Consider the following 55916-nt stretch of genomic DNA (forward strand, 5'->3'; position numbering starts at 1 on the left):
GCGCCCGCCGCCTCGCGCGTGGGCCCCGCCCCCCCCCCCCACAACCAGGGGGGCCGCCCCCCCCCGGGGGGGGGGCCCCCCCCCCCCCGCCGCTTTCAGGTCATCCGACCGGCGCTTTTCCGCTGCTTGTGGCAACACGGAAGATCCGAGCCGAGCAGGGTGTACCGCTCTGGAACCTCTCTTCGATACGCTGGACCCCGGCGGGCCGCGCCACGCTGCGCGCTCCCTTCGACCACCCCGCCGCCGTACCACCGCAGGCCCCGTCGTCCGGGCCGCCCCCACTTTTCAGGAGTGTCCACCGCATGGCCGGTCCCGCGTTCCGCGCCGCCGCCGTCCGGGTCCGCGTCCCCGCGACCAGCGCCAACCTCGGCCCCGGCTTCGACGCCTTCGGCCTCGCCCTGGGCCTGTACGACGACGTCGTGGTCCGGGTCGCCGACTCCGGCCTGAGCGTGGACATCGCCGGCGAGGGCGCCGACACCCTGCCCCGCGACGAGCGCCACCTGCTGGTCCGCTCGCTGCGCGCCGCCTTCGACCGGCTCGGCGGACAGCCCCGCGGCCTCGAAGTGGTCTGCGCCAACCGCATACCGCACGGCCGCGGCCTGGGCTCCTCGTCCGCCGCGATCTGCGCCGGCATCGTCGCCGCCCGCGCCGTCACCATCGGCGGCGCCTCCGCCCTCGACGACGACGCGCTGCTCGCCCTCGCCTCCGAGCTGGAGGGCCACCCCGACAACGTCGCGGCCTGTCTGCGCGGCAACTTCACCGTCGCCTGGACCGAGGACGGCACCGCCCGCACCATCACGCTCGACCCCTCCGACCGGGTGGTTCCGGTCGTGTTCGTGCCCTCCACCGAGGTGCTCACCGAGACGGCCCGCGGTCTCCTCCCCAAGACCGTCCCGCTCGCCGACGCGGCCGTCAACGCCGGCCGCGCCGCCCTGCTGGTCGAGGCGCTCACCCGCCGCCCCGAACTGCTGCTCACCGCCACCGAGGACCGCCTGCACCAGGACTACCGGGCCTCCGCCATGCCCGACAGCGCCGCCCTGGTCGCCGCGCTGCGTGCCGAGGGCGTACCCGCCGTCGTCTCGGGCGCCGGGCCGACGGTGCTCGCGCTCACCGACGAGGCCGGCGCCGAGAAGCTGCTGAACTTCGCCGGGCCGCAGTTCGCCGCGCACCGGCTGGAGCTCGACCGCACCGGTGCGACCGTTCTGCCGCTCGACATGTGAGACGGACACGATTGACAAGCAAAGGGCTGGGGAATGTGTCAGGGGGTCGGTAGTGTTAACCTCATTGCTGCACCAGATGCCCTCCGGGGCCCGGTGCGACGCATCCCGATCCCGTTCCCCCGTCACGGGGGCCGGAAGCTCGGGATCACGATTCTCCGGGAGCCCGCCACACCGCGTACGCAGCCTGCCTGCGCGATTGAGGCCCATCCCGAAGCCGTGACGGCACCAGACTCCCACCCGCAGCCTCTGCACTGAGGCCCGGCCGGGCGGGGCCCGAACTGCCGCCGCGCGACGGGGGCCCGGGCATCAACAGGCGCAGCGAGGTCGGCACGAGTACCGGCCGTCCGCGCCACCTTCGCACCACAGTGCACCGCACTTCGCAGCTCCCCGGAAGGACCAGCCTTCCGCGGGAATCCAGCCCCTGACCAGCGCACAGAGATGCTGGACAGGACAGCACAACCGGTCGCCGTGCCAGACAGGCCGACGTCCGCTCCAGGGAAGGACCCTTAGTGAGCGACACCACCGATCTGATGGGCGCGCGCCCGGACGCCGAGGCGTCGGACGCTGCCGCCGCCCCCGCGGCTCCGGCGCGACGCCGTCGTACCGCTGCCGCCGGCCTGGACGGCCTGGTCCTGGCCGAGCTCCAGAAGCTCGCCTCGACCCTCGGGATCAGCGGTACCGGACGCATGCGCAAGAGCCAGCTGATCGAGGCCATCAAGGAGAAGAGCGGCGGAGACCCGCTGCTCGCGGGCGGCTCCGCCGCCGCCGCTCCCGCCGCCAAGAAGGCCGCCAAGTCGGCCGCTCCCGCCGCCGAGGCCGCTCCGGCCGCCGACGAGCAGGGCGAATCGGCGGCCTCGCCGCGGACCGCCCGCCGTGCCCGCACCGCCGCCGCCACCGAGCCGCAGCCGCAGGCGCAGATCGAGATCCCGGTGCAGGCCGCCGCCGAGACCGCGGCCGCCGCTGCCCGCAGCGAGCGCCCGCGCCGCCGGGCCACCGCCGCCGCCGGCGCGCCGACCGCCGAGGCCGCGGGCAGCACCGCCACCGCCGAGCAGGCCCAGCCGGCCGCCGAGGCCAAGGCCGAGGGCCAGCGCCCGGCCGCCGAGGGCGAGGGCCGTTCCGAGCGCCGCGAGCGCCGGGACCGCCGCGAGCGCCGCGACGGCGGCGAGCGCACCGAGCGTTCCGAGCGCACCGAGGCCCCCGCGGCCGAGGGCGACAACGAGATCCGCGAGTCCCGCCGGGACCGCCGCAACCGCCGCGAGCGCGACCGCGCCGACCGGCAGCAGGGCGGCCAGCAGCAGGACGGCGGCCAGTCCCGCCAGCAGGGCCAGCAGCAGGGCCAGCAGCAGGGCGGCGGCGCCCAGCAGCAGGGCGGCTACGACGACGACGAGTTCGGCGACGGGCGCCGCGGCCGCCGCGGCCGCTACCGCGACCGCCGGGGCCGCCGCCGTGACGGCTTCGAGGGCCAGGGCGGCCCCGAGGTCCCGCTGAGCGACGACGACGTCCTGATCCCGGTCGCGGGCATCCTGGACATCCTCGACAACTACGCCTTCGTCCGGACCTCCGGCTACCTGCCCGGCCAGAACGACGTCTACGTCTCGCTGGCCCAGGTCCGCAAGCACGGCCTGCGCAAGGGCGACGCCATCACCGGCGCTGTCCGGCAGCCGAAGGACGGCGAGCGCCGGGAGAAGTTCAACGCCCTGGTGCGCCTGGACTCCGTCAACGGCATGGACCCGGACAGCGGCCGCGGCCGCCCCGAGTTCGGCAAGCTGACCCCGCTGTACCCGCAGGAGCGGCTGCGCCTGGAGACCGACCCGGGCGTGCTGACCACCCGGATCATCGACCTGGTCTCGCCGATCGGCAAGGGCCAGCGCGGTCTGATCGTGGCCCCGCCGAAGACCGGCAAGACCATGATCATGCAGGCGATCGCCAACGCGATCACCCACAACAACCCCGAGTGCCACCTGATGGTCGTCCTGGTCGACGAGCGTCCGGAAGAGGTCACCGACATGCAGCGGTCGGTGAAGGGCGAGGTCATCTCCTCGACCTTCGACCGCCCGGCCGAGGACCACACCACCGTCGCCGAGCTCGCCATCGAGCGCGCCAAGCGCCTGGTGGAGCTGGGCCACGACGTGGTGATCCTGCTGGACTCCATCACCCGCCTGGGCCGCGCCTACAACCTGGCCGCGCCCGCCTCCGGCCGCATCCTGTCCGGTGGTGTCGACTCGACCGCGCTGTACCCGCCGAAGAAGTTCTTCGGCGCCGCGCGCAACATCGAGAACGGCGGCTCGCTGACCATCCTCGCCACCGCGCTGGTCGACACCGGCTCCCGGATGGACGAGGTGATCTTCGAGGAGTTCAAGGGCACCGGCAACATGGAGCTCAAGCTCGACCGGAAGCTCTCGGACAAGCGCATCTTCCCCTCCGTCGACGTGGACGCCTCCGGCACCCGCAAGGAGGAGATCCTGCTCGGCCACGAGGAGCTGGCCATCGTCTGGAAGCTCCGCCGGGTGCTGCACGCCCTGGACTCGCAGCAGGCGATCGAGCTGCTGCTGGACAAGATGAAGCAGACCAAGTCGAACGCCGAGTTCCTGATGCAGATCGCCAAGAACACCCCCGGTTCCGGCGACTGACCCGCCAGGACCCTCCGGGACCCCGTACCGCTCCGCGCGGTGCGGGGTCCCGGCGTTTTCCCGGGCGGGAGGCAGAACCGGGTCGCGCTACCGGCGCGTCACTTATGCTCGAAAGGTCGCACTCCTGGCGAAAAGAGGCGATATGGCCGAGCACCGGAAGGGCCGCACCCCGCGCCGCCGCGGACTGCGGATCGCGCTGTTCGCCCTGGCCGCCGTGGTGCTGGTGGCCGTGGGCCTGGGCGGCCTCGCCTACTGGAAGCTGAACCGCAACCTGCACGGCGTCGACATCTCCGGGCAGCTGGGCAGCGCCCGCCCGCCGGCCTCCACCGACGGCTCGTTCAACCTCCTGGTGCTCGGCTCCGACTCGCGGGCCGGCGCCAACGGCACCCTGGCGGGCGGCAGCACCGGCGACACCGCCCGCTCGGACACCGCGATGGTGGTGCACGTCAACCAGACCCACACGGCCGCCTCGGTGGTCTCGATACCGCGCGACACCCTGGTGGCCCGCCCGGCCTGCACCGGGACGGACGGCAAGCCGGTCCCGGCGGTCCGCAGCGCGATGTACAACTCGGCGTTCGAGGTCGGCGGCCCGGCGTGCGCGGTGAAGACCACCGAGCAGCTCACCGGGATGCGGATGGACCACTTCGTCGAGGTGGACTTCGCCGGGTTCGCCTCGCTGATCGACGCGATCGGCGGCGTGGACGTCACCACCACCGTGCCGATAAGCGACCAGGACAGCGGGCTGCACCTGGCGGCCGGCACCCACCACCTGGGCGGGCAGCAGGCGCTGGCGTTCGTCCGCACCCGGCACGGCGTCGGCGACGGCAGCGACCTGGGGCGGATCGAGCTCCAGAAGGAGATGGTGAAGGCCGTGCTGGGCCGGATCGGCGCGCTCGGCCTGGCCACCGACCCGGTCGCGATGTGGAACCTCGGGGACAAGCTGACCAAGTCCCTCACCACCGACTCCGACCTGGCGTCGGTGAGCTCGCTGGTGGGCCTGGCGCAGACCCTCAAGCAGATCGGCCCGGACCAGCTCACCATGGTCACGCTGCCGGTGGCGTACGCCGCCAGCGACCCGAACCGGGTGGTCCCCAGGGCTGCGGAGTCCCAGCAGCTGTGGGCGGCGCTGCGGGCCGACCGGCCGGTGCCGAGCACGGTGCTGGCCCAGCAGCCGACCAACCCGGCGGACGCCTCTCCGTCCGCCGCGGCCTCGCGCGCCACCGGCGCGGAGGCGGTGCTCGGGGGCGCGGAATAGCGGGCTCCGGCTCCCGGTTTGGGAAGAAGCGGGCAGTGCTGGCACACTGGTCCGTCGGTCCCGGTTCACGCGTGGATGTCCAAGTCCGCCGACCCGGTGCCCTCCCGATCAGCTAGGAGAATCCGTTGAAGTCCAACGTTCACCCGGAGTACGTGGTCACCAAGGTGACCTGCACCTGCGGCAACGAGTTCACCACTCGCTCGACCGAGACCAGCGGCGAGATCCGCGCCGAGGTCTGCTCGAACTGCCACCCGTTCTACACCGGCAAGCAGAAGATTCTGGACACCGGTGGCCGCGTGGCCCGCTTCGAGGCGCGCTTCGGCAAGAAGCTCTCCGGCAACAAGTCGGCCTAGCGCTTCCACGGCGCCGGTCTCGGGTGTCCCCGTGTTCGTTCACGGGGGCGTCCGGGCCGGCGCCGTTCGCGTCTCTCCCGCCACACCCCCGTTCGGCACTCACGGAAGTAGGACCACCCGATGTTCGAGGCAGTCGAAGAGCTCCTCGTCGAGCACGCCGACCTCGAAAAGAGGCTGGCCGACCCGTCGGTGCACGCCGACCAGGCGAACGCGCGCAAGCTGGCCAAGCGGTACGCCGAGCTGACCCCGATCACCCGCACCTACCTGGCCTGGAAGCAGGCCGGCGAGGACATCGCCGCCGCGCGCGAACTCGCCGTCGAGGACCCGGACTTCCTCGCCGAGGCGAAGGCGTCCGAGGCGCGCCGGGACGAGCTGACCGAGGAGCTGCGGCTGCTGCTGGTCCCGCGCGACCCCAATGACGACAAGGACGTCATCCTGGAGGTCAAGGCGGGCGAGGGCGGCGAGGAGTCTGCGCTGTTCGCCGGCGACCTGCTGCGGATGTACCTGCGGTACGCGGAGCGGGTCGGCTGGAAGACCGAGATCATCGACGCCAACGAGTCCGACCTCGGCGGCTACAAGGACGTCTCGGTGGCCGTGAAGACCAAGGGCAACGCCGAACCCGGCCACGGCGTCTGGGCGCAGCTGAAGTACGAGGGCGGCGTGCACCGCGTGCAGCGGGTGCCCGCGACCGAGTCGCAGGGCCGCATCCACACCTCCGCCGCGGGCGTGCTGGTCACCCCGGAGGCCGAGGAGGTCGAGGTGGAGATCCACGCCAACGACCTGCGGATCGACGTCTACCGGTCCTCCGGCCCGGGCGGGCAGTCGGTCAACACCACCGACTCCGCGGTCCGGATCACCCACCTGCCGACCGGTATCGTGGCGTCCTGCCAGAACGAGAAGAGCCAGCTGCAGAACAAGGAGCAGGCGATGCGCATCCTGCGTTCGCGGCTGCTGGCCGCCGCGCAGGAGGAGGCCGAGCGGGAGGCGTCCGACGCCCGCCGCAGCCAGGTCCGCACGGTGGACCGCTCCGAGCGGATCCGGACGTACAACTTCCCGGAGAACCGCATCTCCGACCACCGCACCGGCTTCAAGTCGTACAACCTGGACCAGGTGCTGGACGGCGACCTGAACGCGGTGATCCAGTCCTGTGTGGACGCCGACGCCGCGGCCAAGCTGGCCGCCGCGCAGGAGAACTGAGCCTAAGGGGCCCGAGGGATGAACCTGCTGCTCGCCGAGGTGGCCCAGGCCACCCAGCGCCTGGCCGCGGCCGGGGTGCCCTCGCCGCGCTTCGACGCGGAGGAGCTGGCCGCGCACGTCCACGGGGTGAAGCGCAGCCAGCTCCACACCGTGCCGGACGGCGACTTCGACGCCCGCTACTGGGAGGCGGTCTCCCGCCGCGAGCAGCGCGAGCCGCTGCAGCACATCACCGGGCGCGCGTTCTTCCGCTACCTCGAACTGGAGGTCGGCCCCGGGGTGTTCGTGCCCCGGCCGGAGACCGAGTCGGTGGTCGAGTGGGCGATAGACGCGGTCCGGGCGATGGACGTCGCCGAGCCGCTGGTGGTCGACCTGTGCACCGGCTCCGGGGCGATCGCGCTGGCCCTCGCCCAGGAACTGCCGCGCTCCACGGTGCACGCCTTCGAACTCGACGAGGGCGCGATCGCGTACACCCGCCGCAACATCGAGGCCAGCCCCGACCGGGCCCGGGTCCACCTGCACCAGGGCGACGCCACCAAGGCGTTCGTCGACGACCGGGCCTGGGACGGCCGCTTCGACCTGGTGATCAGCAATCCGCCGTACATCCCGCTCACCGAGTGGGAGTACGTCGCCCCCGAGGCCCGCGACCACGACCCGCAGATGTCGCTGTTCTCCGGCGAGGACGGCCTGGACACCATCCGCGGCATCGAGCGGGTCGCCGCCCGGCTGCTGAAGCCCGGCGGCGCGGTGGTGATCGAGCACGCGGACACCCAGGGCGGCCAGGTGCCGTGGATCTTCCGCGAGGAGAGCGGCTGGACGGACGCCGCCGACCACCGGGACCTCAACAACCGCCCCCGCTTCACGACCGCCCGCAGGGCCTCGTTGTGAACCTCGGGCGCGGCACGACGGGTCCGGAGGGGCTCGTCGTGCCCACCGGACGCCGCACGACCGCGCGTCGCGCCCCGCTGCAGACCACCACAGATGTCACCGGAAGGGGATTGCTCCGATGAGCCGCCGATACGACTGCTCCGATGCCCAGGACCGCGCCAGCGGGCTGCGTGAGGCCGCCACCGCGATCCGCCGCGGGGAGCTGGTCGTGGTGCCGACCGACACGCTGTACGGGATCGCCGCCGACGCGTTCTCGCCGGAGGCGGTGGGCGCGCTGCTGGCCGCCAAGGGCCGCGGGCGGAACATGCCCTCGCCGGTGCTGGTCGGCTCGCCGACCACGCTGCACGGGCTGGTCACCGACTTCTCCGAGCAGGCCTGGGAGCTGGTGGACGCGTTCTGGCCGGGCGGCCTGACCCTGGTGGCCCGGCACCAGCCGTCGCTGCGCTGGGACCTCGGCGAGACCCGCGGCACCGTCGCGGTCCGGATGCCGCTGCACCCGGTCGCGCTGGAGCTGCTGAACACCACCGGCCCGCTCGCGGTGTCCTCCGCCAACAAGACCGGCGGCCCGTCCCCGTCGACCTGCGACGCCGCCGAGGAGCAGCTCGGCGACGCGGTGTCGATCTACCTCGACGGCGGGACGGCCGACTACGCCACGGCCTCCACCATCGTCGACGTCACCGGCAAGGTGCCGGTGGTGCTGCGGGCGGGCGCGATCAGCGTCGAGCAGCTGAGGGAGGTCGCTCCGGACGTCGAGGCCGGCAGTTGACCGCCGTCCCGTTGTACGGAGCGGGGAGTGCCCTGGCGCCGTTCCCGGCGTCCGGGCCCGTCCCGCTGGACACCTTTCGGATCCTCTTCGTCTGCACCGGCAACGTCTGCCGCTCCCCGATCGCCGAGCGGCTGGCCCGGCTGGAGCTGGACTCCCGGCTGGGCGCCCCGGTGGGCCGCCGGATCGTGGTGGAGAGCGCCGGCACCTGGGGTCACGAGGGCGCCCCGATGGAGGCGCACGCGGCCACCGTGCTCGGCGAGTACGGCGCGGACAGCGCGGACTTCGCCGGCCGGGAGCTGCTCGACGAGCACGTGATCGACGCCGACCTGGTGCTGACCGCGACCCTGGACCACCGCGCGCAGGTGATCTCGATGGGGCACGCGGCGGGTCTGCGCACCTTCACGCTGAAGGAGTTCACCCGGCTGGTGCAAAGGGTCGACCCGCGGACCCTGCCGGACCCCCGGGACGGCGCGCGGCTGACCGAACGCGCCCGCGCGCTGGTCCGCTCGGCCGCCGCACTGCGCGGCTGGCTGCTGGCCGCGTCTCCGGAGTCGGACGAGCTGAGGGACCCGTACGGGGCACCGATCGGCATGTTCCGCAACTGCGGCGAGGAGATATTCGACGCGCTGGACCCGGTGGTGACCGCCCTGACCGGCGTGGACCGGTGAGTTGAGCGCCCTCCACTAAAGTTTCGGTGGAGGATTTGTGAAGCCCATGTGCGCGGGCGGTGCAGGTCGGCGGCGGGCAACCGGAAAGGCGCAGTCCCGCGTGTGCGGGCGGGCCCGGCGGCGGGGGCCGACCTACGCTGGAGGAATCTCCGCCCGCACCGGCCCCCCGGCCCCCGGCTGGGGGACCCCCCACCCGGGAGCCCACCATGACGGTCGCCGACGCCCAACCGATCCACTGGCAGGCCGCCGAGGCCCTGCGCGCGGCCGACCCGCTGATCGCCGACCTGCTCACCGCCGAGGACGAGCGCCGGGCCGACTCCCTGCAGCTGCTGGCCGGCGAGAACCTGGCCACCCCCGCCGTGCTGGCCGCGCTGGCCGGCCCGCTGGTCGACAAGTACGCCGAGGGCTACCCGGGCCGCCGCCACCACACCGGCTGCGCCCCCGCCGACACCGTCGAGCTGCTGGCGATCGACCGGGCCCGCGAGCTGTTCTCCGCCCCGCACGCCAACGTCCAGCCCCGGTCCGCGACTTCGGCCGTCCTGGCGGCCTACGCGGCGCTGCTGCGGCCGGGCGACGCGGTGCTGGCGATGTCGCTGGAGCACGGCGGCCACCTGAGCGCCGGCTCCCGGGCCAACTTCTCCGGCCGCTGGTTCCAGTTCCACGGCTACGGGGTGCGCGAGGAGGACGGCCTGATCGACCTGGAGCAGGTCCGCCGGCTGGCCCTGGAGCACCGGCCGAAGGCGATCGTCGCGGGCGGCATCTCCTACCCCCGGCACCTCGACTGGGCGGCCTTCCGGGAGATCGCCGACGAGGTGGACGCCTACCTGATCGCCACCGCCGGGCAGACCGCCGGCCTGGTCGCGGCCGGCGCCGCGCCCTCCCCGGTGCCGTACGCGGACGTCACGGTGGTGGCCACCCACAAGCTGCTGCGCGGCCCGCGCGGCGGCCTGCTGCTGTGCGGCGCCGAGCTGGCGGACCGGATCGACCGGGCGGTGTTCCCGTTCTGCCAGGGCGGGGCGGCGATGAACGAGGTGGCCGCCAAGGCGGTGGCGCTGGCCCAGGCCGCCACCCCCGGGTTCGCCGAGTACGTCCGCCGGGCGGTGGACGGGGCGCGGGCGCTGGCCGCCGCACTGGCCGCCGCCGGGGCCGCGCCGCTCACCGGCGGCACCGACACCCACCTGGTGACCGCCGAGGTCGGCACCCTCGGCCTGACCGGCGTGGAGGCCGAACGCCGTTGCGCCGCAGCCGGGTTGATGCTCGGCCGGTGCGCCGTCCCGTACGATCCGGCGCCGCCCACCGAGACCTCCGGGATCCGGCTGGGAACGGGCGTGTGCGCCGCGCAGGGGATGGGGGAGTCCGAGCTCGGCGAGGTCGGCGAGCTGCTCGGCCGGGCGCTCTCCGGGGACGGCGGGGAGCCGGTCCGGGCCCGGGTCCGGGAGCTGGCGCGGGCCTTCGCCGGGCGCCGCTGAACGATCGCCGGCCGCGGAGGCGAACCGCGATGCGGGGGCCGGGCGTCGGAGTCAATAAGGTGTGCACCGTGGCGACGCACCTCGAACCCCGAACCTGCGCGGGAGTACCCTGCGTACTCGACCGTCGGACCGCGACCCTGGAGGCCAGTGGTGCGTGAGTATCTGCTGGTCCTGTTCGTCTCGGCGGCGGTGACCTACCTGCTGGTCAGCCCCGTGCGCAAGTTCGCGATCGCGGCCGGCGCGATGCCCGCCGTCCGGGCGCGTGACGTGCACCGCGAACCGACCCCCCGGCTGGGCGGCATCGCGATGTTCGGCGGCCTGCTGGCCGGCCTGCTGGCGGCGTCCCAACTCACCAACCTGGGGCGGCTGTTCGTGCAGAGCGCGGACGTCAAGGCGCTGCTGTCCGGGGCCGGGATCATGTTCGTGCTGGGCGTCCTGGACGACAAGTGGGGCGTCGACGCGCTGGTGAAGCTCGGCGGCCAGATGATCGCCGCCGGCGTGATGGTCTGGCAGGGCGTCACGGTGATCTCCATCCCGGTGCCCGGCTACGGCCCGGTCGCGGTGACCCCCACCCAGGGAATGATCATCTCGGTCACGCTGGTGGTCGTCATGGTGAACGCGGTGAACTTCATCGACGGCCTGGACGGCCTGGCGGCGGGCATGGTGTGCATCGCCGCGATCGCGTTCTTCCTGTACTCGTACCGGCTCTGGCTGGGCTACGGCATCAACGACGCCGCGCCGGCCGCGCTGTTCACCGCGGTGCTGATCGGCATGTGCCTGGGCTTCCTGCCGCACAACCTGCACCCGGCGCGGATCTTCATGGGCGACTCCGGCTCGATGATGCTCGGCCTGATGCTGGCCGTCGCCGCGATCTCCATCACCGGCCGCGTCGACCCCGACCTGGTGTCCGCCCGGACCGGTTCGCAGACCCTCGCCGTGCACGCCCTGGTGCCGATCTACATCCCGCTGCTGCTGCCGCTGACCGTGATCGCGCTGCCGCTGGCGGACCTGCTGCTGGCCGTGGTGCGCCGCACCTGGGCGGGCAAGTCGCCGTTCGCGGCGGACAAGCAGCACCTGCACCACCGGCTGCTGGAGGTCGGGCACTCGCACAGCCGGGCCGTGCTGATCATGTACTTCTGGGCCGCGCTGATCGCCTTCGGCACCGTCGCGGTCTCGGTCACCAACACCGGCCGCACCGTGGTCCTCACCATGGCGGGCCTGTGCCTGGTCGGCCTCGCGGTGCTGCTGATGCCGCGCTTCAAGCCGCGCGCCCCGAAGGCCGTCCAGCCGTTCGTGCCGCCCCGCTACCGCAACGGCGAGCAGGCCCCGGCGGAGGGTGCGGCGGAGAGCGCCGAGACGCCCGCGATGGCCGAGCTGTCGGCCGAGGACAAGGCCCTGCTGGGGCGGATCGGAACGGGCGCGACGGCGGCCGGCCGACGCGGCGACCAGCAGTCCTGACGGAGCGTCAACTCCCGCCGGGCCGTTCGGATGCACCCGTTCGGCGGCACCGGCGGGGGGATGGTGTGACAGGTGCCACACGTTCATGGTAAAGCTCTCATCAAATAGTTTGTGATACCGTTCACGAGTACCGAGAACACGCCGAAAGACCTGACAGGTGGAGGACTTCCGTCCCTGGTCGGTCTCCGCGACGGGCTCGCCTGAACGGCGGTCCGCGGCGTGGTCCTCGCTCACGTACTTCTGCCCCTTGCCGCCGACATGCCGCCGGAGCTGCCGACATGCCGTCCCACGACGCCCGGATCCTCCGTGGCGCCGCAATTCCCACTGCGGCCGCCGGAGTGATCGCCATGGTCATCTCCTTCGCCGTCGCCCAGGGGAAGGGACTGCTCGGCGCCCTGCTCGCGACCGTGGTGGTGCTGGGCTTCTTCAGCTTCGGGCAGGTCGCGCTCGACCGCCTGACCCGGAACAACCCGCAGATCATGATGGCCGCGGCGCTGATGGTCTACACGACCCAGATCGTCGCGATCGGCATCCTGCTCGCGGTGGCCAAGCACCTGACGTTCTTCGACCGCAAGGTCTTCGGGTTCACCCTGCTCGGACTCGCGATCATCTGGACCGCCTTCCAGGTCCGGGGTGCGCTGAAGGCGAAGATCTATTACGTGGAACCCGACGGCAAGCCGAAATCCGGGCGTCAACCGTGAGCGGGGCACACTGTCCCCCTCGCGAGGGGGGCGGTGTTTATGCCCTCCTGACGGGCTGCTATCGTCCGTCCCAACGGCGGAGTACGGGAAGCGGCCAGGTCCCTCCGAGAATCGGACGGATCGCCCCCCGGCTCCACGAAGCTTTCGAAGATCCCGCGGCGTGGATGTGCGCCGCGCGGGGTCCGCGAGAAATCCAACTAGTTCCAGTGCCGCACCGTGGCCGCAGGCCACGCCGACACACCGAGGTTGCCGTAACCATGCGTCAGAACGAAGGAGTCTGTGGTGGGTGCTGACGTCCAGCTCGCCTCCGAGGCCGGTTGCCACTTCGACTCCGGCTGCGGCTTCCCCGCCCCCGGCCTGAACGAGTTCGACTTCAAGCCGATCTTCACGGTCGGCGGCGTCGACTTCAACAAGCCGATGCTGCTGTCGATCATCTGTGCGCTGCTGGTGGTCGGCTTCTTCTGGGCCGCGTTCGCCAAGCCGAAGCTGCTCCCGGGCAAGCTCCAGCTGGTCGGCGAGATCGGGTACGACTTCGTGAAGCGGAGCATCGTGCTCGAGACGATCGGCAAGAAGGGCGAGAAGTACGTCCCGATGCTGGTCTCGATGTTCTTCTTCGTGTGGATCATGAACATCATGTCCATCATCCCGTTCGCCCAGTTCCCGGTGGCGTCGAAGATCGCCTTCCCCGCCGGCCTCGCACTGGTCGTCTGGATCACCTACATGTCGCTGACGTTCAAGAAGCACGGCTTCGTCGGCGGTATGAAGAACCTCTGCTGGCCGTCCGGCATCCCCGGCTGGGTCATGTTCATCCTGGTGCCGATCGAGTTCTTCTCGAACATCTTCGTGCGCCCCTTCACCCTCGCGGTCCGAGCCTTCGCCAACATGTTCGCCGGTCACCTGCTGATCGTCGTCTTCTCGGTGGCCTCGTGGTACCTGCTCAGCCCCACCATCGGCGCCCTGTACGGCTCCGTGTCCTTCGTGGTGGCCGTCGGTCTGACCGCCTTCGAGCTGCTGGTGCAGTTCCTGCAGGCGTACATCTTCGTGATGCTCGCCAGCAGCTACATCGCCGGTGCCCTGGAAGAGGCGCACTGAGCCCCGCGGCCCCGGCCGCGCCCTTGAACTCCCGGTGGCCAACACCCACCGGTATCCCATCCCCGCAAAGGATTAGCTGAGATGTCCGCTCTCGCTGAGGTTTCCGGTTCCGTCGCGTCCATCGGCTACGGCCTCGCCGCCATCGGCCCCGGCATCGGCGTCGGTCTGATCTTCGGTAACGGCGTGCAGGCGATGGCCCGTCAGCCCGAGGCTGCCGGCCTGATCCGCTCCAACATGTTCATCGGCTTCGCCCTGACCGAGGCCCTCGCCCTGATCGGCATCGTCATGCCGTTCGTCTACGGCCAGTGAGCCAGGCGCACCGGTAGTCAATTCCGACGAAAGGTTCTGATATGACCCCCGAGGTTCTCCTCGCGGCTGAAGAGAAGATGAACCCTCTTCTCCCCGCGTGGCCCGAGGTCATCATCGGCCTGCTCTGCTTCTTCATCGTCTTCGGTCTTCTCGGCAAGAAGCTCCTCCCCAGCATCGAGAAGGTGCTGGAGGAGCGCCGCGACGCCATCGAAGGCGGCATGAAGCGCGCGGAGACCGCTCAGGCCGAGGCCCAGGCCCTGCTTGAGCAGTACCGTGCCGAGCTGGCCGAGGCGCGTCACGAGGCTGCCCGGATCACCGAGCACGCCCGTGAGCAGGGTGCTGTCCTGATCGCCGAGATGCGCGAGGAGGGCCAGCGCCAGCGCGAGGCCATCGTCGCCGCCGGCCACGCGCAGATCGACGCCGACAAGAAGCAGGCGACCGCCGCCCTGCGCCAGGACGTGGGCTCGCTGGCCTCCCAGCTGGCGTCCCGCATCGTCGGTGAGTCCCTGGAGGACCACGCCCGCCAGAGCGGTGTCATCGACCGCTTCCTGGACGAGCTGGAGTCCAAGGCCGCCGCTGCCCAGGGTGCGGCCAAGTGATCGGCGCGAGCCGCGAGGCACTCGCCGCCGGTCGCGAGAACCTCGAGAGCCTGACCGACAACACCTCGGTGGACGCGGCCAAGCTCGCCGAGGAACTCGCCGCCGTCACCGTGCTGCTGGACCGCGAGGTCTCGCTGCGCCGGGTGCTGACCGACCCGTCCCGGTCCGGTCAGGACAAGGCCCAGCTGGTCTCCTCGCTGCTGGCCGGTCAGGTCTCCGGCGAGACCGTCGACCTGGTCTCCGGCCTGGTGCGCTCGCGCTGGTCGGGTTCGCGTGACCTGGCCGACGCGGCCGAGCAGCTGACCGCGTACGCCGAGGTCATCGCTGCCGACAAGGCGGGCGCGCTGGACGACGTCGAGGACGAGCTGTTCCGGTTCGGCCGGGTGGTGGCGGGCTCGCACGAGCTGCGCGCCGCGCTGACCGAGCCCAAGGCCGACACCGCCGCCAAGACGGCGCTGATCCGCAAGCTCCTCGGCGGCAAGGCCAACGCGGGCACCGTCCGCCTGGTCACCAGCCTGGTCACCGTCCCCCGGGGCCGTAGCCTGGAGGGTGGCCTGGAGTCCTACTCCAAGCTCGCCGCCTCCCGGCGTGGCCGCGTGGTGGCCCAGGTCACCAGCGCCGTGCCGCTGTCGGACCGCCAGAAGGAGCGGCTCGCCGCTGCCCTGGCCGGCCTGCACGGCCGCCCGGTCCACCTGAACATCGACGTGGACCCCGAGGTCCAGGGCGGTGTCCGGGTGCAGATCGGCGACGAGGTCATCGACGGAACGGTCGCGAGCCGCCTGGAGGGCGCTCGCCAGGGCCTCGAAGGCTGAGCACCAGCACTATCCGACCCTCGGTCGGGCGTCGGTCCACACCAGGTGGGCCGGCAAAACGTACGGCCGGTTCACCCGACCCGGCCGAGAGTCGAGCACTTGCGGCCCTCAATGGCGGGCCGAGGATCGCAAACTAGGAGAGCAGGGAAGCCTGATGGCGGAGCTTACGATCCGTCCGGAGGAGATCCGGGACGCGCTGGCCGACTTTGTCCAGTCGTACCAGCCGGACGCCGCTTCTGTGGAAGAGGTCGGCAAGGTCACTGACGCTGCGGACGGCATCGCGCATGTCGAGGGCCTGCCCTCGGTCATGGCGAACGAGCTGCTGAAGTTCGAGGACGGCACGCTCGGCCTCGCGCTGAACCTCGACACCCGCGAGATCGGTGTCGTCATCCTCGGTGAGTTCGGCGGCATCGAAGAGGGCCAGACCGTGCGCCGCACCGGCGAGGTCCTCTCGGTTCCGGTCGGCGACGGCTACCTCGGCCGCGTCGTGGACCCGCTGGGCAACCCGATCGACGGCCTGGGCGACATCGCCTCCACCGGCCGTCGCGCCCTGGAACTGCAGGCCCCCGGCGTCATGGCCCGCAAGTCGGTCAAGCAGCCGCTGCAGACCGGCATCAAGGCCATCGACGCGATGACCCCGATCGGCCGCGGCCAGCGCCAGCTGATCATCGGTGACCGCCAGACCGGCAAGACCGCCGTCGCCGTCGACACCATCATCAACCAGCGCGACAACTGGCGTTCGGGCGACCCGGAGAAGCAGGTCCGCTGCATCTACGTCGCCGTCGGCCAGAAGGGCTCCACCATCGCGTCCGTCCGCGGCGCCCTGGAGGAGGCCGGCGCGCTGGAGTACACCACCATCGTGGCTGCTCCCGCCTCCGACCCGGCCGGCTTCAAGTACCTCGCCCCGTACACCGGTTCGGCCATCGGCCAGGAGTGGATGTACGACGGCAAGCACGTCCTGATCATCTTCGACGACCTGTCGAAGCAGGCCGAGGCCTACCGCTCCGTCTCCCTGCTGCTGCGCCGCCCGCCGGGCCGCGAGGCCTACCCGGGTGACGTCTTCTACCTGCACTCCCGCCTGCTGGAGCGCTGCGCCAAGCTGAACGACGCCCTCGGCGGCGGCTCGATGACCGGTCTGCCGATCATCGAGACCAAGGCCAACGACGTCTCGGCGTACATCCCGACCAACGTCATCTCCATCACCGACGGCCAGTGCTTCCTGGAGTCCGACCTGTTCAACGCCGGCATCCGCCCGGCCGTGAACGTCGGCATCTCGGTCTCCCGCGTCGGTGGCTCCGCCCAGATCAAGGCCATGCGCTCGGTCGCCGGCCGTCTGCGCCTGGACCTGGCCCAGTACCGCGAGCTGGAGGCCTTCGCCGCCTTCGGTTCCGACCTGGACTCGGCCTCCAAGGCCCAGCTGGAGCGCGGCGCCCGCATGGTCGAGCTGCTGAAGCAGGGCCAGTACCAGCCGTTCCCGGTCGAGGAGCAGGTCGTCTCCATCTGGGCCGGCACCACCGGTCAGCTGGACGACGTCCCGGTCGCCGACATCCGCCGCTTCGAGCGCGAGTTCCTGGACCACGTGCGCCTGGAGCACAAGGGCATCCTGGCCGGCATCGTCGAGACCGGCCTGCTGGAGCAGGGCACCATCGACGCGCTGACCTCCGCCATCACCGGCTTCAAGCAGGGCTTCACCACCGCGGACGGCAAGCTGCTGTCTGAGCAGGCCTGAGTCCGGTAGCGAGGGAAAGGACGTAACGACCCATGGGAGCACAGCTTCGGGTCTACAAGCGCCGCATCCGCTCCGTCACCGCGACGAAGAAGATCACCAAGGCGATGGAGATGATCTCCGCGTCGCGCATCGTCAAGGCGCAGCGCGCGGTGGCCGCCTCCACTCCGTACGCCGATGAGCTCACCCGTGCGGTGACCGCGGTGGCCACCCGGTCCAACGCGAAGCACCCGCTGACCACCGAGAACCCGAACGCCACCCGGGCCGCCGTGCTGCTGATCACGGCGGACCGCGGCCTGGCGGGCGGCTACTCGACCAACGCCATCAAGCAGGCCCTGGCGGTCACCGCCAAGCTCCGCGACGAGGGCAAGGAAGTGGTCACCTACATCGTCGGCCGCAAGGGCGTCGGCTACTACGGGTTCCGCAACCTCGCGGTCGCGAACTCGTGGACCGGCTTCTCGGACAAGCCGACCTACGGGGACGCGAAGGCCGTCGCGGCGGACCTCATCGAGGCCTTCACCGCGGAGACCGGCGGCGTGGACGAGCTGCACCTGGTGTCGACCGAGTTCGTGTCGATGCTGACGCAGACCGCCGTGGACGCCCGCCTGCTGCCGCTGAAGCTCGACGAGGTCGAGCTCAGCGACAAGTCGCCGGCGAAGAACCAGATCTTCCCGCTGTACGACTTCGAACCGTCGGCCGAGGGCGTTCTCGACGCCCTGCTGCCGCGGTACGTCGAGAGCCGGATCTACAACGCTCTCCTGCAGTCGGCCGCCTCCGAGCACGCCGCCCGCCGGCGTGCGATGAAGAGCGCGACGGACAACGCCGGCGAGCTCATCAAGTCGCTCACGCGGCTTGCCAACTCGGCCCGTCAGGCCGAGATCACCCAGGAAATCAGCGAGATCGTCGGTGGCGCCAACGCGCTGGCCGACGCTAGCGCGGGGAGCGAATGACTATGACCACCACTGTTGAGACCACGGCGACGGGCCGCGTCGCGCGGGTCATCGGCCCGGTCGTCGACGTGGAGTTCCCCGTCGACGCGATTCCGGACATGTACAACGCCCTGCACGTCGAGGTGGACAACCCCGACGGCTCGGGCAAGAAGACGCTGACCCTCGAGGTTGCCCAGCACCTCGGCGACGGTCTGGTCCGCGGCATCTCGATGCAGCCGACCGACGGTCTGGTCCGCGGCTCGCAGGTCACGGACACCGGCGCGGCGATCTCCGTCCCGGTCGGCCAGATCACCAAGGGCAAGGTCTTCAACGCCCTCGGCGAGGTGCTGAACGTCGACAAGGCCGAGTTCGAGGCCTCCGTCGAGGTCAAGTGGCCGATCCACCGCAAGGCCCCGAACTTCTCCGACCTCGAGTCGAAGACCGAGATGTTCGAGACGGGCATCAAGGTCATCGACCTGCTCACCCCGTACGTCCAGGGTGGCAAGATCGGTCTGTTCGGTGGTGCCGGTGTCGGCAAGACCGTTCTGATCCAGGAGATGATCTACCGCGTCGCCGAGAACTTCGGTGGTGTGTCGGTGTTCGCCGGTGTCGGTGAGCGCACCCGTGAGGGCAACGACCTCATCGACGAGATGGTCGACTCGGGCGTTCTGGACAAGACCGCGCTGGTCTTCGGCCAGATGGACGAGCCGCCGGGCACCCGTCTGCGCGTCGCGCTCTCCGCGCTGACCATGGCGGAGTACTTCCGCGACGTCGAGAAGCAGGACGTGCTCCTCTTCATCGACAACATCTTCCGGTTCACCCAGGCCGGTTCCGAGGTGTCGACCCTGCTCGGCCGCATGCCCTCCGCGGTGGGCTACCAGCCGAACCTGGCCGACGAGATGGGCCTCCTGCAGGAGCGCATCACCTCGACCCGCGGTCACTCGATCACCTCGATGCAGGCGATCTACGTCCCCGCGGACGACCTGACCGACCCGGCGCCGGCCACCACCTTCGCCCACCTGGACGCGACCACCGTTCTGTCGCGCCCGATCTCGGAGAAGGGCATCTACCCGGCCGTCGACCCGCTGGACTCCACGTCCCGCATCCTCGACCCGCGGTACATCGCGCAGAACCACTACGACACGGCCATCCGTATCAAGGGGATCCTGCAGAAGTACAAGGACCTGCAGGACATCATCGCGATCCTCGGTATCGACGAGCTGTCCGAGGAAGACAAGATCACGGTGCAGCGTGCCCGCCGCATCGAGCGCTTCCTCTCGCAGAACACCTACGTGGCGAAGCAGTTCACCGGTGTCGAGGGCTCGACCGTTCCGCTGTCGGAGACCATCGAGGCCTTCAACGCCATCGCGGACGGCAAGTACGACCACGTCCCGGAGCAGGCCTTCTTCATGTGCGGTGGCATCGACGACCTCGAGCGCAACGCCGCCGAGCTGCTGAAGAAGTAACCGCAGACCGGTCGCACGGCAGACCCAACCGTTGAGGGGTGGTTCCCGGCTCTCGTCGGGGGCCACCCCTCACCGCTGGATCTGCTGTGATCCCGGTCATTTACGGGCCCTTGGTTTCGTTCCGGGGGCGCGTGACCGTTATTCTTACCGAAACTGCCGAGATCGACGCCCGTTCGCCCGGGTGGCCGAGGCCCGGCAAGAGCCAAGGAGCCCACGTTGGCTGAGCTGCACGTCGAGCTGGTCGCAGCCGACCGCAAGGTGTGGTCCGGTGCGGCCACCATCGTTGTCGCCCGTACGGCCTCCGGTGACACCGGCATCATGCCGGGTCACACCCCGGTGCTGAGCGTGCTGGAGACCGGCCCGGTCACCATCCGCACCGCCGACCAGGGCACCATCGTCGCCGCGGTGCACGGTGGCTTCATTTCGTTCGCCGACAACAAGCTGTCGATCCTCGCCGAGATCGCCGAGCTGGCCGACGAGATCGACGTCGCCCGCGCCGAGCGCGCGCTGGACAACGCCCGGACCGAGGCCGACGCGCACGCCGCGCGCCGCGCCGAGGTCCGTCTGATCGCCGCCGGCGGTCTGAAGGCGCACCACTGAGCCTGGTAGCAGCGACGGTCCCGGGGACGCCTGGAGCGTGTCCTCGGGACTGTCGTATCAGTTGGTAGGAATGGGCGGCCGTCATCGGCCGCCGACGGGGATGAAGGCAGCGAGGAGGTAGGTGAGCGTGGTCCTCGCCCTTGTGGTGTGCGCGTCGGTAGTGGTCCTCGCCGTCGCGGGCCTGGTCGGCTTCGCGGTACGCCGCCGCCTCATCCAGCGGGTCGGCGGCACCTTCGACTGCTCCTACCGCCTGAAAATGCCCGCGGACGCCTCCACGCAGCCGGATCTCGACGAGAACGGCCAACCCACCTCCGCCCCGGTCCCGCAGACCGACGGCAAGGGGTGGGTTTTTGGTATCGGCCGGTACAGCGGCGACTCCATCGAATGGTTCCGGGTGTTCTCGTACGCGCCCCGGCCGCGCCGGGTGCTGCCGCGCACCGAGATCGAGGTGCTGGGCCGCCGCTACCCGCAGGGGCAGGAGGAGCTCGCCCTGCTGTCCGGCTCGGTGGTGCTGCGCTGCCTGCACCGGGGCGCCCCGCTGGAGCTGGCGATGAGCGACGACGCGCTGACCGGCTTCCTGGCCTGGCTGGAGGCCGCCCCGCCGGGGCAGAGGGTCAACGTCGCCTGAGTTCCCGGCGCCCTGATCGCCCGTCAGAGGTGACGCGGCTCGCACCGGCGGCCCCGGACCTGCGCGCTAGGCTGCGGGCATGGTGAACCTGACGCGCATCTACACCCGCACCGGGGACGACGGCACGACCGCGCTCGGCGACATGAGCCGGACCACGAAGACCGACCCGCGGCTGATCGCGTACGCCGACACCAACGAGGCCAACGCCGCGATCGGCGTGGCGCTGGCGGCCGGGGCGCTGGACGGCGAACTGGTGACGGTGCTGACCCGGATCCAGAACGACCTGTTCGACGTGGGCGCGGACCTGGCGACGCCGATCGTCGAGGACCCCAAGTACCCGCCGCTGCGGGTCGAGCAGTCGTACATCGACCGGCTGGAGGGGGACTGCGACCGGTTCCTGGAGGAGCTGGAGAAGCTGCGCAGCTTCATCCTGCCCGGCGGCACCCCCGGCGCCGCGTACCTGCACCTGGCGTGCACCGTGGTGCGGCGGGCCGAGCGGGCCACCTGGGCGGCGATCGCCGAGCACGGGGAGAGCGTCAACCCGCTGACCGCGAAGTACCTGAACCGGCTGTCGGACCTGCTGTTCATCCTGGCCCGGACCGCCAACAAGGAGCGCGGCGACGTGCTGTGGGTGCCCGGCGAGAACCGCTGACGCCCGCTACTCGGCCCGGTCGGGCCGCTCGGAGCGCCCGGGCTGCCTGGGCTGCTTCGGGAAGAGCGTGTAGCTGGCGGCGATCACCAGGTTGATGCCGACCACCACCGCCATCCGCGGGTACCAGGAATCCAGCGCCGCGGTGCGCGCCGGATCGCCGGCCAGCCACTGGACGGCGGCGATCAGCGCCACCGTGACGGCCGAGGCGAGCAGCGTCAGCAGGAACACGCCCCACTCGTAACGGGCCCGCGGCGCACCGTACTTGGGCGCGCCGACGGGCTTCGGGCCGCCGGCCAGCCGGTACGCGGCACGGCTGTCGGCCCAGCGGACCATGCGGTGGCCGTAGGCGAGCGAGAAGCCGACGTACGCCGCGGCCAGGCCGTGCGTGGTGTCGGCGACGGCGCCGCCGCGCAGATCGGCGACGGTGGCGCCGAGGATCACCAGGTCGACCACCGGGAGCAGCGCCAGCAGCACCAGGCCGGTCCGGCGCAGCCGCAGGACGTAGCGGGCCAGCAGCCCCGCTGCCAGCACCACCCAGAAGCCGGCCTCGCCGGCCAGGATCAGGGAAACCATGCTTCGATCCTCCCCGGGCGCGGGCCCGCGGGCATCGTCGGTCCGGCGGAGCCGGACGTCAGACGTTCGTCGGACGGCGGGTCGTCCGACCGGTCGTTCCGGAGGACGGGGAGGAGTGCTGGGATGGGCCGGGTGAGACTCTCCGAGCAGCGGCAGGACCTGGCGATCGCCCTCGGCGGGCTGCTCGGCGGCCTGCTGCTGATCGCGGTCGGCGCGTACGACCGGCGGCCCGGCCTGCCCTGGTGGGTGCCGGTGCTGCCGCTGGTCGTGATGGCCGGGCTGTCGGTGCTGCGGCGCCGGTGCACGGTGTGGACGGTGAGCGTCGGCGGCGTGGTGCTCGGCCTCGGCCTGTACTTCGGCTCGGTGATGGCCACCACGCTGCTGTACACCGACCTGCTGTACGCGGCCGTGCTGTACGGGCGGCCGCGGATGAGCAAGGTGCTGGCGCTGACGGGCGGCGCCACCACGCTGGTGCTGATGGGCCTGGCCTGGCGGTACCTGTCGATCTCCGAGGGCCTGCTGGTCGGCGTGTTCGGGGCGCTGGTGTTCCTCTCCCCGGTGTGGACGGCCGACCTGCTGCGCCACCACCGCGAGCGCGCCGAGTCGGAGCGGTTGCGCGCCGAGCAGACCGCGCTGCTCGCCGAGCTGGACCGGCGCGGCGCGGTGGTCGCCGAACGCGCCCGGATGGCCCGCGAGCTGCACGACGTGATCGCCAACCACCTGTCGGCGATCGCGATCCACGCCACCGGGGCGCAGGCGGTGGCGCGCCGTCAGGAGCGGTCGGCGGACGAGCCGTTGGTGGAGGCGCTCGCGGTGATCCGGGAGAACAGCGTGCAGGGCCTCGCCGAGATGCGCCGGATGATCGGCCTGCTGCGCGAGGCCGCCCCCGAAGAGCCGTACGCCGCACCGCGGTTGGCCGCGCTGGACGTGCTGCTGGAGCAGGCCGGGACGGCCGGGCGAGCCGCCGGGCTGCGGTTCGAGGCCGAGCAGGACGGCGAGCCGGGGGAGCTGCCCGCGCCGGTCGAGCTGGCCGCGTACCGGATCGTCCAGGAGTCGCTGACCAACGCGGTGAAGCACGCCGCGCCGGGCGCCGTCCGGCTGCGGATCCGGTACGGCGAACGGGAGTTGGAGATCACCGTGGAGTCCCCGTACCGGGCGGGCGAGGGCCGGGCGGTGCCCGGTGCGAAGGCCGGGCTGGTCGGCATGGGCGAGCGGGCGCAGCTGCTCGGCGGCGCGTTCGAGGCCGGGCCGGACGGGCGGACGTGGCGGGTCCGGGCGGTGCTGCCGCGGACGGCGAGCGAGGAGCGGGCGTGATCCGGGTACTGGTGGCGGAGGACCAGGCGGCCGTCCGGGCCGCCCTGGTGATGATCCTGCGGGCCGAGGACGACGTCGAGGTGGTCGGCGAGGCCGCCGACGGCGAGCAGGCCGTCCGGATGGCGCTCGACCTGCGGCCCGACGTCGTCCTGATGGACGTGCAGATGCCGCGCCTGGACGGTGTCGCCGCGACCCGGCGGGTGGTGGAGGCCGGGGCGGCGCAGGTGCTGGTGCTCACCACCTTCGACCTCGACGAGTACGTGTGGGGCGCGCTGCGGGCCGGCGCCGCCGGGTTCCTGCTCAAGGACCTGGAGGCGGACGCCCTGGTGGAGGGCGTCCGCACGGTCGCCCGCGGCGACGGCATGCTCGCGCCGTCCGTCACCCGGCGGCTGATCGCCTCGTTCGCCCGGCCCGAGGCGCCGGCGGCGGACCAGGCGGCGCTGGACGGGCTGACGCCCAAGGAGCGGGAGGTGTTCGGCTGCCTCGGCGCGGGCCTGTCCAACGCCGAGATCGCGCACCGGCTCGGGACGGTGGAGGCGACCACCAAGACGCACGTCAGCCGGATCCTCGCCAAGCTCGGGCTGCGCAGCCGGGTGCAGGCGGCGATCCTCGCGCAGGAGTGGGGAGTGCCCGTCCCCGGGGAGCGCTGAGCGGCCGCGGGGGCGAGGGGGCACAGATCACACCGGTTCCGGTGCAGATCACACCGCCGAACCGCACCACGGGGCGCGTGCTGCCACTAGAGTCCGGCGCAGAGCGATGTGGCTCCCACGGGCGGTCGGTGCCGCCCCGGCACGGGCAGCCCTCGGCGTGCCCCGGGAGGATCAGAGATGACCGCACGACCGGCCCCCGTACGGGCGTTCTCACCCGCCGGGTGAGTTTGCTCACGGAGCACCCCGCAGACGGGTGATTTGGGCGGGAATCGAGCATGGGTACCAGGCGTACCTGCGTATATTCCCTCGGACGGGTGAAGTTGAGGGACAGTCCGCCGGTGGCAGCAACCTGCGGAACTGGTCGGCCGTCAGATTCAGGAAGGGGCCGGGGCGAACCCGGCCCGGAACGTGGCGCGCAGAGCCCTGGGGCACGGGACGGGCGGCAGACGCAACGCGGCGGACGAACGGCACACACGGCCGAGGAGGAGGACAGCGTGCGCATCACCGGCGACCACACCGGACTGGCCATCGAAGGGCGGCTCGACGTGCGCAGCGCCGCCGACGCCAGGGCGCTGCTGCACGCCGCGGTCGACGGCGGTGAGGGCGACCTCGTCCTCGACCTCGGACGGCTCGAGTTCTGGGACGCGACCGGGCTCGGCGTCATCATGGGCACCCACCGGCGCGCCGGCCGGGCCGGCCGGCGGCTGGTGCTGCGGGACGTGCCGGGCCAGCTCCAGCGGCTGCTGGTGGCGACGCGGCTGCACCGGATCCTCGCGGTCGAGGGAGCGGTGCAGGACCCGGTGGGGACGACCCTGCCGGCGCTGGGCTGACGCACCGCCCGGAGCGCCTTCCGCGCAGGTCACCGCTCGGCGCCGGCCCCGCCGCCCGCCGCCCTCCGCCGCGCGCCTGCCCACCCGCCCCGGGGCGCGCCAACGGCTGCCGCCACCCGGTGTGTTGACCCGGCTCGGTCATGTGGGAAAGTCTCCGGTCAGGTGTCCGAGTGGCGGGGAGCAGTGACGTGGGTCAGCCGAGCGGGGAGTTCCGGGGGGACGGGGTGCGCCCGCGGGGTGGAGAACTGGTCAGCGGCGAGCGGCTGGTGGTGGTCGGGGGACCGGAAGGCACGGAGGCCCGGCACTGCCCGGACGAGTGGCTGCCGCAGCCGCGCCGGATCCGCGGACTGGTGCAGGCACGGCCGGAGCTCGGGCCGAGCGCCGCGGTCGGGCCGCTCGCACTGGGCGCCGGACCCGGGGACCTGCCGCTGCTGGACCGGGAGGGCGACATCGCCGCCGTGCTCGGGCAGCTCCGGGAGGGCCGCTCGGTGCGCCTGGTCGGCCAGGCCGGGTCGGGACGCTCGGCGCTGCTGGCAGCCGTCGCCGAGGCCGCGGGGGAGCTGGCGCCGGACGGCGTCGTACGGCTCAGCGGCTACCGCCGGACGGCCGCCGACCTGTTGCAGGACCTGTTCGCGGCGACCCACCACGCGCCGGACTTCCGGCCCGACCGGGAGCAGCTGGCCGACCTGCTGGCCGGCGTCGCCGCGGTGGTGGTGATCGACGACGTGGAGCCGTCCGGCGACGAGCTGGAGGACCTGCTCGCGACGGCGCCCGAGTGCGCGTTCCTGATCGCCACCACCCCGGACGGGCTGCCGTCGCCGGCCGGCTCGCGACTGCGCGACCACCTGGTGGCGGGCCTGTCCCGGCCCGCCTGCCTGACGCTCGCGGCCCGTTTGGCGGGCCGTCCGCTGGACGACGCCGAGCGGGCCTGGGCCGTGGACCTGTGGTTCGAGTCGGAGGGCCTGCCGCTGCGGTTCGTCCGGGCGGCCGCGCTGCTCCGGCAGCGGGACGTCGCGGTGGACGCGCTGGTCGCCGCGCAGGAGGACCGGCGGAATGTCTTCGGCTTCGCCCAGGAGTACGAACTCCCGGACGACCCGGCCGAGTTGGAGAGCGAACTGCGGGCGCAGGTGCCGCTGCCGTCGGTCGGGGAGAGCGCCGCGCCGGCCCGGCTGCTGGTGCAGGGCCTCAGCGGGCCGGCCCGGCGGGTGCTGCGACTGGCCCTCGCCCTGGACGGCGAGTGCCCGACCGCCCCGCACCTGCCCGCACTGGTCGACGTCGGCCTCGGCGAGAGCGCCCTGCAGGAACTGGTCGACAACGGCCTGGCCGTGTCGGTGGGCGGCCACCACCGGCTCACCGAGGGCGTGGTCGACGCCCTGCTGCCCGAACTGGAGGGCGACGGACACGGCCGGCCCGCCCCGTTCGGCCCCGGCGGGATCGCGCAGGGCGCCGCCGAACACCTCTCCTGGTGGGTCGGCCACGCCTCGGTGACCACCCGTCAGGTCGCCGCCGAGGCCGAGGTGATCCTCGCCGTCATGCTCGCCGAGCGGGACGCCGACCGCCCCGCGGAGGTGCTGCGACTGGCCCGCGCCGCCGCGCCCGTGCTCGCCCTGTCGCTGCGCTGGGGCGCCTGGGAACGGGCCCTGCAGCTCGGCCTGGAGGCCGCCCGGATGCTCGGGGCGACCGCCGAACAGGCCTGGTTCCACCACGAGGCCGGGGTGTACGCGCTGTGCACCGGCAGCCCGCAGCGGGCCGTCGGCGAGCTGGAGGCGGCGCTCGCGCTGCGCGCCGCCGCCGGCGACCAGCGCGGCGGGCAGGCCGCGCGGCGGATGCTCGACCTGATCCGGCTGGAGGAGACCGCGGCACTCACCGCCGGCCCCGGCAGCGCCGAGCCGGTCCGCGGCCGGCGCACCATCCGGGCGATCGCCCAGGTGCCGGCCCGGCTGCGCAAGCGGGCCCCCGCCGGGGCCCGGAAGACCGCGCTGGCGGCCGGCGCCGCGGTGATGGCGCTCGGCGTGCTCGGCACCGCGATCGGCGTGGCCGTCAGCAGCGAGGAGACGCCCGTCGGCAAGCAGCCCGGAACCTCGGCGGACGACACCGCCCCCGAGTCGGACAGCGGCACCAGCCCCCGGCCGAGCACCAGCCCCCGGCCGTCGGCCGGCAGCAGCGCGAGCCCGTCGGACAGCGCGACGCCCTCGGACGCTCCGACCGGAACGGCCAGTTCGTCGGCCAGCCACCGGCCGAGCGGCACCCCGACCACCACGAAGGCGACGACCACCGGCCCGACCACGACGAAGCCGACGACGCCGCAGACGACCTCGCCGTCGACCGGCAAGCCGTCCACTCCGCCACCGGCCGGCTCCACGCCGCCGGCCAGCCCCACGCCGCCGGCCAGCCCCACCCCGTCGGAGAGCCCTTCCCCGCCGGCCAGCCCCAGCTGAGAGCCCCGGTCACTCGTTCGGCCGGCTGCCGCGAGGGCGGGCGGCCGGCGCGGCGCCGCGGGACGGGCGGCGGACTCAGGCGCGGAGCCAGGAGTCGACGGTCTCCGGGGGGAGGCTGCCGTCGGCGATCCGGCCGGCGTACCAGGACCAGGCCGGGCAGGCGAGCATCGCGGCGGCGAGGTCCGCGGGGGCGGCCGGGCCGAGGGCCCGGGCGGTCAGGCGGTGGGCCAGGACGAACGGCGCCCGGCGGGCCGCCAGCCAGGCCTGGCCGGCGGCGAAGCCCTCCTCGGCGGTCAGGCGGCGGACCGGGCCGAGCCAGCCTTCGAGCCACCAGGCGGCCCGGTCGGCGTCCGGCACCTCGGCGAACGTCGGGGCGAGCGCGGCGGTCAGGCGGCGGGCGTGCTCGGACTCCTCGCCGGCCAACTGCGGGTACTCGGCGGCGAAGTTCGCCCAGTCGCTCTCGGTGGGCACGCTGTCCGGGCCGACCGGTTCCTCGGCGTAGTGGGCCTCGCCGGTGGTGAAGACGTCGCGCAGCACCTCGTAGCGCAGGCGGGTGGAGCCGGCCAGCAGAGCGGCGTCGTACAGGTCCTTGCCCTGCGGGTACATGTCGGTGGTGAGCCACAGGAGCTTCCAGGCGAGCGAGAGTTCGCGCCCGGCGACGTTCAGCACCGCGCCCGGGACGACCTCCAACGTCTCGGCGGGGACGGGCAGTTGCTCGTTGAAGACGAAGTCGAGCTGCAGCGTGCCGGCGGGCAGGCCGGCGGCCTCCCAGACGAACAGCAGGCGGCGGCCCGGGGCCCGCTCGTACGTCCAGATGTCCTCGGTGACGGTCTGTTCGGCCAGGAAGCGGACCGGGCCGGAGGAGGCGGCGACGGCGCGGGTGAGGCCGTGGAACAGCTCCTCGGTGCGCGGGTCGTCGAGCGCCCAGTCGGCGGGGGTGACGACGAAGTCCAGGTCGCCGGGTTCGCGGGCCGCGTCGCCGAACCAGGTCTTCAGCACCACGGAGCCGCGCAGCACCAGGTGGCCGGCCCAGCCGGAGCCGGCGACGGCGGTGAGGACGGCGTCCATCGCGGTGCGCCGGGCGGCGTACCAGGCGGCGGAGAGGGCCGGGTCGGTGAAGCGCGGTTCGCCGGCCCGGTAGGCGTTGTCGAACTGCTTGAGCGCCGGGTCGAAGACCTTGGGCTGGGCGGCCCGCGGGTCGTCGACGGTCCGGAAGGTGGAGGGCAGGCCGCGGCGGTCGGCCGGCAGCAGGCGGTGGTCGGACACGGGGGCTCCTCAGGTGGTCGGGGCGTCGTCGAGCCAGCCGGCGTCCAGCGCCAGCGCCGAGTCGTGCACCACGTACTCGCGGGTGACCTTCAGCGGCGGGAAGCCCGCGGCGGTCAGCGCGGCGGTGAGGCGGTCGAGGCGGCCGCCGGCGGTGGCCAGGCCGAGGCGGTGGCAGCGCTGGGTGACGAAGTACTGGCGGTGGCCGCCCGGTTCGGTGCGGCGGGCGTTCCAGGAGACGTGCGCGTGGTGGCCGGCCGCGGCCCGGACCAGCGCGTCGCGGGCCACGCCGGGGTCCAGCCGGACCTTCACGTGGTGCTCGAAGTAGTGGGCCGGGTCGGCCAGTTCGGCTTCCGCGTCGGTGCCGGGGACGCCCGGCGCCCACGGCGCGGCCTCGATCTTCACCCGGACCGGGGTGAACCCGGCGGCCCGCAGCCGGGCCGCCTCGGCGGCGGCCCGCCGGTGCTGGTCGGCCAGCGTGCCGTCGTCCTGCCAGGACAGCATCGGCTGCGAGGGGTGCCGGCCGCGGGCCAGCAGGATGTGGGTGAACTCCAGGCCGTGCGCGTCCGCCCAGCGGGCCAGCGGGTCGGCCTCGGCCGGGGCCAGGGTGAGATGGGTCTCGTACCGGCCGACCGGCTCGGCGCTTCGAACGGGCATGCGGGGAAGTGTGGCAGCGGCCCGGGACGGCGGCCAAACCGGTTTCGTGGCGGACCGGGGGCCGGTCACCGGCGGCGGAACGCGGAGAACGGCTCGTCGGCGGCGTCGGGGACGTGCAGCGAGCCCCCGTACGTGGCGGAGCTCAGCAGGGCCGTGACCCCGCCGCCCTGCGCGGGCAGCCCGCTGACGGTGCAGCGGGCGCCGCCGAGGTCGCTCTGCCGCAGCAGGCCGCCGGTCGCCGGGTCGACGCGGCGATGCGCCCCACCGCCCGCCGGCGGCGCCGCCACCGGTCCGTCCGCCCGTGCCGCCCCCCGTGCCGGTGCTTCATCGGTGCACAGGATGAGGGAGGGGTGGGGCGGGACGGCCGGTGAGGGCGGGTCAGAACAGCTTCAGCTTGTCGTCGTCGATGCCGCGCAGCTCGTCGTAGTCGAGGACGACGCAGCCGATGCCGCGGTCGGTGGCCAGCACCCGGGCCTGCGGCTTGATCTCCTGGGCGGCGAAGACGCCCTTGACCGGGGCGAGCAGCGGGTCGCGGTTCAGCAGTTCGAGGTAGCGGGTGAGCTGCTCGACGCCGTCGATCTCGCCGCGGCGCTTGATCTCCACGGCGACGGTGGCGCCGTCGGAGTCCCGGCAGAGGATGTCGACGGGGCCGATCGCGGTCGGGTACTCGCGGCGGATCAGCTGCCAGCCGGCGCCGAGCACCTCCATCCGGTCGGCGAGCAGTTCCTGCAGGTGGGCCTCGACGCCGTCCTTCACCAGGCCGGGGTCGACGCCGAGTTCGTGGCTGGAGTCGTGGTGGACGTCCTCCAGCGTGATGATCAGCTTCTCGCCGGCCTTGTTGGTGACCGTCCACACCCCCTCGGTCTCCTTCAGGGAGCACGGCGGGGACATCCAGTTCAGCGGCTTGTAGGCCCGGTCGTCGGCGTGGATGCTGACGCTCCCGTCGGCCTTCACGATCACCAGGCGCACGGCGGAGGGCAGATGTGCAGCGAGGCGGCCCGCGTAGTCCACGGTGCACTTGGCGATTACAAGACGCATGGGGACAAGCCTACGGCCCGCTCGGGAGTGCCCCCGTCCCTGTTCGATTTCGGGGGGAGCGGGGACAGGGCGTGCGACAGGTGGGTGTGCGCCCGGCGCGCAGTGCGTAGCGGGGGCGCGTTTTGTGAGACAGGCGGCCGGGCCGGGGCGGGCCGGGAGGCCGTTTGAAGCGACTGTCCGCAGGGCGGGTGCCGGCCGCCCCGGACCGGCGAACCATGGTGACCGCACGGCCGCCCGCGGTGCGGCGCGCCGGCCCGCCGCGCCGGGTGGGTGCACAACGGATTCCGGCCAATCTCGGCCCCGGCACGGCGATTCGGGCGGCAATACCCGGATTCGCCAGCCGGGTCGGGGAAGGACTGACACGCTGGTCTGACCCCTGGCCAGGACCTCGACGAACGCGGCGTCCCCCCAGCCCGTCGCCTCGTCGGCACTCGAACATCGCGCGCGGTCCACCGCACGACCGTCCACCTGCACCCTCAGCACACCGGTACGACCGCCCCGGCGAAACCGCCGGGGCGGACCGTGAGAGGAGAACCCATGTCGCTCGACGTCTCACCGGCCCTGTTGGAGAAGGCCGAACGAGGCGAGGTCGACGAGCGGGAGTTCGTCGACTGTGTCCGCACCTCGCTGCCCTACGCCTGGGACATGATCAGCTCGCTGGTCGCCCAACTCAAGGTCGACGGTTCCGACTTCGCCGACAACGAGGTCCCGCCGCCGAGCGAGCAGGAACGCGGGCAGCTGCTCCGGGCGATGGCCAGCGACGCCATCCGCGGAGCCCTGCAGCGCCACTTCGGCGTCCAGCTGGCCTTCCAGAACTGCCACCGGGTCGCGGTCTTCGCCCCCGGCCCCGACACCGCGGACCGGCTCGCCCGGTTCACCTCGGTCCGCGCCCAGCTGCTCAACCAGTCGCCGGAACTGCGCGACTGCTGACACCGGGTCAGCGCCCGGCCGGCACCCGACCGCACCGCCTCGGGCCTGCCGCGGGCCGTCCCCGTCCCTCGCCGGACGGGGCGGCCCGCGGGCGCGGTCAGCGCAGCTGCGGAAGCACCTCGTCACCGATCCGGTCCAGGTTGTGCAGCGTCGCCGCGGTGTCGCCCGAACCCTCGGCGAGCAGCGCGAAGCGCCGGATCCCGGTGCGCTCCGCGGTCGCCAGCAGCCGGTCCGCGCACTGCCGGGGCGTGCCCACCGCGTGCAGGTCGCAGAGCAGCTCGGTGTACGCCCGCGGGTCGCGCATCGAGCGCTCCCGGCCGTCCACCGTGCGGTGCGCGCCCAGCCCGTACGCGAAGAAGTCCGGCATCGTCCGCAGCAGGCTGGCCCGGGCCGCGCCCGCCCGGTCGTCGACCTGCACCACGCCCGCCGCGACGTGCTCCCGCTCCACCCGGGCCAACTGCTCCTCGCCGCGCCCCGCGGCCCGCCAGGCCGACCGGTAGGCGGCCAGCATGTCCCGCTTGTCCTCGTCGCCCGAGTGCATGCCCAGCAGCATCGGCAGGCCCCGCTCGGCGGCCGTCCGCACCCCGGCCGGCGAGGTGCACGCCATCACCACCGGCGGGCCCGACTGCGGCTGCGGGGACGGCTCCTGACGCTGCCTCGGGATGACCGCGGCCGCCGCCCCGTCCAGGCCCAGCCAGCCGGTCAGGTCCGGTCGCCGGGCCGGCTCGGCGGCCCGCGGCACCACCGCCACCTCCGGGAAGTCGAACTGCGGCCCCGAACCGCCCACCCGGGCCCCGCGCAGCCAGCGCAGCAGCAGGTCCAGCCGCTCCGGGAAGCCCTGCTCGTACGCCTCCAGGCCGCCGCCGAACACCGCCAGGTCGATCCACGGCCCGCCGCGGCCCACGCCCAGGGTGAACCGGCCGCCGGACGTCAGGTGCAGCAGTGCCGCCTGCTCGCCCAGTGCCACCGGGTGACGGGTGCTCAGCACGCTGACGGCGGTGCCCACGCCGATCCGCCGGGTGCGGCCCAGCAGCACGCCGGCCAGCGTCGCCGCGTCCGGGCACACGCCGTACGGCACGAAGTGGTGCTCGGCCAGCCACACCGCGTCCAGGCCGACCCGCTCGGCGGTCAGCGCCGCCGAGACGGTCCGCTCCAGCGCCTCGGCGTGGCTCTGGCCGGGGAACTGCGCGGACAGCAGGAAGGCGCCGATCCGGAGCGCGTCCGTGTCGGCGCGCGGCGGCTGCTCCGGGGCCGGCTGCGGGGCCGGGGCCGCGCCCCGGCCGGCCGGTCGCCGGTCGGCGGGGCGGCCGGTGGGCCGGGCGGTGGTCTTCGTCATCGGGTGCCTCCTCGGTGCGCGCAGGGGTCGCGGGCCCCGCCGTGTCACCTCGTGAGTAACCCATGTCATGTGCCAATGGCACGCCGAACCCTCAATTTGCCCAAGGGAAGGGTGGATTACCGTCGAATCGCTGGAGCCGGCCGGTGAACCATGCTAGTGGCGCGCGTGGTGCCGGTGTGACGGCAGTGACGGACGGGACTGCGACGGGAAGGCGTCCGACGGCCCCGCGGCCCGTACCCTGGAGGGACAACGTGCCGCAACGAGAGGTAGTCACGTGTCACCCCGCCGCAACCGGATCCAGAAGTCCGAGGACCGCGAGAGCGCCGCGCCGATGGGCGGGTCGCTGCGGCGGGTGGAGTCGTACCGGGGCGAGGACTGGATCGTGCAGACCGTGGCCGGCACCGCCGGGCGGTACTACCGGTGCCCGGGCTGCGACCAGGAGATCCCGCCGGGCGTGGGGCACGTGGTGGCGTGGCCGGACCACGGCAGCGGGGTGGACGACCGGCGGCACTGGCACCGGGCGTGCTGGGGAGCGCGGGAGCGCCGCGGCTCCAACATCCTGCGGGGCCGCGGCGCTCCGAAGTACTGACGGCGCGTCAGGCGTCGCGCTTCTTCAGCACCAGGTAGCCGCCGATCAGCGCGGCCGCCGTCCACGCCGCGCAGATCAGCAGGCCGGTCCACGGCCCGTACGGGTAGTCGGAGGTCGGGTACACCTGCAGCGCCGCCTGGCCCGCCCGGTCCGGGAAGTAGCGGACCACGTTCTCGACCTTGGGGACGATCGACAGGATCGGCGAGACCAGGAAGAAGAACGGGATCAGGATGCCCAGCGCCAGCACCTGGTTGCGCAGCATCATGGTGACGCCGACCGAGAACAGGCACAGCAGGGTCAGGTAGCAGGCCGCGCCGAACACCGCCCGCAGCACGTGGGGTTCACCGAGGCTCGTCGAGTACCTGCCGAGCGCCGCCTGGCCGAGGAAGAACGCGACGAACACCGTCACCAGCGAGGCCACCAGGGCGAGGCCGCCGAGCACCGCGGTCTTCGCGCCCATCAGGACGCCGCGCTGCGGGACGGCGGCCAGCGAGACCCGGATCATGCCGCTCGCGTACTCGTTGCCGATCGCCAGCACGCCGAACACGATGATGGCCAGCTCGCCGAGCGAGATCCCGGCCAGCGAGGTGTTCGTCGCGTCGAACGGGCCGGGTTTGTGCTCGGTGAACTGCTGGTAGTTGAGCTTGGTCACCAGCGAGATCGCGAAGCCCATCGCGACCACCACCAGGAAGGTGACGACGAGCGTCCACACGGTGGAGCGGACGCTGCGGACCTTCGTCCACTCGGACTGCAGGACGGCGGGGAACGCGGCCATCTCAGCTCTCCTTTCCGGACTTGTTGCGGGCGTCCCAGCCGGCGCCCCAGGCGGGCTGCTGCTCCAGGACGGGAACGGCGGTGCCGTCGGTGCGGTACTCCACGGAGTCCGCCGTCATCTGCATGAACGCCTCTTCCAGCGACGCCTGCTGCGGGCTCAGCTCGTGCAGCGTGATGCCGTGCGCGGCGGCCAGGTCGCCGAGGAACACCGGGTCGCCGTCGGTCACCTCCCAGGAGCCGTCCGGGCCCGGCTCGGCGGTCAGGCCGGCGCCGCGCAGCGCGTCCAGCAGCCGCTCCTGGTGCGGGGTGCGCAGGCGCACCGCGGAGCGCGAGTTCTGCTTGATGAACTCGGCCATCGACAGGTCCGCCAGCAGCCGGCCGCGGCCGATCACCACCAGGTGGTCGGCGGTCAGCGCCATCTCGCTCATCAGGTGCGAGGAGACGAACACCGTCCGGCCCTCGGCGGCGAGGGACTTCATCAGCCTCCGGATCCAGACGATGCCCTCGGGGTCGAGACCGTTCACCGGCTCGTCGAACATCAGGATCTGCGGGTCGCCGAGCAGGGCCGAGGCGATGCCCAGCCGCTGGCCCATGCCGAGGGAGAAGCCGCGGGCGCGCTTCTTCGCGACGGCGGTCAGGCCGACGACCTCCAGCACCTGGTCCACCCGCTGCCGGGGGATCCGGTTGGACTGCGCCATCCACAGCAGGTGGTCGTACGCCGTCCGGCCGGGGTGCACGCTCTTCGCCTCCAGCAGCGCGCCGATCTGCCGCAGCGGGTCCTGGATGGAGGCGTAGCTGCGGCCGTTGATGGTGACCTCGCCGCCGGTCGGCCGGTCCAGGTCGAGGATCATCCGCATCGTGGTGGACTTGCCGGCGCCGTTCGGCCCGAGGAACCCGGTGACCACGCCCTCCGGGATCCGGAAGCTCAGATCGTCCACGGCCAACTTGTCGTCATAACGCTTCGTCAGGTGGTGCAACTCGATCACGTGCCACTCCCTTGGTCTGCGGCCAGGGTAGGACAAAAGCCGATGAATCGGACGAACGTCGTCCGGGGCGCGGCCCCGGGCCCTACGGTGGAGCCATGACCTCCCCCAGCGCGCCGGCCGTCCGCGAGAACGGCACCGGCACCCCGCTCGTCCTGCTGCACGCCTTCCCGCTCTCCGCGCGGATGTGGGAAGGACAACTGGAACGCGTACCCGGGCCCGCGGGTGACGATGCCCGGGTGGTCGCACCGGACCAGTGCGGCTTCGGCGCCGCCCCGCTCGGCGACCGGCCGCCCTCGCTGGACACCGCCGCCGACGACCTCGCCGACCTGCTGGACGAGTTGGGCATCGAACAGGCCGTGCTCGGCGGCCTGTCCATGGGCGGCTACGTGGCGATGGCCTTCGCCCGCCGCCACCCCGAACGCCTGGCCGGACTGGTCCTCGCCGACACCCGGGCGACCCCCGACACCGACGCCGTCCGCGCCAACCGCGAACGCATCGCCGCCGCCGTCCTCGAACGCGGCAGCGTCGACCTGCTGCTGGAGGAGAACACCGCGGAGAACCTGCTCGCCCCCGGCACCGACCCCGAACTCACCGACACCGTCCGGAAGATGATCGCCGAGGCCGACCCGGCCGCGGTCGCCTGGGCGCAGCGCGCGATGGCCGCCCGCCCCGACTCGCTGGAAGCCCTCGCCGCGCTGGACGTGCCCGCCGCGGTCATCGTCGGCGAACTCGACACCGTCACCCCGCTCGCCGAGGCCCGGATGATGGCGGCCGCCCTGCACGACGCCGAACTGACGGTCATTCCGGCCGTCGGCCACCTGTCCTCACTGGAAGCCCCCGAGACCTTCAACGCCGCCGTCCGGTCCTTCCTCAAGCGCCTCAAGCAGCACGGGTCCTGACGTGCCGGAAGGGCCCGGAGCGTGAAGCTCCGGGCCCTTCCGGGCAGTTCTCAGCGGGCTGCCCCGGACGGGGCCGCCGTCAGCGCGACTGCTGCGCCGGGACGCCCAGGCCGTCGTCGGTCGGCAGCGAGGCCGCGGCGACCGCCGCACCGGTCAGGGTGGCCAGCATCTCGCGGACGTTGGTCAGCTGCGCGTTGATCGAGTCGCGCCGGTTGGTGAGCGCCGCCAGCTCGCGCTCCGACTCGCTGCGGACCCGGTCGGCCTTCGCGTTGGCGTCGGCCACGATGTCCTCGGCCTGGCGCTGCGCCGTCTCGATGGTCTGCCGGGAACGGCGCTCCGCGTCGGTGCGCAGCTTCTCCGCCTCCAGGCGGAGCTGCTCGGCGCGGTGCTCGATCTCGGCGAGCCGCTTCTCCGCCTTGGCCTGACGGGCCGCCAGGTCGCGCTCGGACTGCTCCCGGCGCTTGGCCAGGTTGGTCTCGAACTCCAGCGCCGCCTGCGCGGCCTTGGTGCGGGTCTCCTCGAAGAGGGCGTCCGCCTCCTCGCGCTTGTTCTGCGCGTCCTTGTTGGCCTCGGCGCGCAGCTGCGCCGCGTCCGACTTGGCCTTGTCGACGATCCGCAGGCCTTCGTCCTCCGCCTTGGCCTTGCGGTCCTTGGCGTAGTTCTCGGCCTCGGTGCGGACCTGCTGCGCCGCGGCCTCGGCCAGCTCGCGGTGCTGCTCGGCGGCGCGGTGCGCCTCGTCGCGCAGGTCCTTGGCCTCCTCCTCGGCGAGGCGGAGGATCTTCTCGACGCGGGCGCCGAGACCGGCGTACGAGGGCTCCGCCTCGGTGACCGCCGCCTGCGCGGTCTGGGTCTCCAGGTGGAGTTCCTCGATGCGCTTCTCCAGCGCGCTGATCCGGGAGAGCGCGCTGTCTCGGTCGGCCACCAGCTTGGCGATCCGCTCGTCGACCTGGGCGCGCTCGTACCCACGGCGTACCAGGTCGAAGCCGTGCGGGGAGTGACTGTCGCTCATGGGATTTCTGGGCTTCCTGTCGTCAAACCGCTGAGATGGTTGAGGGAATCCTGACACGGTACCGGAGTGTCAACGGCGAAACGCCGTCGGTTCGCGGACAATGTCCGCTCAATCGGGTGGCGCGCCCCCGGAGCGATTGCCTCCCGATCGCGGAGAGCCCACCCCGGCACCGGCCTTGGGCCCTCCGTCCTTCTTGCTGCCCCCGTTGCTGTGGGCCGCCGGCGCGGGCGCCTCGAACGCCTCCAACGCCGACAGCACGTCCTGGACCCGAGAGATCTCGGTGTTGATGTCCTTGCGGCGGCGGACCAGTTCGTCCAACTCCCGCTGGCCCTCGTCGGTCACGCGCTTCGCCTCGGCCTTCGCCTCGGCGAGCAGCCGCTCCGCCTCCTCGGCGGCCAGCCGCAGCTGCTCCTCGGCGTCCGAACCGGCCCGGCGGATCCGCTTCTCCGACTCCTCGTCGGCGCGCCGCAGCCGGGACGCGGCCTCGTCGGCCGCCGCCTCCAGCTTCTCCTCGGACTCCATCTCGGCGGCCTTCAGCTTGGCCTCCGCCTTGATGATCAGCGCCTCGGCCCGGGTGGTGGAGTCGGCGAGCTTGTTCTCCGCCTCCTTCAGCAGCGTCTCGGCCTTGCGCACCGCCGAGATCCGCACCCGCCCGGCCTCCGCCGACGCCTCCGACGTCAGCTCCGCCGCCCGCGTCTCGGCCGCCGCGATCAGCTCCGCCGCGCGCTCCTCGGCCTCCGCGACCTGCGCCTGCGCCTGCTCCTCGGCCTCGGTCAGCTGCTCCTGAGCCGCCGTCACCAGCGCGTCCACCCGCTCGCCGGCCGACTTCATCGCCTGCGCGTTCTCCTTGCGGGCCCGCTCGTGCAGCGCCTCGATCTCGGCGTCGGTGCGCTCGCGCAGCTCCTCGGCCCGCGTCCGGATCGCGGTCGAGTCCCGGCGGGCCTCGGACAGCAGCGCGTCCGCGTCCGAACGGGCCTTCTCCACCTCGGCCTTGCCCTGCGCCTCGGCCGTCGCGACCAGCCGCTCGGCCTCCTTGCGGGCCGCCGTCACCAGGGCGTCGGCCTGCTCCTCGGCCGCCGCGGCCGCCGCCAGCGCCTCCGCCTGGGCCGACTCGGCGAGCTGCTCGGCGTCCGCGAACGCCTTCTCCAGCACCGACTTGGCCTGCTCGCGGGTCGACCGGTCGTACGCCTCCGCGCTCTCCCGCAGCTCCGCGTCGAACGCCTCGGCGCGGGCCCGGATGTCCGCGTCGAACTCCTCCGCCAGGGTGCGGGTCGCCAGCGCGTACTCCTCGGCGTCCGCCCGCAGCGCCGCGGCGCGCTCCTCCGCGTCCGCCAGCGCCGCCGCCGCCAGCTCGTCCGCCTCGGCCAGCGCGCGCTGCGCCCCGGCCTCCGCGGCGGCCCGCTGCTGCTCGGCGAACTCGGCCGCGGCCGCCTTGAGTTCCGCGGTCTCCCGCTCCGCCGCGGCGCGCAGCTCCCGGTCGAACGCGGCCGCGGACTCGCGCAGCTCGCGGTCGAACGCGGTGGCGGCCTCCCGGAGTCCGGTGGTCTCCCGGTCGGCGGTGGCCCGCAGCTCCGCGGTCTCCCGCTCGGCGGCGGCGCGCAGCTCGGCCGCCTCGCGGGCGGTGCTCTCGCGCAGCTCGGCGGTCTCCCGCTCGGCGGTGGCCCGCAGCTCCGCCACCTCCCGCTCGGCGGCGGCGCGCAGCTCGGCGATCTGCTTGGTCGCCGTCTCGTGCAGGCCGGCCACCGACTGGCGGACCTCGGCGGCGTCCTGCTCGGCCTGCGAGACCAGCTCGGCGGCCTGCGCCGCGCCCTCGGCCCGCAGCTCCTCGGAGGCCCGCGCGGCCTCCCTGCGCAGCTCGGTGCTCTCCCGGACGGCGGTGGCGCGGAGTTCCGCCACCTCCTGCTCCGCGGTGGCGCGCAGCTCGGCCGTGTCGGCGTCCGCGCGCTCGCGCAGCTCCCGGTCGTACGCGGCGGCGGCCTCGCGGAGTTCGGTGGTCTCCCGCTCGGCGGCGGCGCGGAGTTCGGCCGCCTCCTGCTCGGCGGCGGCGCGCAGCTCCGCCGTCTCGCGGTCGGCGACGGCGCGCAGTTCGGCGGTCTCCCGCTCCGCGGTGGCCCGCAGCTCCCGGTCGAAGGACTCGGCGTCCGCGCGCAGGCGGGCGGCCTCGGAGCGGTCGGCGGCGGCGTCGGCGGCCAGCGCCTCGGCCTCGGTGCGGGCGGCGGCGAGCTCCTGCTCGGCCTCGGCGCGCATCCGGTGGGCGTCCTGTGCGGCGGCCTCGCGGACCGTCGCGGCCTCGCCGTCGGCGGCCTCGCGGATCGCGGCGGCCTCGGCCAACTTCTCGGCGGTCAGCGCCTGTTCGCGCTCCAGGTCGGCGCGGGCCGCCTCGCGGGCGGCGGTCGCCTCGTCGCGCAGCGCCTGTGCGGCGGCCTCGGCCTGCTCGGCGAGCGCGCGGGCGGCCTCCTCGGCCTCGGCGCGCACGGCCCGGGCGGCCTCCTCGGCCCGGCCGCGGTGCTGCTCGGCCCACTGCGCGGCCTCCGCGCGGACGGCCTCGGCAGCGGCGTCGGCGTCGGCCCGGACCGCGCCGGCGGCCGCGTCGGCCTCCGCGCGGAGAGCGGCGGCGGCGGCCTCGGCCTGCTCGCGGGTCTGCGCGGCGTCCCGGGCGGCGGCGGCCCGCTGCTCCTCGGCGGCGGCCTCGGCGGCGGCCAGCAGTTCGTCGCGGGCGGCGGTGGCGGAGGCGGTGAGCTTCTCGGCCTCGGCGCGCGCCCTGGTCAGGGTCTGCTCGGCCCGGCCCTGGACGGCGGCGGCCTGCTCGCGGGTCTCGGCGCGCAGCCGTTCGACCTCTTCGGCGGCGCCGGAGCGCAGCGCGTCCGCGTCGGTCTTGGCGCCGGTCAGCAGCTCCTCGGCCTGCTTCGCGGCCTCCTCGATCTGGACGGCGGCCTGCCGGCGGGCCTCGGCGCGCACCCGTTCGGCCTCGGCCTCGGCGGCGGAGCGCTGCTCCTCGGCCTGCTCGCGGGCCTGGGCGGCCTCGGCCTGCATCCGCTCCAGCTGCTCGCGGATCGAGGCGGCGTCCTCCATGGCGGCGTTCTGCGCCTGCTCGACGGCCTCGCGGGCCTGCTCCAGCAGCGTGCCGGCCTCGGACTTGGCGTGCTCGACCAGCCGTTCGGCCTCGGCGGCGGCCTCGCCGCGGGTGGCCTCGGCGTCGGTGGTCGCGCGGGCGAGCACCTCCTCGGCCTGCTTGGCGGCCCGGGCCAGGCGGAGCGCGGCGTCCTTGGCGCCTTCGGCGCGGCCGGCCTCCTCGGCCTCGGCGCGCAGCCGCTCGGCGTCGGCGGCGGCCTGTTCGCGCAGCTCGGCGGCCTTGCGCTCGGCGGCGGCCCAGTGCTCGGCGATCTCCTTCTCGGCGTCCGCGCGCAGCTCGTTGGCGACCGACTCGGCGGCGCTGCGCAGGCGTTCGCTCTCCTCGGCGGCGGCGGCCTTGGCGGCGTCGGCCTCGGCCTGGGCGGTGGAGGCGGCGGCCTTGATCAGCTCGGCCTCGCGGGTGGCGGCGGCCACCATCTTGGCGATCTCGGCCTTGGCGGTCTGCGAGCGCTGTTCGCTGGCGGCGGTGCCGTCGGCGACCTTCCGCTCGGCCTCGGCGGCGGCCTCGGCCTGGAGGCGTTCGGCGGCGGCGAGGGCCTCCTCGCGCATCCGGGCGGCCTCGCTGCGGGCCCGCTCGGCCTCGGCGAGGGCTTCGGCGCGCAGCCGCTCTATCTCGGTCTGGGCTCCGACCAGGGCGGCTTCGGCGCGCTCCTGGTCGGCGCGGGCCTGGGCCTTGAGTGCGGTGATCTCGGCCTCGGCGGCGGCGAGCTGCTGCTGGGCGGCGGCGTGCGCCTCGGCGAGCTGCTGCTGGGCGGCGGCGGTGAGGGCGACGCGTTGTTCCTCGGCCTGGGCGCCGGTCTGCTGGGCCTGCTCGGAGGCGGCGCGCAGCAGGCGTTCGGCGTCGGACTGGGCGCGCAGCAGCGCTTCCTCGGCGCGGGCCTGGGCCTCGCCGCGGGCGGCGTCGACGTCGGCGGCGGTCTGGGCGCGGGCCTGGTCGGCGAGCGCGGCGGCCTCGGCGCGGACGGCGGCCATCATCCGCTCGGCCTCGGCGCGGGCCTCCTGGAGCAGGCGCTGCGCCTCCTGCTCGGTTCCGGCGCGGGTCTGCTCCGCCCAGTTGACGTTCTCGTTGACGTGGCGTTCGGCGGCGGCGCGGAACTCGGCGAGCTCCTCCTCCAGCCGGCGGCGCCGGGCGTTGAACTCGGCCTCCAGCTGGGCGGTGCGCTCGGCGGCCTCCGCCATCATCCGCTGGGTCGCGGCCTGGGATTCGCGGAGTTGGCGTTCGGCGTCGGCGCGCAGCGCCTCGGCCTGCATCTCGGCGTTGCGCAGGACCTGCTCGGCCTGGCCGGAGACGGAGTCGAAGGCGCGCGGCTGCGCGAGCTGCCGGCGGGCCTCGTGGAGCTTGGCCCGCAGCACCTCCACCTGGTAGGCGAGGTCGTCGGCGTGCTCGATGGTCTTGTCCCGCTCCTTGCGGGCCTTCTCCAGCTCGGCCTCGAACTTGGAGAGGTGATCCTCAACGCGGTCGTAGCCCCGCACTCCGCGGTCCCATCCATCTCCTGGTCGCGTCCTCGACCGGGGCCGCTCCGCTCCCTGGCCGTGCCCGGGGTCGGACCGGTCGGTCCTTGCAATCGCTCCGCCGTCCGGGTGGACTCCTGAGCGAACTGTTGCCTCTGGAGAATGGTGACAGATCCGAACGGCGACCGTTCGGCCGTGCCCGCGTCGTGGACTCCCCTGCGGTGCGCGGACCGGAGGTACCGGCGCACCTGGGCATTGTAGTGGGAGCCGTGACGGGGGGAATGGGGGCGAGGTCCTTTTCGGAAGTTACCGGCCAGTTTGTTACCGCTTCGTCGAAACCGGCCCGGCTCCGGTCGGACCCGTACCGGCCCCGGTCGGGGCCCGTACGGTCCGCGGTCAGTGCTCGCCCGGCTCCGCGCCGGTGACCAGCTCGGTCAGCACGCCGCCGCAGTCCTTCGGGTGCAGGAAGGTGATCCGGGAGCCCATCGAGCCGCGCCGCGGCTCGTCGTACAGCACCCGCACGCCCTTCGACCGGATCTCGGCGGCGTCGCCGTCCACGTCGGCGGTGCCGAAGGCGATGTGGTGCACGCCCTCGCCGTTCTTCGCCAGCCACTTGGCGACCGTCGAGTCGTCCCGGGTGGGCTCCAGCAGCTGGAGGTAGGAGGCGGCGCCGTCGCCGGTGTCGTTGATCTTCAGCATGGCCTCGCGGACGCCCTGCTCCTCGTTGACCTCGGAGTGGAACACCTCGAAGCCGTACGTGGACCGGTAGAACTCGACGGTCCGGTCCAGGTCGAAGCAGGCGATGCCGATGTGGTCGATGCGGGTCAGCACGGAGAACCTCCGAGGGCGGGGCCGGGACGGGGACGGCACCCAGTGCAGCGCATCGGCCGAGCCGGGCGCCAGCAGCGCGCCTTGCGAGTCTGCTCACACCGAAGTCCCGCCGGTGGAACTTCCCGCAACTGACACGGTGTTCACTGGAAGGTGCCAGTAGCGCTGATCACATCCTCGCGGCGGTGACGCGGCGGTGACCGATCAGTACATTGACCGCATCCCCATACCCTCTGGTCCGACGCGCGAAGGGGCTCGTCCATGACTACTTCTGTGATCGTCGCAGGTGCGCGCACGCCGATGGGCCGGCTGCTCGGCTCGTTGAAGGGCTTCTCCGGCGCCGAGCTGGGCGGCTTCGCGATCAAGGCGGCGCTGGAGCGGGCCGGCGTCTCCGGCGACCAGGTCCAGTACGTGATCATGGGCCAGGTGCTGCAGGCCGGCGCGGGCCAGATCCCGGCGCGGCAGGCCGCGGTGAAGGCCGGCATCCCGATGAACGTCCCGGCGCTCACCATCAACAAGGTGTGCCTGTCCGGCCTGGACGCCATCGCGCTGGCCGACCAGCTGATCCGGGCCGGCGAGTTCGACATCGTGGTGGCCGGCGGCCAGGAGTCGATGACCAACGCGCCGCACCTGCTGCCGAAGTCCCGCGAGGGCTTCAAGTACGGCGCGATCGAGATGCTCGACGCGATGGCCCACGACGGCCTGACCGACGCCTACGAGAACATCCCGATGGGCGAGTCGACCGAGAAGCACAACACCCGGCTCGGCATCGGCCGCGAGGTGCAGGACGCCATCGCCGCCGCCTCCCACCAGCGCGCCGCCAAGGCCCAGGCCGACGGCGTGTTCGAGGCGGAGATCGTCCCGGTGGCGATCCCGCAGCGCAAGGGCGAGCCGGTGCTGTTCAGCCAGGACGAGGGCATCCGCGCCGACACCACCGTCGAGGGCCTGGCCAAGCTGCGCCCGGCCTTCGCCAAGGACGGCACGATCACGGCCGGCACCTCCTCGCAGATCTCCGACGGCGCCGCCGCGGTCGTGGTGATGAGCAAGGCCAAGGCCGAGGAGCTGGGCCTGAGCTGGATCGCCGAGATCGGCGCGCACGGCAACGTCGCGGGCCCGGACAACTCGCTGCAGTCGCAGCCGTCCAACGCGATCAAGCACGCCCTCGCCAAGGAGGGCCTGGAGGTCGCCGACCTCGACCTGATCGAGATCAACGAGGCGTTCGCCGCCGTCGCCCACCAGTCGATGAAGGACCTGGGCGTCAGCGACGAGATCGTCAACGTCAACGGCGGCGCGATCGCGCTCGGCCACCCGATCGGCATGTCCGGCGCCCGCGTGGTGCTGCACCTGGCGCTGGAGCTGCAGCGCCGCGGCGGCGGCGTCGGCGCGGCCGCGCTGTGCGGCGGCGGCGGCCAGGGCGACGCGCTGATCGTCAAGGTCCCCGCGCAGGGCTGACCGTTCGTCACGTCCCCGCGGGGCGGCGCACCGCCGCCCCGCGGGGCATCCGTCTTTCTGCTGCGAGGAGCAACCCGATGGCCGATGTGGCGACGCTGGTCGAGCAGGCCCGGCAGGGCCGCCCCCGGGCGGTGGCCCGGCTGATCACCCTGGTGGAGAACGCCGCCCCGGAGCTGCGCGAGGTGATGGCCGCGCTGGCCCCGTACAGCGGGCGCGCGTACACGGTGGGCCTGACCGGCTCGCCCGGGGTGGGCAAGTCCACCTCGACCTCCGCGCTGGTGACCGCCTACCGCAGGCTCGGCAAGCGGGTCGGGGTGCTCGCCGTCGACCCGTCCTCGCCGTTCTCCGGCGGGGCGCTGCTCGGCGACCGGGTGCGGATGCAGGAGCACGCCACCGACCCGGAGGTGTTCATCCGCTCGATGGCCACCCGCGGCCACCTCGGCGGCCTGTCCTGGGCGGCCCCGCAGGCGCTGCGGGTGCTGGACGGGGCGGGCTGCGACGTGATCCTGGTGGAGACCGTCGGCGTCGGCCAGTCCGAGGTGGAGATCGCCGCGCAGGCCGACACCTCGGTGGTGCTGCTCGCGCCGGGCATGGGCGACGGCATCCAGGCCGCCAAGGCGGGCATCCTGGAGATCGGCGACGTGTTCGTGGTCAACAAGGCCGACCGGGACGGCGCGGACGCCACCGCCCGCGAGCTGAACCACATGCTGGGCCTGGGGGAGTCCCGGCAGCCCGGCGACTGGCGGCCGCCGATCGTGAAGACCGTGGCCGCCCGCGGCGAGGGCGTGGACGAGCTGGTCGAGGCGCTGGAGAAGCACCACGGCTGGCTGGCCGAGACCGGCGAGCTCGCCGCCCGGCGGCGGCGCCGGGCCGCCCAGGAGGTCGAGGCGATCACGCTGGCCGCGCTGCGCGCCCGGATCGGCGACCTGCGCGGCGACCGGCACCTGGACGCGCTGGCCGGCCAGGTCGCCGAGGGCACCCTCGACCCCTACTCCGCCGCCGACCGGCTGGTCGCCGAACTGACCGGCTGAGCGGGGCGGTTCAGCTCCGGCCGCGCAGCGCCCGCAGGTGCTCGACGATCGGGGCGAGGGCGCTGTACATGGCGTCCAGCTGCTCGTCGGTCAGGCGGTCGACGAAGTGCTCGCGGACGCTGCGCACGTGGTCGGGGGCGACCTTGCGCAGCGTCTCCCAGCCGAGGTCGGTCAGGTGCGCGTAGAGGCCGCGGCGGTCGCCGGGGCACTCCTGGCGCAGCACCAGGCCCGCCGCCTCCATCCGGGTGATCTGGTGGGAGAGGCGGCTCTTGGACTGCAGGGTGGCGGTGGCCAGGTCGGTCATCCGCATCCGGCGCTCGGGCGACTCGGAGAGCACCACCAGGATCTCGTAGTCGTTGATGGCGAGGTTGTGGGCCTGCAGCTCCCGGCTCAGCTGGTGTTCGAGCAGCTTCCCGACCTCCAGGTGGGCGCGCCAGAACCGCTGCTCACGGGCGTCGAGCCACGGGACCTCCTCCTCCGGGCGGGAGGAGGGGACCGCAGGCGCTTCGGTCACAGGAGTATCCATGGCACCGAGTATACGACATTGTTCAATGTTGTACGAGTTCACAACCGGCGGCCGGGGGTAAAGGTCCGCCCCCGGTCGGAGCGATCGCTCCGTATCCGCACAACCGCCTTCCCGCCTGGCCGAATTGAAACGGGCATGCTCAATTTGCGGGGTGCAGTCGGATGGTGACGGCATGTTAGGCATAATCGCGCCCATGACGACGCGGACCGCGAACTTCCATTCGATAGCCGACGGCGTGTACGCCTGGCAGCCGCAGCAGCGCGGATGGGGCCTGGCCAATTGCGGCCTGGTCGCGTCCGACACCACCGCGCTGTGGATCGACACCCCGTACGACCGGAAGCTGGCCGGCCAGTTCCTGGACCGCACCCGCGCCGTGCTCCGCAAGGGCGTCACCGTCGACCGCATCGTCGTCACCCACGCCAACGGCGACCACATGTGGGGCGCCGGCGTCCTGCCCGACGCCGAACTCATCACCACCCACGAGGCGCTGCACCACATCGCCTACGAGCCCACCCCCGAGCAGCAGCACTCCCTGCTGAAGACCCTCGACCCGGCCAGCGACACCGGCTCCTACCTGCACGAGCACTTCGGCTGCTTCGACTGGTCCGACACCCCGGCGATCCGGCCCGACACCGTGTTCACCGGCGAACTCGAACTCCGCGTCGGCGACATCCCGGTCCAGGTCAGCAGCCTCCCGCCGGCCCACACCAGCGGCGACCTGATCGTCCACCTGCCCACCCGCTCCACCGTGTTCACCGGCGACATCGTGTTCGGCTCCACCGCCACCCAGCCCGGCGACCACCCCGTGCACTGGGCCGGCCCGCTCGGCAACGTCATCGCCGCCGTCGAACGCGTCCTCGCCACCGGCGCCGAGACGATCGTCCCCGGCCACGGCCCGCTGCTCACCCGCTACGACCTGCGCGCCCACGCCGAGTACCTCGGCCACGTCCGCGACCGCGCGCACGCCCTGCACGCCGCCGGCGTCCCGGTCGCCGAGGCCGCGCAGACCGTCATCGACGAACGGCGCTACCCCGAACTCGGCCTGCCCGAACGCCTGCTGGTCACCCTCGCCACCGAGTACCGGCACCTCGACGGCAGCGAGCCGCCCGCCATGCTGGAGGTCTTCGGCCGGATGGCCGGCCTCGCCCGGCAGCACGGCGCCGAGAACGCCGCCAGCACCGTCTGACCCCCCGACCCGCGACGACGACACCCCCGAGGACCCCATGGTCGTGATCGTGCTCGCCCTGCTGGCCGGCGCCGCCCTGACCGCAGGACCGCTGCTGTGGTCCGCCCGGCGCGCCGCCCACACCGCCCGCGCCGCCGAACAGCGCGCCGCCGACGCCGAGCAGCGCTGCGCCGACGCCGAACGCCGCGCCGCCGACGCCGACAACCGGGCCCGCACCGCCACCGCCCGCGCCGACGCCGCCGAGGACCGCGCCCACGGCGCCGAGACCGAGGCCCGCGCCGCCGAGGCCCACCGCACCGTCGCCGACGCCCGGTACGCCGCCGCCGTGCGCGAACTCGGCCACCTCGCGCACGAGCGGCTCCCCGCCGCCGCCACCGCGCTCAACCACCCCAGGACGCCCGTCCCCGGACCGCTCGACACCACCGGCGGCACCGACGAACTCCACCACGCCCTGGACACCGCGCTCACCGCCGCAGTCCGGGCCGTGCTCGCCGAACGCGAGCGCACCGACGCCGCCGCCCGGGCCGCCCTGCGCGGCGCCGCCTCCAAGATCCAGGCCCTGCTGATCCAGGTCCGCTCGCTGCTGGAGGAGATCCAGCTCAGCGTCGACGACCCGCGCCTGCTGGCCCTCGACTTCCGCAACGAACTGACGCTGCGCCGGGTCCAGTCCCTCGCGGTGCTCTCCGGCGCCTGGCCCGGCATGACCCGGGAGGACTCGCCGCTCGCCGAACTCTGCGTCGGCGCGCAGTCCCGGGTGGCCGGCTACGCCCGCATCGAGATCACCAACCACCTGCGCGAACCCCGCCTCGCGGTGGCCGCCCGGGCCGCCGAGCCCGTCGCCATCGCCCTCGCCGAGATCCTCGGCAACGCCACCGCCTACTCCCACCCCGAGACCCGGGTCGTGGTCTCCATCGAACAGGGCAGCGCCGGCGCCCTGGTGGTGGTCGACGACATGGGCGTCGGCATGGAACCCGACCAGCTGGAACGGGCCGGCGACCTGCTCGACGGCCAGGCCGAGGTCCTGCTCACCGAACTCGGCGACCCGCCGCAGGCCGGCTTCGCCGTCGTCGGCCTGCTCTGCCGGCAGTTCGGCTTCGGCTGCCGGGTCGAGCCGTCCCCCTACGGCGGCGTCCGGGCGATCCTCCGGCTGCCCGCCGACCTGCTCACCCTCACCGACCCGGCCGCCCCGCTCTCCGCGCTCGCCCCCCGCCCGATCACCCAGACCACACCGGTGTTCGACGCGGGCGACGCGCTGCCCACCCGCAAGCGCCGCAGCCCGCGCGTCCCGCAGCAGGACGCGCCGTCCCCCCTCCCGTCCCCGGCGGGCAGCACCCCCGACCGGGCCCGCTCCGCATGGTCCGCCCTGCAGTCCGGCACGCTCGCCGGACGCAGCGCCGCCCACCTGAGCCCGGGCCCCGAAGGACCCGCCGCACCCGAAGGAGTCGAAACCCCGTGACCGCCCAGCTCCGCCGCCACACCGAGGACCTCTCCTGGGTCCTCACCCCGCTGCTCGACCTGCCCGGTGTGCAGAACGCCGTCATCGCCACCGGCGACGGCCTGGTCACCGGCCACTCCGCCGACCTCGGCCGGGACAACGCCGACCGGGTCGCCGCGATGACCGCCTCGCTGCACGCCGCCGCCCGCGCCTTCACCGTCGCCTTCACCGAGGCCGAGCAGGTCCGGCTCACCCAGACCGTCGTCGAGTCCGACCTCGGCTACGCCGTCGTCACCCCCGCCGGCGCCAACTCCTCGCTCGCGGTGTTCGCCGTCCCCGGCGCCGACCTCGGCACCATCGCCTACCAGATGCAGGTCCAGGTCGCCGCCCTCGCCAGAGCACTCGCCAGCCCCGCCCGGGAGGCGAGCGGGACATGACCACACCCAGCGGGCCCCGCCGCCGGCTCGTCCCGGCCTACCTGGCCACCCAGGGCCGCGAACTCGCCCCCGGCCGGCACAGCCTGGACCGGCTCAGCATCCTGCACGCCGCCGCCGACCTCCCGGCCGGCCTCGGCGGCGAACACCGCCAGTTATGGGAGCTCGTCCGCCCCGGCGCCCTGACCGTCGCCGAGGCGGCCGCCCACCTGCGGCTCCCGGTCAGCGCGACGGTCTTCATCGCCGCCGACCTGGCCGAGCGCGGCGCCCTCAAGGTGCGCGCGCCGATCCCCTCCGCCCAGCCGGTCAACCGGGACCTCGCCGAAAGGCTCCTCAGTGGACTTCGCGCCCTCAAGTAGCACGGGCAGCAGCCCGGTGTACCTGCCCGCCACCGACCCGATCCTGATGAAACTCATGGTCACCGGGCCGTTCGGGGTCGGGAAGACCACCTTCGTGCGCTCGCTGTCGGAGATCCCGACGCTGCACACCGAGGAGACCATGACCGCCCAGGGAATCCCGGTCGACGACACCGCCCGGATCCCCGGCAAGACCGCCACCACCGTCGCCGTCGACTTCGGACGGCTCACCCTGCCCGGCGGCGACCTCGTCCTCTACCTCTTCGGCACCCCCGGCCAGCGCCGCTTCCTCCCGCTCTGGGAGGACCTCGCCCGCGGCGCCCTCGGCGCCCTGATCCTCGCCGACACCCGCCGGCTCGCCGACGCCTTCGACGCGATGGACCTCATCGAGGAGGCCGGCCTGCCCTACGCCGTCGCCGTCAACCGCTTCCCCGACACCCCGCCGATCGAACTCGACCGGATCCGCGCCGCGCTCGACCTCGACCCCGCGACCCCGCTGATCGAGTGCGACGCCAGGGAACGCGAAGGCTGCCTGGACGCCCTGATCGCCCTCACCGAGCACGTCCTGGACCGCCTCCCCCAGGAGACCGCCCCATGACCCGCACCGCCCTCTACGGCCCGCAGTTCGCCGCCCGGCCGCACGCCCACTACGCCCGGCTGCGCGACCGCGGACCGCTCGCCCCGGTCGAACTCGCCCCCGGCATCGACGCCTGGCTGGTCACCGACTACCACGTCGCCCTGGAGATCCTCCGCGACACCGACACCTGGACCCGCGACCCGCGCGCCTGGCAGGCCACCCAGCCCGCCGACTCGCCGATCCTGCCGATGATGGGCTGGCGCCCCACCGCGCTGTTCTCCGACGGCGCCGCGCACGCCCGCTACCGGCAGGTCATCGCCGACAGCATCGGCATCCTCGAACCGCACCTGCTGCAGCGCGACACCACCGCCGTCGCCGAACAGCTCATCGCCGAGTTCGCCGGCACCGGCAAGGCCGACCTGCTCGGCCAGTACGCCTACCGCGTCCCGCTGCTGATCCTCACCTCCTGGTACGGCATCCCCGACCAGGACATCGACCGGATCAGCTCGGCGATCTACCGCTCCTTCGAGTCCTCCACCGGCGCCGCCGCCGCGTACGCCGACCTGGTCGCCGTCATCACCGGCCTGGTCGCCGAGCGCCGCACCGCGCCCCGGCACGACCTGATCTCCGCCTTCCTCAACCACCCGGCGCGACTCGCCGACGAGGAGGTCGTCCGGCACATCACCCTGACCCTGATGGCCGGCCACGAGCCCACCGCCAACCTCACCGCCAACGCGCTGCTGCGGATGCTCTCCGACGACCGCTACGCCGGCTCGCTGCACAGCGGCGCGATGACCGCGCACGACGCGGTCAACGAGGTGCTCTGGAACGACCCCCCGCTGTCCAACTTCGCCCCGCACTACGCACGGCGGAACATCGTCTTCCACGGCACCGCGCTCGGGCCCGACCAGCCGGTGCTGGTGTCCTACGCCTCCGCGAACGCGCAGGCCGCGCTGCCCGCGAACGAGAGCGAGTCGCTCGGCGGCTCCTACGCGCACCTGGCCTGGGGCGCCGGCCCGCACCGCTGCCCCGCCCGGCAGCCCGCCGTGCTGATGGCCGTCACGGCGATCGAGTACCTGATCAGCCGCCTCACCGACCTCCGGCTCGCCGTCCCGGCGGACGAGATCCTCTGGCGCCCCGGCCCGGTGCACCGGGCCCTGGTCTCGCTGCCGGTGACGTTCACGGCGCTGTAGGGGACGAAGACAGGGGCGCGCGGGGACGGGACGGGCCCCACGCGCCCCTGGTGGCGCGCCCCTACAGTCCGAACCGGCGGCCGAGGTCCCCCAGGTTGCCCAGGTTGCCGAGGCCCGGGACGGCCTGGGTGGGCTGCTGGTGGGGGACCCCCGACTGTTCGCCGACGACGCCGACGGACCTCTCGGCCATCAGGGTCTCCGAGGACTGCATCAGCACCTGGCCGGCGCCGATGAACTCGTACTGGTGCTCCTCGCCGCTCGCGCCGCCGATCCCGGTCAGGTGCCGGATGCCGCCGAGGACGCCGTGCAGGTAGCTGTGGTCGTAGTGGTGGCAGGGGGCGGGGCAGTCGGCCCAGCCGACCAGGGCCTGCGGGTCGACCCGGATCGGGGGTTCGACGAAGTGCACGGGGCCGTTGGACGCGGCGACGAACTTGCCGGTGCCGATCAGGGTGAGGAACCCGGGGATGATCGACTGCTTGAGCCGCAGGCTGGGTTCGAAGGCCAGCAGGTTGCCCGAACGGACCGTCAGGTTGCCGTCCTCCAGGTCGTACGAGTTGAGGTCGTAGGCCCGGTCGGCGAGCAGCAGCTTGCCGCGGCCCTCGGCGACGACCCAGTCGGAGGCGTGCAGCGGGGAGTTGAAGTTCTGTTCGAGGACCCGGTCGAGGGCGCCGCGGCCGATCCCGGAGAAGCGCATCTCGCCGTAGTAGGCGATCATCTTCCCCTTCTGCAGGTAGTACGCGCCGTTCAGGTCGACCGAGAAGCAGTACGGGTTGACGTTGTCGTCGGCGGGCAGCGAGTGCGGGTCCCAGACCTGCGGGCCCTCGCCGCCGGGGGCCTGCAGCAGCGGCGCCCCGAACTGCCCGGCCGGCGGCGGGACCTGCGGGGCCGGCATGCCGACCTGGGTGGCCTGGTACGACTGCTGGTACTGCTGCTGGGAGTAGCCGGGCGGCGGGCCCTGCGGCGGGTACGGCGGCGGCTGCTGGCCGTACGGGTTGCCCGGCTGCGGGGGGTAGGACATCAGAGCTTCACCTCGCTGGCCTGCACGTACACCATGCCCTGTCCGGAGAGTTCGAGTTGGAAGGCCTCGCCGGAGCCGCGTCCGATCATGTCGCGCCAACCGAGGGCGCTGGAGAGCTTGTTGGTGACCTGGCCGCGGTGCGCGACGTAGGCCTGCGGGTCGACGTGGACGGGGAGGCCGGGGGAGACGGGGAGTTCGACGACGCCGCCGTGGGCCATCACCGCGACCGCGCCCTTGCCGCTGAGCTGGGTGGTGAACAGGCCCTGGCCGGTGACCTGGCCGCGGACCACGCCCATCAGCCCGCCCTGCTGGCCCATGAACATGGTGGACTGCTGGAGGCTGCCCTCGAAGGCGAGCAGCCGGTCCGCCTCGACGTACAGGGTGTCGCCGGCCAGGTCGATGACGTGGACGTGGTGCCCGCCGTGGCCGAACATCACGGTGCCGTGGCCCTCGACGGTCATCAGCGGGGTGTCCTCGTTGGCGACCCGGCGGCCGATCATCGACATGACGCCGCCCTGACCGCCCATCAGGTTGGGCCGGAAGGTGACCTCGCCGGTGTAGCCGAGCATCGAGCCGCGCTGCGACAGGACCCGCTGGCCGGGCACGATCTGCGCGGAGACCATCTTGTTGTTGATCCGGGTGAAGGCCATCAGACGTCGCCCCCGAAGGTCAGGCGCTCGGAGGGCTGGACGTAGACCAGGCCCTCTCCGGTGAACTCGACCTGCATGGCCTCGCCGCCGCCCTCGCCGACCAGCGTGGTCCAGCCGGCGCCGGACTTGAGGGCGCGGTTCAGGTTGCCGGTGTGCGCGACGTACGCGCCCGGGTCGACGCGCAGCGGCAGGCCCTGGGCGACCCGCAGGATCACCGCCGGGCCGCGCGAGGTGACGGCGGCCCAGCCCTGGCCCTCGACCTTGGTGGTGAACAGGCCGTTGCCGCTCGCCATGCCGTTCAGGCCGGTGAAGGAGGTGCCGGTGCGCAGCGTCGCCTCGGTGCAGAGCAGGTTGTCGGACTCGACGAACAGCGTCTCGCCGTTCAGCCGGACCAGATTGATCTCGGTGGCCTGGTCGGCGAAGTAGCAGGTGCCCTGCCCCTTCACCTCCATGACCTCCATGCGCTCGCCGGTGAGCCGGCGGGTGACCATGCCGCGCAGGCCGTCGCCGCCGCCGGAGAGCTTCTTGAAGCCCATCTGCCCGGTGTAGGCGACCATCGAGCCGTTGCGTGCCTTGACGGTGTCCCCGGCGAGATCGACGGCGAGGACCTTGGACCCCTGGAGTCGGAACTGTGCCACGTCCCGGAATGTAGCGGCCCCCGCCCCGGTGCGGGGAGGGGGCGGCGCGGGCTGGTACCCGTTCGGTACCAAACCCGTACATCGGACGCGGCGTCAGGCGGTCTGCGGGACCGACCCCGCGGAGGTCTCGACCTCCAGGAGCGAGGCGGAGTGGCGCTCGGCCTCGAACGCGGCGCGGCCGCCGCGCAGCCCGAACAGCCGCTTGGAGAGCATGATCCAGAGCACCGCGGCGATGTTGAGCAGCAGCGTGCAGATCTTCAGCGCGCTGACGTGCTCGCTGAGTTCGTAGCCCTCCAGGGGCAGGAAGGCGGCGGTGGCGACCACCGTCAGGTACTCGGCCCAGCGGTGCCCCCACCAGAGGCCGAACGCCTCGACGATCTCGACCAGCGCGTAGACGACCAGCGCGACGGCGACGTAGATCAGCGTGTTGTGCCGGTACTCGAAGGTCTTGCGGATGGTGTCGACGATCGGCGAGTGGTCGAGGTCGTAGTGGAAGTGGTCGGTGACCGGCTTGAAGACGGTGAGGTTCTCGTCGAAGATCCGGCGGACCGCGTCCTGGCTGTTGGAGAACTTCCACACCGCCCAGGCCGCGACCACGATCAGCAGGCCGCGCAGCAGCCGTTCGACGGCGAGGAAGCGCAGGATGAACAGGTCGCGCAGGGCCTTGCCGCGGGGCACCAGCGGGGCGTCCTCGGCGGGGCCGGAGCCGTGCGGCTCGCCGAGCGCGAAGTCGCCGCAGCGCAGGCAGCGCCAGGCGGTGCCCAGGGCGGTGGCGGCGTGCAGCCGCTCGCGCAGGTCGGTCTCGTCCGGCGCGTAGGTGATGTGGCCGCGCCGGGCACAGGTGTGCCGGTCCCAGTCTCGTCTCCGCATGGCGTGCTTCCCCCGTCGGTCCGCGGGCCTGCCGGTCAGGCCGCGCGCAGCACAGCAGGATAGGGGGTCAGGGGTCGGGGCAGGAGGCGGGTCGGTGATAATAGGCCTGGTTTGTGCATCCGTTCACAAGCCCAGTCGCCCGCCGTGCCCTGTGAGGAAGCCCCGTGAAGAGCATCGCCGCCGTCCACCGCCTGCGCCTGGTCTCCGGGCCCGAGGGCCTGTCGTTCATCCTGCTGCTGGTCTGCTCGGTGCTGAAGCGCACCACCAGCTTCAACGGCGTCCCGGTGATGGGCGCGATCCACGGCGCGCTGTTCGTGCTGTACGTGATCTTCCTGGTGCAGGCGTACCAGGCCCGGCGCTGGGAGCCGAAGCGCGCGCTGGTGCTGTTCGTGCTGTCGGTGCTGCCCACCGGCGGCTTCTTCGCCGAGCGGATGCTGGCCAAGGAGGAGCGCGGCGAGCTGGACGCCGGGAAGCCGGCGACCGCCTGACGGCAGAACGTGGTGCGCGGCGGTCGGGCCTCCTCGTGAGAGGCCCGACCGCCGCGGGCTTTTTCGCTACCCGGCGGGGGTCAGCTGACGTTGACGGCGGTCCACGCCGCGGCCACCGCGTTGTACTCGGCGGAGCCGGAGCCGTACAGGTCGGCGGCCGCGCTCAGGGTCGCGGTGCGCGCGCCCTTGTAGTTGGTGCTGGAGGTCATGTAGACGCTCAGCGCCCGGTACCAGACCTGGGCGGCCTTGTCCCGGCCGATGCCGGAGACGGCGGCGCCGTTGTAGGTCGGCGAGTTGTAGCTGACGCCGTTGATGGTCTTCGCGCCGCTGCCCTCGGCCAGCAGGTAGAAGAAGTGGTTGGCGACGCCCGAGGAGTAGTGGACGTCCTTGCTGCCGACCGTGGAGGACCAGTAGTCGGCGGACGCGCCGTCCTTGGAGGGCTTGTCCATGTAGCGCAGCGGCGTGCCGTTGCCGTTGATGTCGATCAGCTCGCCGATCAGGTAGTCCGGCACGTCCTTCGACAGGTTGGCGTAGAACTCCACCATGGTGCCGAAGATGTCCGAGGTCGCCTCGTTCAGGCCGCCGGACTCGCCCGAGTAGTTCAGGCCGGCGGTGTTGGAGGTGACGCCGTGGCTCATCTCGTGGCCCGAGACGTCCAGCTCGGTCAGCGGGTGGGTGTTCGAGGCGCCGTCGCCGTAGGTCATGCAGAAGCAGCTGTCGTCCCAGAACGCGTTGACGTAGTTGCGTCCGTAGTGGACCCGGCTGTACGCGCCGACACCGTCGTTGCGGATGCCGCTGCGGCCGAAGGTGTTCTTGTAGAAGTCCCAGGTGACGGCCGCGCCGTACTGGGCGTCCACGGCCGCGGACTCGCCGTTGGAGACGGTGCCGTTGCCCCAGGTGTTGGTGGTCTTCGAGTAGAGGGTGCCCTTGCCCGAGGTCTTGTTGGCCAGGTTGGTGGTGTACTGGCCGCCGCGGGTGGCGTCCTTCAGCGAGTAGGTGCTGCTGGACAGGGTGGTGGTCAGCGGGACGCTGCCGACGAAGACGCCGTTGCCGGTGCCGGCGGCGTCGACGGTCTGGATCTCCTCGTGCGTGGAGAGGACCGCGCCGGTGTCCGCGTCGGTGACCAGCAGCTGACGGCTCGGGGTGCCGTCGGCGCGGACGCCCTCGACGGTGGTGCGGTAGGCCAGGCGCGGGGCGCCGTCGGCGGCCCAGATCACCAGCTGGGCGCTGCCGCTGGCACCGGTGACCGAGGTGAGGGCGGACTCGTCGGCGTCCTTGGAGATGCCGACGGTCGACTGCACCGCGCCGGTCGCCTTGCCGGCGGCCTGAGCGGCCGTCAGCTTCGGGGTCAGCGAGGCGGGGGCCAGGCTGCCGGCGACGGCCTTGTCGGAGGACTTGACCTTGCCCTTGGCGTCCTGGTGCACGACCAGGTCGCCGCCGAGCACGGGCAGCCCGTCGTAGGTGCGCTCGTAGCGGAGGTGGCGGGTGCCGTCGGCGTCGACGATGGCGTCCTTGACCACCAGCTTCTCCTGGGCGCCCAGGCCCAGGGCCTTGGCGGCGGAGGGGGCCTGCGAGGCGGCCAGCGCCAGCAGTTCGCCGCGGTGCTGGCCCGCGGCGTTCTGGGCGGCGGGGTTCGGGGCGGCCTGCGCGATCCCGGCACTCACCTGGATCGCGCCGGCCAGCAGGGCCGAGGCAGAGAGAACGGCTCCGACAGCGAGCTTTCGCTTCACGTACGGGTTCCTTCCGGATCAACCGCATGTGCGGTCGCACCTCGTTCCGGGGCACCGGGGTCAGTGCCTGCTGGGGCGGATACGGGTGCTGACGTGCAGCTCCGTGCGGTCAGGCGACGGTCGCCGGTGGGGTGGGGCCGGCGGTGTCGAACGGGGCTGGGCAGAAGCATGACAACGGTTCAAATCCCGGAACAGCACCCAGGCAACTATTGGCAAACT

Annotated in this window: 54 protein-coding genes; 37 read left to right on the plus strand and 17 right to left on the minus strand. The window is 73.1% G+C overall.

The genetic code is table 11. The annotated features are described in order from the left end of the window. The first annotated feature begins 302 nt into the window (after positions 1-302). The 21 genes from thrB (at position 303) to ACFV1L_RS03925 (ending at position 21415) form a co-directional block, all read left to right on the plus strand. A complete protein-coding gene (gene thrB, locus ACFV1L_RS03825) occupies positions 303-1220 on the plus strand; it encodes a homoserine kinase (RefSeq protein WP_380362591.1) in 918 nt (305 codons plus the stop codon). A 509-nt stretch (positions 1221-1729) separates the two neighbouring features. Beyond that, positions 1730-3850 carry a transcription termination factor Rho gene (rho, locus tag ACFV1L_RS03830; protein WP_380362592.1) on the plus strand — a complete coding sequence of 707 codons (2121 nt, stop codon included), beginning with the start codon at positions 1730-1732 and terminating at the stop codon, positions 3848-3850. A gap of 142 nt (positions 3851-3992) precedes the next feature. After that, positions 3993-5105: an LCP family protein gene (locus ACFV1L_RS03835; protein ID WP_380362594.1), complete on the plus strand. Its 1113-nt coding sequence runs from the start codon at positions 3993-3995 to the stop codon at positions 5103-5105. Positions 5106-5230: 125 nt separating this feature from the next. Beyond that, positions 5231-5458 carry a 50S ribosomal protein L31 gene (gene rpmE / locus ACFV1L_RS03840; RefSeq protein WP_035866123.1) on the plus strand — a complete coding sequence of 76 codons (228 nt, stop codon included), beginning with the start codon at positions 5231-5233 and terminating at the stop codon, positions 5456-5458. Positions 5459-5578: 120 nt separating this feature from the next. Then, the gene (prfA, locus tag ACFV1L_RS03845) at positions 5579-6655 is read left to right on the plus strand and encodes a peptide chain release factor 1 (RefSeq protein WP_380362596.1); all 1077 of its coding nucleotides are present in this window, start codon (positions 5579-5581) and stop codon (positions 6653-6655) included. Positions 6656-6673: 18 nt separating this feature from the next. After that, a complete protein-coding gene (prmC, locus tag ACFV1L_RS03850; RefSeq protein WP_380362597.1) occupies positions 6674-7540 on the plus strand; it encodes a peptide chain release factor N(5)-glutamine methyltransferase in 867 nt (288 codons plus the stop codon). A 118-nt stretch (positions 7541-7658) separates the two neighbouring features. After that, positions 7659-8306, plus strand: a complete 648-nt coding sequence (locus ACFV1L_RS03855) for an L-threonylcarbamoyladenylate synthase (protein ID WP_035866131.1) — start codon at positions 7659-7661, stop codon at positions 8304-8306. A gap of 32 nt (positions 8307-8338) precedes the next feature. After that, positions 8339-8974, plus strand: a complete 636-nt coding sequence (locus ACFV1L_RS03860; RefSeq protein ID WP_380362803.1) for a protein-tyrosine-phosphatase — start codon at positions 8339-8341, stop codon at positions 8972-8974. Between the two features lie 206 nt (positions 8975-9180). Beyond that, positions 9181-10443 carry a serine hydroxymethyltransferase gene (gene glyA, locus ACFV1L_RS03865; RefSeq protein WP_380362599.1) on the plus strand — a complete coding sequence of 421 codons (1263 nt, stop codon included), beginning with the start codon at positions 9181-9183 and terminating at the stop codon, positions 10441-10443. 150 nt (positions 10444-10593) lie between these two features. Then, a complete protein-coding gene (locus ACFV1L_RS03870; RefSeq protein WP_380362601.1) occupies positions 10594-11901 on the plus strand; it encodes a glycosyltransferase family 4 protein in 1308 nt (435 codons plus the stop codon). A 278-nt stretch (positions 11902-12179) separates the two neighbouring features. After that, the gene (locus ACFV1L_RS03875) at positions 12180-12602 is read left to right on the plus strand and encodes a hypothetical protein (RefSeq protein WP_035866139.1); all 423 of its coding nucleotides are present in this window, start codon (positions 12180-12182) and stop codon (positions 12600-12602) included. Between the two features lie 282 nt (positions 12603-12884). Further along, positions 12885-13694 carry a F0F1 ATP synthase subunit A gene (gene atpB, locus ACFV1L_RS03880; protein ID WP_035866142.1) on the plus strand — a complete coding sequence of 270 codons (810 nt, stop codon included), beginning with the start codon at positions 12885-12887 and terminating at the stop codon, positions 13692-13694. Between the two features lie 81 nt (positions 13695-13775). Next, a complete protein-coding gene (gene atpE / locus ACFV1L_RS03885; protein WP_014138091.1) occupies positions 13776-14003 on the plus strand; it encodes an ATP synthase F0 subunit C in 228 nt (75 codons plus the stop codon). Positions 14004-14044: 41 nt separating this feature from the next. Further along, the gene (locus tag ACFV1L_RS03890; RefSeq protein ID WP_035866145.1) at positions 14045-14602 is read left to right on the plus strand and encodes a F0F1 ATP synthase subunit B; all 558 of its coding nucleotides are present in this window, start codon (positions 14045-14047) and stop codon (positions 14600-14602) included. Next, a complete protein-coding gene (locus ACFV1L_RS03895) occupies positions 14599-15414 on the plus strand; it encodes a F0F1 ATP synthase subunit delta (protein ID WP_380362603.1) in 816 nt (271 codons plus the stop codon). Before ACFV1L_RS03890 ends, ACFV1L_RS03895 begins: the two co-directional genes overlap by 4 nt. A gap of 154 nt (positions 15415-15568) precedes the next feature. Beyond that, positions 15569-17143, plus strand: coding sequence for a F0F1 ATP synthase subunit alpha (gene atpA, locus ACFV1L_RS03900; protein WP_035866151.1), 1575 nt, complete (start codon positions 15569-15571; stop codon positions 17141-17143). Positions 17144-17175: 32 nt separating this feature from the next. Beyond that, positions 17176-18090 carry a F0F1 ATP synthase subunit gamma gene (locus ACFV1L_RS03905; protein WP_380362606.1) on the plus strand — a complete coding sequence of 305 codons (915 nt, stop codon included), beginning with the start codon at positions 17176-17178 and terminating at the stop codon, positions 18088-18090. 2 nt (positions 18091-18092) lie between these two features. Next, positions 18093-19535, plus strand: a complete 1443-nt coding sequence (atpD, locus tag ACFV1L_RS03910) for a F0F1 ATP synthase subunit beta (RefSeq protein WP_380362607.1) — start codon at positions 18093-18095, stop codon at positions 19533-19535. A 216-nt stretch (positions 19536-19751) separates the two neighbouring features. Further along, on the plus strand, positions 19752-20135 hold the full coding sequence (locus ACFV1L_RS03915) for a F0F1 ATP synthase subunit epsilon (protein ID WP_035866159.1): 384 nt from the start codon (positions 19752-19754) through the stop codon (positions 20133-20135). Positions 20136-20262: 127 nt separating this feature from the next. Further along, positions 20263-20763, plus strand: a complete 501-nt coding sequence (locus tag ACFV1L_RS03920) for a DUF2550 domain-containing protein (protein ID WP_380362609.1) — start codon at positions 20263-20265, stop codon at positions 20761-20763. A gap of 79 nt (positions 20764-20842) precedes the next feature. Next, entirely contained in the window at positions 20843-21415 is a 573-nt protein-coding gene (locus ACFV1L_RS03925) for a cob(I)yrinic acid a,c-diamide adenosyltransferase (RefSeq protein ID WP_035866164.1), read from the plus strand. A 6-nt stretch (positions 21416-21421) separates the two neighbouring features. Here the strand turns inward: ACFV1L_RS03925 and ACFV1L_RS03930 are convergent, their stop codons facing one another. Then, positions 21422-21988 (minus strand): hypothetical protein, encoded by a 567-nt coding sequence (locus ACFV1L_RS03930; protein WP_380362611.1) that lies wholly within the window; start codon positions 21986-21988, stop codon positions 21422-21424. 123 nt (positions 21989-22111) lie between these two features. Between ACFV1L_RS03930 and ACFV1L_RS03935 the strand changes: the two genes are divergently transcribed. The 4 genes from ACFV1L_RS03935 (at position 22112) to ACFV1L_RS03950 (ending at position 27220) form a co-directional block, all read left to right on the plus strand. Beyond that, positions 22112-23302, plus strand: coding sequence for a sensor histidine kinase (locus ACFV1L_RS03935; RefSeq protein ID WP_380362613.1), 1191 nt, complete (start codon positions 22112-22114; stop codon positions 23300-23302). After that, a complete protein-coding gene (locus tag ACFV1L_RS03940) occupies positions 23299-23952 on the plus strand; it encodes a response regulator (protein WP_380362615.1) in 654 nt (217 codons plus the stop codon). The genes ACFV1L_RS03935 and ACFV1L_RS03940 overlap by 4 nt, the downstream gene beginning before the upstream one ends. A gap of 494 nt (positions 23953-24446) precedes the next feature. Beyond that, positions 24447-24782 carry an STAS domain-containing protein gene (locus tag ACFV1L_RS03945; protein ID WP_035866173.1) on the plus strand — a complete coding sequence of 112 codons (336 nt, stop codon included), beginning with the start codon at positions 24447-24449 and terminating at the stop codon, positions 24780-24782. Between the two features lie 188 nt (positions 24783-24970). Further along, the gene (locus ACFV1L_RS03950; RefSeq protein ID WP_380362617.1) at positions 24971-27220 is read left to right on the plus strand and encodes an ATP-binding protein; all 2250 of its coding nucleotides are present in this window, start codon (positions 24971-24973) and stop codon (positions 27218-27220) included. Positions 27221-27295: 75 nt separating this feature from the next. On the opposite strand, the gene ACFV1L_RS03955 is transcribed toward ACFV1L_RS03950, so the two are convergent. The 4 genes from ACFV1L_RS03955 to nucS all read right to left on the minus strand — a co-directional run bounded on the left by ACFV1L_RS03955 (position 27296) and on the right by nucS (position 30178). Then, positions 27296-28486 carry a nucleotidyl transferase AbiEii/AbiGii toxin family protein gene (locus ACFV1L_RS03955; protein ID WP_380362619.1) on the minus strand — a complete coding sequence of 397 codons (1191 nt, stop codon included), beginning with the start codon at positions 28484-28486 and terminating at the stop codon, positions 27296-27298. A 9-nt stretch (positions 28487-28495) separates the two neighbouring features. Beyond that, a complete protein-coding gene (locus ACFV1L_RS03960) occupies positions 28496-29140 on the minus strand; it encodes a hypothetical protein (RefSeq protein WP_380362621.1) in 645 nt (214 codons plus the stop codon). A gap of 65 nt (positions 29141-29205) precedes the next feature. Beyond that, positions 29206-29427 (minus strand): hypothetical protein, encoded by a 222-nt coding sequence (locus tag ACFV1L_RS03965; RefSeq protein ID WP_380362623.1) that lies wholly within the window; start codon positions 29425-29427, stop codon positions 29206-29208. 91 nt (positions 29428-29518) lie between these two features. After that, positions 29519-30178, minus strand: a complete 660-nt coding sequence (nucS, locus tag ACFV1L_RS03970) for an endonuclease NucS (RefSeq protein WP_380362624.1) — start codon at positions 30176-30178, stop codon at positions 29519-29521. A 537-nt stretch (positions 30179-30715) separates the two neighbouring features. On the opposite strand from nucS, the gene ACFV1L_RS03975 reads away from it, so the two are divergent. Further along, a complete protein-coding gene (locus ACFV1L_RS03975; RefSeq protein WP_035866191.1) occupies positions 30716-31108 on the plus strand; it encodes an SCO5389 family protein in 393 nt (130 codons plus the stop codon). A gap of 97 nt (positions 31109-31205) precedes the next feature. On the opposite strand, the gene ACFV1L_RS03980 is transcribed toward ACFV1L_RS03975, so the two are convergent. Beyond that, positions 31206-32444 (minus strand): LLM class flavin-dependent oxidoreductase, encoded by a 1239-nt coding sequence (locus ACFV1L_RS03980; RefSeq protein ID WP_380362626.1) that lies wholly within the window; start codon positions 32442-32444, stop codon positions 31206-31208. A gap of 274 nt (positions 32445-32718) precedes the next feature. On the opposite strand from ACFV1L_RS03980, the gene ACFV1L_RS03985 reads away from it, so the two are divergent. After that, positions 32719-33033 (plus strand): ATP/GTP-binding protein, encoded by a 315-nt coding sequence (locus ACFV1L_RS03985; protein WP_380362628.1) that lies wholly within the window; start codon positions 32719-32721, stop codon positions 33031-33033. Between the two features lie 7 nt (positions 33034-33040). On the opposite strand, the gene ACFV1L_RS03990 is transcribed toward ACFV1L_RS03985, so the two are convergent. Together ACFV1L_RS03990 and ACFV1L_RS03995 are read right to left on the minus strand one after the other, a co-directional pair. Next, the gene (locus ACFV1L_RS03990) at positions 33041-33808 is read right to left on the minus strand and encodes an ABC transporter permease subunit (protein WP_380362630.1); all 768 of its coding nucleotides are present in this window, start codon (positions 33806-33808) and stop codon (positions 33041-33043) included. Position 33809: 1 nt separating this feature from the next. Next, positions 33810-34793, minus strand: a complete 984-nt coding sequence (locus ACFV1L_RS03995) for an ABC transporter ATP-binding protein (protein WP_380362631.1) — start codon at positions 34791-34793, stop codon at positions 33810-33812. Between the two features lie 95 nt (positions 34794-34888). Between ACFV1L_RS03995 and ACFV1L_RS04000 the strand changes: the two genes are divergently transcribed. Then, entirely contained in the window at positions 34889-35692 is an 804-nt protein-coding gene (locus tag ACFV1L_RS04000) for an alpha/beta fold hydrolase (protein ID WP_380362632.1), read from the plus strand. 79 nt (positions 35693-35771) lie between these two features. Here ACFV1L_RS04000 and ACFV1L_RS04005 read toward each other — a convergent pair whose 3' ends face one another. The 3 genes from ACFV1L_RS04005 to mce form a co-directional block, all read right to left on the minus strand. After that, on the minus strand, positions 35772-36701 hold the full coding sequence (locus ACFV1L_RS04005; RefSeq protein ID WP_035866215.1) for a cellulose-binding protein: 930 nt from the start codon (positions 36699-36701) through the stop codon (positions 35772-35774). Positions 36702-36809: 108 nt separating this feature from the next. Continuing rightward, complete coding sequence (locus tag ACFV1L_RS04010; protein WP_380362634.1) at positions 36810-41306, minus strand: hypothetical protein; 4497 nt, start codon at positions 41304-41306, stop codon at positions 36810-36812. A 375-nt stretch (positions 41307-41681) separates the two neighbouring features. Next, on the minus strand, positions 41682-42116 hold the full coding sequence (mce, locus tag ACFV1L_RS04015) for a methylmalonyl-CoA epimerase (RefSeq protein WP_380362636.1): 435 nt from the start codon (positions 42114-42116) through the stop codon (positions 41682-41684). Positions 42117-42374: 258 nt separating this feature from the next. Between mce and ACFV1L_RS04020 the strand changes: the two genes are divergently transcribed. Then, positions 42375-43565, plus strand: a complete 1191-nt coding sequence (locus tag ACFV1L_RS04020; RefSeq protein ID WP_380362638.1) for an acetyl-CoA C-acetyltransferase — start codon at positions 42375-42377, stop codon at positions 43563-43565. Positions 43566-43642: 77 nt separating this feature from the next. Continuing rightward, complete coding sequence (meaB, locus tag ACFV1L_RS04025) at positions 43643-44596, plus strand: methylmalonyl Co-A mutase-associated GTPase MeaB (RefSeq protein ID WP_380362639.1); 954 nt, start codon at positions 43643-43645, stop codon at positions 44594-44596. Positions 44597-44606: 10 nt separating this feature from the next. Here the strand turns inward: meaB and ACFV1L_RS04030 are convergent, their stop codons facing one another. Then, positions 44607-45122 (minus strand): MarR family winged helix-turn-helix transcriptional regulator, encoded by a 516-nt coding sequence (locus ACFV1L_RS04030; RefSeq protein WP_380362641.1) that lies wholly within the window; start codon positions 45120-45122, stop codon positions 44607-44609. 193 nt (positions 45123-45315) lie between these two features. Between ACFV1L_RS04030 and ACFV1L_RS04035 the strand changes: the two genes are divergently transcribed. The 6 genes from ACFV1L_RS04035 to ACFV1L_RS04060 are packed head-to-tail and all read left to right on the plus strand — an operon-like array spanning position 45316 to position 50303. Beyond that, a complete protein-coding gene (locus ACFV1L_RS04035) occupies positions 45316-46308 on the plus strand; it encodes an MBL fold metallo-hydrolase (protein WP_380362642.1) in 993 nt (330 codons plus the stop codon). 37 nt (positions 46309-46345) lie between these two features. After that, positions 46346-47764: an ATP-binding protein gene (locus tag ACFV1L_RS04040; protein ID WP_380362643.1), complete on the plus strand. Its 1419-nt coding sequence runs from the start codon at positions 46346-46348 to the stop codon at positions 47762-47764. After that, positions 47761-48180, plus strand: a complete 420-nt coding sequence (locus tag ACFV1L_RS04045) for a roadblock/LC7 domain-containing protein (protein ID WP_380362644.1) — start codon at positions 47761-47763, stop codon at positions 48178-48180. Before ACFV1L_RS04040 ends, ACFV1L_RS04045 begins: the two co-directional genes overlap by 4 nt. Next, positions 48177-48536, plus strand: a complete 360-nt coding sequence (locus tag ACFV1L_RS04050) for a DUF742 domain-containing protein (protein ID WP_073814179.1) — start codon at positions 48177-48179, stop codon at positions 48534-48536. The genes ACFV1L_RS04045 and ACFV1L_RS04050 overlap by 4 nt, the downstream gene beginning before the upstream one ends. Beyond that, positions 48514-49131 (plus strand): ATP/GTP-binding protein, encoded by a 618-nt coding sequence (locus ACFV1L_RS04055; RefSeq protein ID WP_380362646.1) that lies wholly within the window; start codon positions 48514-48516, stop codon positions 49129-49131. Before ACFV1L_RS04050 ends, ACFV1L_RS04055 begins: the two co-directional genes overlap by 23 nt. After that, entirely contained in the window at positions 49128-50303 is a 1176-nt protein-coding gene (locus ACFV1L_RS04060) for a cytochrome P450 (protein ID WP_380362648.1), read from the plus strand. The genes ACFV1L_RS04055 and ACFV1L_RS04060 overlap by 4 nt, the downstream gene beginning before the upstream one ends. A 61-nt stretch (positions 50304-50364) precedes the next feature. Here the strand turns inward: ACFV1L_RS04060 and ACFV1L_RS04065 are convergent, their stop codons facing one another. The 4 genes from ACFV1L_RS04065 to ACFV1L_RS04080 all read right to left on the minus strand — a co-directional run bounded on the left by ACFV1L_RS04065 (position 50365) and on the right by ACFV1L_RS04080 (position 53479). Continuing rightward, on the minus strand, positions 50365-51195 hold the full coding sequence (locus tag ACFV1L_RS04065) for an AIM24 family protein (protein ID WP_380362804.1): 831 nt from the start codon (positions 51193-51195) through the stop codon (positions 50365-50367). Between the two features lie 125 nt (positions 51196-51320). Continuing rightward, a complete protein-coding gene (locus ACFV1L_RS04070) occupies positions 51321-51971 on the minus strand; it encodes an AIM24 family protein (protein ID WP_380362649.1) in 651 nt (216 codons plus the stop codon). After that, positions 51971-52609 carry an AIM24 family protein gene (locus tag ACFV1L_RS04075; protein WP_380362651.1) on the minus strand — a complete coding sequence of 213 codons (639 nt, stop codon included), beginning with the start codon at positions 52607-52609 and terminating at the stop codon, positions 51971-51973. The genes ACFV1L_RS04070 and ACFV1L_RS04075 overlap by 1 nt, the downstream gene beginning before the upstream one ends. Before the next feature lie 93 nt (positions 52610-52702). Next, complete coding sequence (locus ACFV1L_RS04080; RefSeq protein ID WP_380362652.1) at positions 52703-53479, minus strand: DUF2127 domain-containing protein; 777 nt, start codon at positions 53477-53479, stop codon at positions 52703-52705. Positions 53480-53643: 164 nt separating this feature from the next. Between ACFV1L_RS04080 and ACFV1L_RS04085 the strand changes: the two genes are divergently transcribed. Further along, on the plus strand, positions 53644-53967 hold the full coding sequence (locus tag ACFV1L_RS04085; RefSeq protein ID WP_380362654.1) for a DUF3817 domain-containing protein: 324 nt from the start codon (positions 53644-53646) through the stop codon (positions 53965-53967). Positions 53968-54047: 80 nt separating this feature from the next. Here ACFV1L_RS04085 and ACFV1L_RS04090 read toward each other — a convergent pair whose 3' ends face one another. Continuing rightward, entirely contained in the window at positions 54048-55697 is a 1650-nt protein-coding gene (locus tag ACFV1L_RS04090; protein ID WP_380362656.1) for a M4 family metallopeptidase, read from the minus strand. Positions 55698-55916 lie beyond the last annotated feature (219 nt).

Origin of the sequence: Kitasatospora sp. NPDC059646 (assembly GCF_042734615.1) — a bacterium.
Taxonomy (GTDB): domain Bacteria; phylum Actinomycetota; class Actinomycetes; order Streptomycetales; family Streptomycetaceae; genus Kitasatospora.

Excerpts from the sequence above, each read along its gene's own strand:
- thrB (WP_380362591.1), top strand. The coding sequence starts at position 303 with ATGGCCGGTCCCGCGTTCCGCGCCGCCGCCGTCCGGGTCCGCGTCCCC.
- ACFV1L_RS03835 (WP_380362594.1), top strand. The coding sequence starts at position 3,993 with ATGGCCGAGCACCGGAAGGGCCGCACCCCGCGCCGCCGCGGACTGCGG.
- prfA (WP_380362596.1), top strand. The coding sequence starts at position 5,579 with ATGTTCGAGGCAGTCGAAGAGCTCCTCGTCGAGCACGCCGACCTCGAA.
- prmC (WP_380362597.1), top strand. The coding sequence starts at position 6,674 with ATGAACCTGCTGCTCGCCGAGGTGGCCCAGGCCACCCAGCGCCTGGCC.
- ACFV1L_RS03855 (WP_035866131.1), top strand. The coding sequence starts at position 7,659 with ATGAGCCGCCGATACGACTGCTCCGATGCCCAGGACCGCGCCAGCGGG.
- glyA (WP_380362599.1), top strand. The coding sequence starts at position 9,181 with ATGACGGTCGCCGACGCCCAACCGATCCACTGGCAGGCCGCCGAGGCC.
- ACFV1L_RS03875 (WP_035866139.1), top strand. The coding sequence starts at position 12,180 with ATGCCGTCCCACGACGCCCGGATCCTCCGTGGCGCCGCAATTCCCACT.
- atpE (WP_014138091.1), top strand. The coding sequence starts at position 13,776 with ATGTCCGCTCTCGCTGAGGTTTCCGGTTCCGTCGCGTCCATCGGCTAC.
- ACFV1L_RS03890 (WP_035866145.1), top strand. The coding sequence starts at position 14,045 with ATGACCCCCGAGGTTCTCCTCGCGGCTGAAGAGAAGATGAACCCTCTT.
- atpA (WP_035866151.1), top strand. The coding sequence starts at position 15,569 with ATGGCGGAGCTTACGATCCGTCCGGAGGAGATCCGGGACGCGCTGGCC.
- ACFV1L_RS03905 (WP_380362606.1), top strand. The coding sequence starts at position 17,176 with ATGGGAGCACAGCTTCGGGTCTACAAGCGCCGCATCCGCTCCGTCACC.
- atpD (WP_380362607.1), top strand. The coding sequence starts at position 18,093 with ATGACCACCACTGTTGAGACCACGGCGACGGGCCGCGTCGCGCGGGTC.
- ACFV1L_RS03925 (WP_035866164.1), top strand. The coding sequence starts at position 20,843 with ATGGTGAACCTGACGCGCATCTACACCCGCACCGGGGACGACGGCACG.
- ACFV1L_RS03930 (WP_380362611.1), bottom strand. The coding sequence starts at position 21,988 with ATGGTTTCCCTGATCCTGGCCGGCGAGGCCGGCTTCTGGGTGGTGCTG.
- ACFV1L_RS03935 (WP_380362613.1), top strand. The coding sequence starts at position 22,112 with ATGGGCCGGGTGAGACTCTCCGAGCAGCGGCAGGACCTGGCGATCGCC.
- ACFV1L_RS03960 (WP_380362621.1), bottom strand. The coding sequence starts at position 29,140 with ATGCCCGTTCGAAGCGCCGAGCCGGTCGGCCGGTACGAGACCCATCTC.
- nucS (WP_380362624.1), bottom strand. The coding sequence starts at position 30,178 with ATGCGTCTTGTAATCGCCAAGTGCACCGTGGACTACGCGGGCCGCCTC.
- ACFV1L_RS03975 (WP_035866191.1), top strand. The coding sequence starts at position 30,716 with ATGTCGCTCGACGTCTCACCGGCCCTGTTGGAGAAGGCCGAACGAGGC.
- ACFV1L_RS03980 (WP_380362626.1), bottom strand. The coding sequence starts at position 32,444 with ATGACGAAGACCACCGCCCGGCCCACCGGCCGCCCCGCCGACCGGCGA.
- ACFV1L_RS03990 (WP_380362630.1), bottom strand. The coding sequence starts at position 33,808 with ATGGCCGCGTTCCCCGCCGTCCTGCAGTCCGAGTGGACGAAGGTCCGC.
- ACFV1L_RS04000 (WP_380362632.1), top strand. The coding sequence starts at position 34,889 with ATGACCTCCCCCAGCGCGCCGGCCGTCCGCGAGAACGGCACCGGCACC.
- ACFV1L_RS04005 (WP_035866215.1), bottom strand. The coding sequence starts at position 36,701 with ATGAGCGACAGTCACTCCCCGCACGGCTTCGACCTGGTACGCCGTGGG.
- ACFV1L_RS04020 (WP_380362638.1), top strand. The coding sequence starts at position 42,375 with ATGACTACTTCTGTGATCGTCGCAGGTGCGCGCACGCCGATGGGCCGG.
- meaB (WP_380362639.1), top strand. The coding sequence starts at position 43,643 with ATGGCCGATGTGGCGACGCTGGTCGAGCAGGCCCGGCAGGGCCGCCCC.
- ACFV1L_RS04030 (WP_380362641.1), bottom strand. The coding sequence starts at position 45,122 with ATGGATACTCCTGTGACCGAAGCGCCTGCGGTCCCCTCCTCCCGCCCG.
- ACFV1L_RS04035 (WP_380362642.1), top strand. The coding sequence starts at position 45,316 with ATGACGACGCGGACCGCGAACTTCCATTCGATAGCCGACGGCGTGTAC.
- ACFV1L_RS04040 (WP_380362643.1), top strand. The coding sequence starts at position 46,346 with ATGGTCGTGATCGTGCTCGCCCTGCTGGCCGGCGCCGCCCTGACCGCA.
- ACFV1L_RS04050 (WP_073814179.1), top strand. The coding sequence starts at position 48,177 with ATGACCACACCCAGCGGGCCCCGCCGCCGGCTCGTCCCGGCCTACCTG.
- ACFV1L_RS04060 (WP_380362648.1), top strand. The coding sequence starts at position 49,128 with ATGACCCGCACCGCCCTCTACGGCCCGCAGTTCGCCGCCCGGCCGCAC.
- ACFV1L_RS04065 (WP_380362804.1), bottom strand. The coding sequence starts at position 51,195 with ATGCCGGCCCCGCAGGTCCCGCCGCCGGCCGGGCAGTTCGGGGCGCCG.
- ACFV1L_RS04070 (WP_380362649.1), bottom strand. The coding sequence starts at position 51,971 with ATGGCCTTCACCCGGATCAACAACAAGATGGTCTCCGCGCAGATCGTG.
- ACFV1L_RS04080 (WP_380362652.1), bottom strand. The coding sequence starts at position 53,479 with ATGCGGAGACGAGACTGGGACCGGCACACCTGTGCCCGGCGCGGCCAC.